This window comes from Paenibacillus chitinolyticus NBRC 15660 (assembly GCF_000739915.1).
GTDB lineage: Bacteria > Bacillota > Bacilli > Paenibacillales > NBRC-103111 > Paenibacillus_F > Paenibacillus_F chitinolyticus.
In genome coordinates, this window is record NZ_BBJT01000012.1 from 115,344 (window position 1) to 173,014 (window position 57,671).

54 protein-coding genes, 2 tRNA genes and 1 riboswitch (2 of these 57 cut by a window edge) are annotated in these 57,671 nt (G+C 53.4%); of the genes, 12 read left to right on the plus strand and 44 right to left on the minus strand.

The features are described 5' to 3' along the window. From PCH01S_RS23880 to PCH01S_RS24075, 40 genes are all read right to left on the minus strand, one after another. Positions 1–75 carry the start of a M23 family metallopeptidase gene (locus PCH01S_RS23880; RefSeq protein WP_042233841.1) on the minus strand. 672 nt of this gene lie to the left of the window's left edge, so the window shows 75 of its 747 coding nt (coding positions 1–75); the start codon lies at positions 73–75; its stop codon lies beyond the left edge, outside the window. A gap of 77 nt (positions 76–152) precedes the next feature. Beyond that, entirely contained in the window at positions 153–1,193 is a 1,041-nt protein-coding gene (gene spoIID, locus PCH01S_RS23885; RefSeq protein WP_042233843.1) for a stage II sporulation protein D, read from the minus strand. Positions 1,194–1,443: 250 nt separating this feature from the next. Then, entirely contained in the window at positions 1,444–2,766 is a 1,323-nt protein-coding gene (murA, locus tag PCH01S_RS23890; RefSeq protein WP_042233845.1) for a UDP-N-acetylglucosamine 1-carboxyvinyltransferase, read from the minus strand. A gap of 165 nt (positions 2,767–2,931) precedes the next feature. Continuing rightward, positions 2,932–3,183, minus strand: coding sequence for a DUF1146 family protein (locus PCH01S_RS23895; RefSeq protein WP_042233847.1), 252 nt, complete (start codon positions 3,181–3,183; stop codon positions 2,932–2,934). A gap of 4 nt (positions 3,184–3,187) precedes the next feature. Continuing rightward, positions 3,188–5,740, minus strand: a complete 2,553-nt coding sequence (locus PCH01S_RS23900; RefSeq protein ID WP_042233850.1) for a S8 family serine peptidase — start codon at positions 5,738–5,740, stop codon at positions 3,188–3,190. Between the two features lie 137 nt (positions 5,741–5,877). Beyond that, a complete protein-coding gene (locus PCH01S_RS23905; protein WP_042233853.1) occupies positions 5,878–7,392 on the minus strand; it encodes an NADH-quinone oxidoreductase subunit N in 1,515 nt (504 codons plus the stop codon). A 3-nt stretch (positions 7,393–7,395) separates the two neighbouring features. After that, positions 7,396–9,024, minus strand: coding sequence for a complex I subunit 4 family protein (locus tag PCH01S_RS23910; RefSeq protein ID WP_042233856.1), 1,629 nt, complete (start codon positions 9,022–9,024; stop codon positions 7,396–7,398). Beyond that, positions 9,014–10,888 (minus strand): NADH-quinone oxidoreductase subunit L, encoded by a 1,875-nt coding sequence (gene nuoL / locus PCH01S_RS23915; protein WP_042233859.1) that lies wholly within the window; start codon positions 10,886–10,888, stop codon positions 9,014–9,016. Before nuoL ends, PCH01S_RS23910 begins: the two co-directional genes overlap by 11 nt. Positions 10,889–10,969: 81 nt before the next feature. Continuing rightward, a complete protein-coding gene (gene nuoK, locus PCH01S_RS23920; protein ID WP_042233861.1) occupies positions 10,970–11,281 on the minus strand; it encodes an NADH-quinone oxidoreductase subunit NuoK in 312 nt (103 codons plus the stop codon). 1 nt (position 11,282) lies between these two features. Continuing rightward, entirely contained in the window at positions 11,283–11,813 is a 531-nt protein-coding gene (locus PCH01S_RS23925) for an NADH-quinone oxidoreductase subunit J (RefSeq protein ID WP_042233864.1), read from the minus strand. Continuing rightward, complete coding sequence (gene nuoI / locus PCH01S_RS23930; RefSeq protein ID WP_042233867.1) at positions 11,806–12,258, minus strand: NADH-quinone oxidoreductase subunit NuoI; 453 nt, start codon at positions 12,256–12,258, stop codon at positions 11,806–11,808. The genes PCH01S_RS23925 and nuoI overlap by 8 nt, the downstream gene beginning before the upstream one ends. A gap of 46 nt (positions 12,259–12,304) precedes the next feature. Beyond that, positions 12,305–13,312 carry an NADH-quinone oxidoreductase subunit NuoH gene (gene nuoH / locus PCH01S_RS23935; RefSeq protein WP_042233871.1) on the minus strand — a complete coding sequence of 336 codons (1,008 nt, stop codon included), beginning with the start codon at positions 13,310–13,312 and terminating at the stop codon, positions 12,305–12,307. Then, on the minus strand, positions 13,312–14,409 hold the full coding sequence (locus tag PCH01S_RS23940) for an NADH-quinone oxidoreductase subunit D (RefSeq protein WP_042233875.1): 1,098 nt from the start codon (positions 14,407–14,409) through the stop codon (positions 13,312–13,314). Before PCH01S_RS23940 ends, nuoH begins: the two co-directional genes overlap by 1 nt. A gap of 4 nt (positions 14,410–14,413) precedes the next feature. Further along, positions 14,414–15,226: an NADH-quinone oxidoreductase subunit C gene (locus PCH01S_RS31625; RefSeq protein WP_275938051.1), complete on the minus strand. Its 813-nt coding sequence runs from the start codon at positions 15,224–15,226 to the stop codon at positions 14,414–14,416. 149 nt (positions 15,227–15,375) lie between these two features. Next, on the minus strand, positions 15,376–15,894 hold the full coding sequence (locus tag PCH01S_RS23950) for a NuoB/complex I 20 kDa subunit family protein (RefSeq protein WP_009676983.1): 519 nt from the start codon (positions 15,892–15,894) through the stop codon (positions 15,376–15,378). Further along, positions 15,879–16,244, minus strand: coding sequence for an NADH-quinone oxidoreductase subunit A (locus PCH01S_RS23955; RefSeq protein WP_009677054.1), 366 nt, complete (start codon positions 16,242–16,244; stop codon positions 15,879–15,881). Before PCH01S_RS23955 ends, PCH01S_RS23950 begins: the two co-directional genes overlap by 16 nt. A gap of 190 nt (positions 16,245–16,434) precedes the next feature. Then, the gene (locus tag PCH01S_RS23960; protein ID WP_042233882.1) at positions 16,435–16,839 is read right to left on the minus strand and encodes a F0F1 ATP synthase subunit epsilon; all 405 of its coding nucleotides are present in this window, start codon (positions 16,837–16,839) and stop codon (positions 16,435–16,437) included. Between the two features lie 147 nt (positions 16,840–16,986). Beyond that, a complete protein-coding gene (gene atpD / locus PCH01S_RS23965) occupies positions 16,987–18,396 on the minus strand; it encodes a F0F1 ATP synthase subunit beta (protein ID WP_042233884.1) in 1,410 nt (469 codons plus the stop codon). Positions 18,397–18,440: 44 nt separating this feature from the next. After that, the gene (gene atpG / locus PCH01S_RS23970) at positions 18,441–19,304 is read right to left on the minus strand and encodes an ATP synthase F1 subunit gamma (protein ID WP_009676985.1); all 864 of its coding nucleotides are present in this window, start codon (positions 19,302–19,304) and stop codon (positions 18,441–18,443) included. A 48-nt stretch (positions 19,305–19,352) separates the two neighbouring features. Beyond that, on the minus strand, positions 19,353–20,867 hold the full coding sequence (gene atpA, locus PCH01S_RS23975; RefSeq protein WP_042233887.1) for a F0F1 ATP synthase subunit alpha: 1,515 nt from the start codon (positions 20,865–20,867) through the stop codon (positions 19,353–19,355). A 16-nt stretch (positions 20,868–20,883) separates the two neighbouring features. Then, the gene (locus PCH01S_RS23980; protein WP_042233889.1) at positions 20,884–21,432 is read right to left on the minus strand and encodes a F0F1 ATP synthase subunit delta; all 549 of its coding nucleotides are present in this window, start codon (positions 21,430–21,432) and stop codon (positions 20,884–20,886) included. Beyond that, a complete protein-coding gene (gene atpF, locus PCH01S_RS23985; RefSeq protein WP_042233891.1) occupies positions 21,429–21,914 on the minus strand; it encodes a F0F1 ATP synthase subunit B in 486 nt (161 codons plus the stop codon). The genes PCH01S_RS23980 and atpF overlap by 4 nt, the downstream gene beginning before the upstream one ends. A gap of 110 nt (positions 21,915–22,024) precedes the next feature. Beyond that, positions 22,025–22,237, minus strand: coding sequence for a F0F1 ATP synthase subunit C (atpE, locus tag PCH01S_RS23990; RefSeq protein WP_009677035.1), 213 nt, complete (start codon positions 22,235–22,237; stop codon positions 22,025–22,027). A 106-nt stretch (positions 22,238–22,343) separates the two neighbouring features. Beyond that, a complete protein-coding gene (gene atpB / locus PCH01S_RS23995) occupies positions 22,344–23,123 on the minus strand; it encodes a F0F1 ATP synthase subunit A (RefSeq protein ID WP_042233894.1) in 780 nt (259 codons plus the stop codon). A gap of 26 nt (positions 23,124–23,149) precedes the next feature. Beyond that, a complete protein-coding gene (locus tag PCH01S_RS24000) occupies positions 23,150–23,518 on the minus strand; it encodes an ATP synthase subunit I (protein ID WP_042233896.1) in 369 nt (122 codons plus the stop codon). After that, positions 23,511–23,744: an AtpZ/AtpI family protein gene (locus tag PCH01S_RS24005; protein ID WP_042233898.1), complete on the minus strand. Its 234-nt coding sequence runs from the start codon at positions 23,742–23,744 to the stop codon at positions 23,511–23,513. Before PCH01S_RS24005 ends, PCH01S_RS24000 begins: the two co-directional genes overlap by 8 nt. Positions 23,745–23,941: 197 nt before the next feature. Continuing rightward, entirely contained in the window at positions 23,942–25,078 is a 1,137-nt protein-coding gene (gene wecB, locus PCH01S_RS24010; protein ID WP_042233900.1) for a non-hydrolyzing UDP-N-acetylglucosamine 2-epimerase, read from the minus strand. A gap of 24 nt (positions 25,079–25,102) precedes the next feature. After that, entirely contained in the window at positions 25,103–25,732 is a 630-nt protein-coding gene (upp, locus tag PCH01S_RS24015; RefSeq protein WP_009676968.1) for a uracil phosphoribosyltransferase, read from the minus strand. A 239-nt stretch (positions 25,733–25,971) separates the two neighbouring features. Continuing rightward, positions 25,972–27,222: a serine hydroxymethyltransferase gene (locus tag PCH01S_RS24020; RefSeq protein ID WP_042233902.1), complete on the minus strand. Its 1,251-nt coding sequence runs from the start codon at positions 27,220–27,222 to the stop codon at positions 25,972–25,974. 102 nt (positions 27,223–27,324) lie between these two features. Next, positions 27,325–27,984 carry a TIGR01440 family protein gene (locus PCH01S_RS24025; protein ID WP_042233904.1) on the minus strand — a complete coding sequence of 220 codons (660 nt, stop codon included), beginning with the start codon at positions 27,982–27,984 and terminating at the stop codon, positions 27,325–27,327. A 32-nt stretch (positions 27,985–28,016) separates the two neighbouring features. Continuing rightward, complete coding sequence (gene rpiB, locus PCH01S_RS24030) at positions 28,017–28,475, minus strand: ribose 5-phosphate isomerase B (protein WP_042233906.1); 459 nt, start codon at positions 28,473–28,475, stop codon at positions 28,017–28,019. 165 nt (positions 28,476–28,640) lie between these two features. Continuing rightward, positions 28,641–28,721: riboswitch (ZMP/ZTP riboswitch) on the minus strand. 101 nt (positions 28,722–28,822) lie between these two features. Further along, on the minus strand, positions 28,823–29,404 hold the full coding sequence (locus PCH01S_RS24035; protein ID WP_042233908.1) for a low molecular weight protein arginine phosphatase: 582 nt from the start codon (positions 29,402–29,404) through the stop codon (positions 28,823–28,825). A 90-nt stretch (positions 29,405–29,494) separates the two neighbouring features. After that, a complete protein-coding gene (locus PCH01S_RS24040) occupies positions 29,495–30,067 on the minus strand; it encodes a manganese efflux pump MntP (protein ID WP_042233910.1) in 573 nt (190 codons plus the stop codon). 249 nt (positions 30,068–30,316) lie between these two features. Next, positions 30,317–31,402, minus strand: a complete 1,086-nt coding sequence (locus tag PCH01S_RS24045) for an L-threonylcarbamoyladenylate synthase (RefSeq protein ID WP_042233912.1) — start codon at positions 31,400–31,402, stop codon at positions 30,317–30,319. A 29-nt stretch (positions 31,403–31,431) separates the two neighbouring features. Beyond that, complete coding sequence (gene spoIIR / locus PCH01S_RS24050) at positions 31,432–32,142, minus strand: stage II sporulation protein R (protein WP_042233914.1); 711 nt, start codon at positions 32,140–32,142, stop codon at positions 31,432–31,434. Between the two features lie 364 nt (positions 32,143–32,506). Further along, positions 32,507–33,412 carry a peptide chain release factor N(5)-glutamine methyltransferase gene (prmC, locus tag PCH01S_RS24055; RefSeq protein ID WP_042233916.1) on the minus strand — a complete coding sequence of 302 codons (906 nt, stop codon included), beginning with the start codon at positions 33,410–33,412 and terminating at the stop codon, positions 32,507–32,509. Positions 33,413–33,419: 7 nt separating this feature from the next. Next, complete coding sequence (gene prfA, locus PCH01S_RS24060) at positions 33,420–34,490, minus strand: peptide chain release factor 1 (RefSeq protein WP_042233918.1); 1,071 nt, start codon at positions 34,488–34,490, stop codon at positions 33,420–33,422. 216 nt (positions 34,491–34,706) lie between these two features. Further along, on the minus strand, positions 34,707–35,807 hold the full coding sequence (gene ychF / locus PCH01S_RS24065) for a redox-regulated ATPase YchF (protein ID WP_042233919.1): 1,101 nt from the start codon (positions 35,805–35,807) through the stop codon (positions 34,707–34,709). A gap of 237 nt (positions 35,808–36,044) precedes the next feature. Further along, positions 36,045–36,500 carry a hypothetical protein gene (locus PCH01S_RS24070; protein ID WP_042233922.1) on the minus strand — a complete coding sequence of 152 codons (456 nt, stop codon included), beginning with the start codon at positions 36,498–36,500 and terminating at the stop codon, positions 36,045–36,047. 186 nt (positions 36,501–36,686) lie between these two features. Continuing rightward, positions 36,687–38,114, minus strand: coding sequence for an amino acid permease (locus tag PCH01S_RS24075; protein WP_042233924.1), 1,428 nt, complete (start codon positions 38,112–38,114; stop codon positions 36,687–36,689). A gap of 350 nt (positions 38,115–38,464) precedes the next feature. Here PCH01S_RS24075 and PCH01S_RS24080 point away from each other — a divergent pair, with 350 nt between their 5' ends. The 10 genes from PCH01S_RS24080 (at position 38,465) to PCH01S_RS24125 (ending at position 49,953) form a co-directional block, all read left to right on the plus strand. Beyond that, positions 38,465–39,691, plus strand: a complete 1,227-nt coding sequence (locus PCH01S_RS24080) for a PucR family transcriptional regulator (RefSeq protein WP_042234002.1) — start codon at positions 38,465–38,467, stop codon at positions 39,689–39,691. 137 nt (positions 39,692–39,828) lie between these two features. Further along, a complete protein-coding gene (gene ald / locus PCH01S_RS24085) occupies positions 39,829–40,962 on the plus strand; it encodes an alanine dehydrogenase (RefSeq protein WP_042233926.1) in 1,134 nt (377 codons plus the stop codon). A gap of 161 nt (positions 40,963–41,123) precedes the next feature. Beyond that, positions 41,124–42,326: an alanine racemase gene (gene alr / locus PCH01S_RS24090; protein ID WP_042233928.1), complete on the plus strand. Its 1,203-nt coding sequence runs from the start codon at positions 41,124–41,126 to the stop codon at positions 42,324–42,326. 588 nt (positions 42,327–42,914) lie between these two features. Then, a complete protein-coding gene (tadA, locus tag PCH01S_RS24095) occupies positions 42,915–43,448 on the plus strand; it encodes a tRNA adenosine(34) deaminase TadA (protein WP_042233930.1) in 534 nt (177 codons plus the stop codon). Between the two features lie 81 nt (positions 43,449–43,529). After that, positions 43,530–43,603: transfer RNA gene (locus PCH01S_RS24100), tRNA-Arg, on the plus strand. A 726-nt stretch (positions 43,604–44,329) separates the two neighbouring features. Further along, on the plus strand, positions 44,330–45,214 hold the full coding sequence (locus PCH01S_RS24105) for a class I fructose-bisphosphate aldolase (RefSeq protein ID WP_042233932.1): 885 nt from the start codon (positions 44,330–44,332) through the stop codon (positions 45,212–45,214). Next, positions 45,211–45,972: an amidohydrolase family protein gene (locus PCH01S_RS24110; protein WP_042233934.1), complete on the plus strand. Its 762-nt coding sequence runs from the start codon at positions 45,211–45,213 to the stop codon at positions 45,970–45,972. Before PCH01S_RS24105 ends, PCH01S_RS24110 begins: the two co-directional genes overlap by 4 nt. Positions 45,973–45,999: 27 nt before the next feature. Then, entirely contained in the window at positions 46,000–47,349 is a 1,350-nt protein-coding gene (locus tag PCH01S_RS24115) for a phenylacetate--CoA ligase family protein (RefSeq protein ID WP_042233936.1), read from the plus strand. Positions 47,350–47,367: 18 nt separating this feature from the next. Then, complete coding sequence (locus PCH01S_RS24120; RefSeq protein ID WP_042233938.1) at positions 47,368–48,657, plus strand: 3-dehydroquinate synthase II family protein; 1,290 nt, start codon at positions 47,368–47,370, stop codon at positions 48,655–48,657. 66 nt (positions 48,658–48,723) lie between these two features. Beyond that, positions 48,724–49,953 (plus strand): phenylacetate--CoA ligase family protein, encoded by a 1,230-nt coding sequence (locus PCH01S_RS24125; protein WP_042233940.1) that lies wholly within the window; start codon positions 48,724–48,726, stop codon positions 49,951–49,953. 103 nt (positions 49,954–50,056) lie between these two features. On the opposite strand, the gene PCH01S_RS24130 is transcribed toward PCH01S_RS24125, so the two are convergent. The 4 genes from PCH01S_RS24130 to PCH01S_RS24145 form a co-directional block, all read right to left on the minus strand. Further along, positions 50,057–52,093, minus strand: coding sequence for a sensor domain-containing protein (locus PCH01S_RS24130; RefSeq protein WP_241688777.1), 2,037 nt, complete (start codon positions 52,091–52,093; stop codon positions 50,057–50,059). A 316-nt stretch (positions 52,094–52,409) separates the two neighbouring features. After that, on the minus strand, positions 52,410–54,398 hold the full coding sequence (locus tag PCH01S_RS24135) for an FAD-dependent oxidoreductase (RefSeq protein WP_042233946.1): 1,989 nt from the start codon (positions 54,396–54,398) through the stop codon (positions 52,410–52,412). 233 nt (positions 54,399–54,631) lie between these two features. After that, entirely contained in the window at positions 54,632–56,179 is a 1,548-nt protein-coding gene (locus tag PCH01S_RS24140; RefSeq protein ID WP_042233950.1) for a CAP domain-containing protein, read from the minus strand. Positions 56,180–56,397: 218 nt separating this feature from the next. After that, a tRNA-Pro gene (locus tag PCH01S_RS24145) sits at positions 56,398–56,474 on the minus strand. Positions 56,475–56,660: 186 nt separating this feature from the next. Here PCH01S_RS24145 and PCH01S_RS24150 point away from each other — a divergent pair. Beyond that, positions 56,661–57,530, plus strand: coding sequence for an ABC transporter ATP-binding protein (locus PCH01S_RS24150; protein ID WP_042233952.1), 870 nt, complete (start codon positions 56,661–56,663; stop codon positions 57,528–57,530). Then, a protein-coding gene (locus tag PCH01S_RS24155) for a hypothetical protein (protein WP_042233954.1) crosses the window boundary here: on the plus strand, positions 57,523–57,671 show its beginning. It continues 2,062 nt past the right edge of the window; the window shows 149 of its 2,211 coding nt (coding positions 1–149); the start codon lies at positions 57,523–57,525; its stop codon lies off the right edge, out of view. The genes PCH01S_RS24150 and PCH01S_RS24155 overlap by 8 nt, the downstream gene beginning before the upstream one ends.

Sequence of the window (57,671 nt, forward strand, 5' to 3'; positions counted from 1 at the left end):
AGGGACATTTGCTGCTCCCGTTACAGTTTGGGGAGCTTCTTCCTTGTTATGAAACTCTTGTTTACCATCTCTCATATGGTTATCACCTCAATAACCATTGTTGACACGTTTGAGAGTTTTATACATTTGCCCTAAAGAAATTCTAGCAGGTCTTATTTTTGAGTTTTCTTGTTCAGTAGAGTGGAAGCAGAGGTCAGCTTTGCGCCGGGATAATAGTAAGCGGCGATTTCCGCGGCTTTCTTCCCTTCCTTGGCCATCCCGTTCGCTCCCCACTGGCTCATTCCGACTCCATGCCCGTACCCTTTTACCGTAAATGTCCAATCTGTTCCGCTCAAATCCGCTTCAAAATCGGTAGAGTTGAGACCCAGCTTCTCTCTTATTTCTTTTCCCGTAAATGTTTTGCCCGCTATCATAGCGCTCTTGACCCGTTTGGACTCCGTCCGTTCCAGCACTTTTATGCTGCCCGAATTTAAGGACGATGAAGCCGGAAGTCCCAGCTTTTGAAGAATGTCTTTATAGGAAAGGGTTATGGTTTGTTTGAATTTGGGTGAAAGCTTTTCATCCCACGGGCTGCTGACCGACTTCAGATAGGGAAGATCGGACCCCCACACATTGCGGACATCCTCCGTATACCCGTTGGAGGTGGAGAAAAATGTGGCCTGAATCGGCTTCCCCTCGTAGGTAAGAATGAAATCGGCCGTGGCCTTTACGGCGGTGTCAATCTTTTTGCTGTTCGATTCGTACGCCTTGCCTGTCCATTGTTTCTGAAGCTGGTCATCGGTCAGGTAGGCCTGATGCTGAATCGTGTCCGTAACCCATGCTTCCTTGACGGGGACGTTGCTGAAATCTCCCGTTAAAATCCGGCGTACGATATAAGTGCGTGCCGCAATCGCCTGAGCTTTGAGAGCCTCTTCCGAAAATTCCGCGGGCATCTCCGCCGCCACAACCCCTTTCACATACTGCTCCAGACTTACCGTCTGAATCTGCTTCTGCTTGGAAAGGTAGACCGGAATCATAACCATATCGGCGGATGAAGGGACTGCTTCGGTGCCATGAAGATCCGCAAAAGTGCCGGTTTGCTGTTTGACGACCACGGCGGGAAGCAGAACGGTGACCAGCAGCAAACCCGAAACCGCAATGCCCGTCCAAAGCAGTGCCGGCTGTTTGAGCTTTGAACGTCTTTTAAACTTCATAGATGGCCTCCGTAAATGTTCCGTTCCGTCTTTAGTATCGAGAAGGATGGCAGGGAGCCGCCCTTAAGGAACGGCCGCTTCAAATCCGCTGTCAGCAGACGCTCCAGCCGTCCTCTCTCTACGGAACGGGATTACTCTCATCTTATGAAGGTATTTACTAGATTAGAACGAAAAAACCGGCCCTCCGATAGGAGAGCCGGTTTTCCTTATATCTGATTGAATCCGTTAGCGGATCACGAAAGTACAGCGCTTAAGCCCAGGTAGGCTGAACGGCGAACAGTCCGATTTCTTGCGGCTGCTCCTGCTCTTCTTCCTGCGGGACGACCCGTTGAATGTCGGCGCCCACTGAACGGAGCGCGGATGTAATATCCACGTATCCCCGGTCGATATGGTGAAGTCCGGTAATCTCGGTCTCTCCCTCGGCTACAAGAGCGGCCAGAATCAAAGCGGCACCCGCGCGGAGGTCGGTCGCACAAACTTTGGCGCCCTTAAGCTTATTGTTGCCGCTCACGACAGCCGTACGGCCGTCGACTTTAACCGAGGCGTTCATGAGCATAAATTCGTCCACGTGCATGAACCGGTTCTCGAATACCGTCTCGGTAACCAGGCTCGTGCCGTCCGCAACCAGTTGGAGCGCCATCATCTGAGACTGCATATCCGTCGGGAAGCCGGGATATGGCAGGGTCTTGATGTCGGCCGCACGCAAAGGTTTGTCGGCACAGACGAGAATACCGTTCTCGTCCTCTTCCACGTGCACACCCATTTCCTGCAGCTTCGAAATCACAGGGCGCAGGTGATCGCCGATGGCGCCTTCCACATACAGTTCACTACGTGTAATCGCGGCGGCGATCATATAAGTACCCGCTTCGATACGGTCTGGTATGACGCTATGTACCGCGCCCTTCATTTTTTCCACGCCTTCAATGCGGATGACACCGGTACCGGCACCCCGGACAACTGCGCCCATCGCATTCAAGTAGTTGGCCAGGTCGACGATTTCGGGCTCTTTCGCCGCGTTTTCAATAATGGTCGTGCCTTCGGCCAAAGTAGCGGCCATCATGATATTCTCGGTCGCGCCTACACTGGCGACGTCGAGATAGATCTTCGCGCCTTTGAGACGTTTCTCCACCCTGGCTTCGATGTAGCCTTGACCCAGCTCGATCTCCGCTCCCATGGCCTCAAAGCCTTTCAGGTGCTGGTCGATCGGGCGTGTGCCGATAGCACATCCCCCCGGAAGGGAGATACGGGCTTTGCCCAGGCGGGCCAAAAGTGGTCCCATCACGAGAAAAGAAGCCCGCATTTTACGAACGAGCTCGTAAGAAGCCTCGCACGTTTCGATCGCTTGAGCGTTTACTTTCACGCTGTGATTATGATAGCTGAGCTGCAGGCCCAGGCTTCTAAGTACCTTGTTAATTACAAGTACATCGTCAAGCGGAGGAGCGTCATGTATGACACTTTCTCCTTCCGCAGCCAAAATTGATGCCGCAATGATGGGCAGTACAGCGTTTTTGGCGCCGTTAACTTTAATCTTGCCGGCTAATTTACGGCCACCGCGGACGATAATTTTGCTCATCTCGGTCCCTCCGCGTCTTAATTTATCGTTCTAAATCGGGTAAAACGTGACTGTCGGTCTATGTCTTCATGAACACACCATTCATACAGTTCGGAATGGGGTCTGTGTTTGGCACCGTTGTACTACCATTGTTTACAAGTCTAAGCGATGTTATTCGACAAAATGTCAAAAAATTCCGTTTAATCCTACAGACCATTCCAGATACTTCAAGAAAAAACTGGCTACCAGGTAACCGAGTCCGATGGACATAAACACTTGCAGCATCTTGGCCGCGGGACTTCGCGGCTGCTTCAGCAGCACGTCGAATCGGAACTGCTGGAGCGCCCACCACGAAAGTCCCACGGCGACTAAATATACGACAATATTGATTAGGGGCATTTGCGGAACAACAGTTGTCAGTTCTTCCATATTCGACATCTTTCTACCTCTTCCTGCCGAAAACATTCGAAAACCGGGACAAAAGGGCTGCAAATTCGGCCCGGGTCGCCTGGTCGTCAGGGCGGTAAGTCCCATCAGGGAATCCCCGGATCCAGCCGTCCCCGGACATCTGCTTCAGAATGCCAACGCCCCAATACCGGTCGCTAACGTCCAGGAAAGGAGAACGTCCGCGGTATTTGCCTGCCATTTGCATCGTATTCGCAATCACTTGCGTCATTTCCATCCGGGTCAGAGGCTGATCCGGCCGGAAATGCCCATCCTCATATCCGTCCATGTAACCGGCCATTGTTGTCCTTGCAATGGAATCATAGGCCCAATGGCTGCTGCTGAGATCCGGATAATCGACCGGCCTGTTCTTATCCAGGCGGAATCCGTTCGCCAGCATTACAGCGGCCTGTGCGCGGGTGATCGGCAGGTCAGGGTAAAATTTGTAGCTCCCGTCTCCGTCGATAACATGCCTGCTGGCCAGGTCTGCGATAGCTTTCTCGGCCCAATGTCCGTGAATATCGGAAAATCCGGCAACGAGAGGCTGTGCGGCCGCATTCAGCTGGTACATCTGCTGAGTCGCAGCCCTGTCGCTCTGCAGCTTGATATAATACAAACCTGCCGGCAACCGCCTGTCAAGAACGAGATTCTCGGCAGACCCTTCGCTGCTCTTGCTGTCAAGCTCCTTCAGGGTGTGATCATACAGCGTGAACGTTATATCGCATCCCCGCTGGAGAGAGCCGAGCTTCAGCTGCACCAGACTTTCCTGCTCCAACCGGAATTGAAACCAATCCAAATCCGAAGCACTCTCTATAACACCGGGATGATCTTCATGCAGTGTCAGTGTCGTAGCCTGGTAAGGCTTATTATTGGGTTCATTCGGGTCAATCAGCTTAGGTGTATAATCAACCGACAGCGTATACTCCCCCATCACCGGCTGCGTATTGTCCTTCACATTGCTGATCCGGATGTAATAGTCGCCTGGCGTGACATTCATAAGAGGGGTCGCCTCGGTCGCTCCTTCTCCAAACTGGTCAAAAGTTGTCGATTTTTCTCCCTTTTTCTGAATCAATACTACCGGGTCTATTCTAGCGGTATCCACGGAAGTTTTCAAGCGGAGAGTACCGGATTTCTTAAAAGAAATCATAAACCAATCCTGATCGTTCTCCTGATGAAAGGTTCCCTTCACAGTCTGGCTTCTCGCAGGCAGGGAAGTCGCTTTATACTGATGGTCGTTATCTTCAAAATCGTCCTGATAAATCTGGAAGTCGGTCTGCAGCGTATACAGGACTGCCCCTGCTTTGCCCGGATCCAGAAGACTTGCCGCGATTTTGCTTTTTCCCTTCTGAACAGGCAGAGTCACAACCGGATTCTGAGGGTCCGTGGTGAAAACCTCTTCTGCCTCTTTATTATCCCGAAAGTACCGAATAGAAACAGGACTAGCGTCACTTGTTTTTAAGACAAGCTTCACAAAACCGTCGTAAGGACTATCCATTGTAAACCAATCGGTATCTTTGCCGGAGCTGAACTCCGCATGGATGAGAGTGTGTACGGGCAGCATGGGCGCATGACCAGAATCGTCGTTCGGCTCGAAACGGTCGCTCAGAAGCGGCTCCTTCATCAGGCGGTCTACCCGCAGGAGCCCGAAGCCTGTCGTCGCATCCCATCCGGGCGATTCCAGATCCTCCGCCGTCTGCTTGATGAGCTCCCTGAGCTGCCAGGGCTCCAGGTAAGGGGCGCGGCCCCATAACAGCGCCGCAGCGCCCGCTACCTGCGGAGCGGCCATCGACGTGCCCTCCTTGCTCTCGTAGCCTCCGCCTTTGGCGGTGGTGTACACATGCCAAGGCGCCACGAGGTCAAGATCCGGTCCGTAGTTCGACCGATCGTCCGCGAGGCGCGCGGAGGTCATGCCGCCTACCCCGAGCACGGTCGGGTACGCGGCGGGATACTTCACGCTGCCTCCTTCGTTGCCGGAGGCGGCGACGAGAAGCACGCCTCGCTCCTCAGCGTAGCGCACCGTGCCGGCCATGAAGCTTGAATATTTATTCAAGCCCAGCGAGAGCACGACGATCTTGGCTCCGTGATCGACGGCATAACGGATGCCTTCGCCGAGCTTGGTTTCGCCGCCCGTGCCGTCCGCCTCCAATGCCTTGATCGGCATAATTTTCGCGTTGGGCGCGATGCCTGCGATGCCTTTGTCGTTGTTCATCTTGGCGGCGATAATCCCGGCTACGTTCGTACCGTGGCCGTTATCGTCCTGGGGCTTCTCCTGCGGATTAAGCAGGTTCGCTCCCGGGACGAGTCTGCCTTCCAGATCGGGATGCGTCAGATCGACGCCCGTATCCACGACCGCCACGATGACGGGTTCATCGTTATCGCCTGCCTGCGCCCAGCCTTCATCCATATGTATGTCATCCAAATAGGTTTGTTTCACCCGCAAAGGATCGTTGGAAACCGGATACGCCTGTACATTCGATATGCCGACGGTCCATACGAGCAGTACAACTCCGAGCCATCCATACATCCATTTATATCGAAATTTTCGGTTCATTTAGAGAGTCCTCTTTCGGTCATTTTAAAAAAATAATAAGCCCGGGATAGTTTTACGCCGTCTAATCGAAGATAAAAAACAATAAAAATAAGCTCCTCCACTGCCCAAACAGCGGAGAAGCTTATATTATATCAAATTTATGACAGGATTAGGAGGTCCCTAGTCAAACTGAATATCCGGTCGATATAAGCGAGCAAATATCCGGGAACGAGTCCCAGCAATAACGTCAAGCCCGCACACAGCCAAAGAGTGATTCCGAGGGGGACCGGCACGCTTACGGGCCGTTCTTCAAGGTCGGCGCGCATGAACATTTGCCGGATAATGCCGAAGTAATAATAAAACGAAATGACGCTCGTGATCATCATAACGGCACCGAGCCAGTACAGATGCGCCTGCATTGTGCCAAACAGCAGGTACAACTTTCCAAAAAAACCCGCAGATACGGGAATCCCCGCCAGCGACAGAAGGAGAACGACAGCGGCCGCGGACGTCCAGGGGGCACGGTAATAAAGACCGGCAAACCCTTTAGTCTCCTCGTCTCCGGTCGATTTTTCTATAATCAGAAGGACAGTGAAAGCTCCGATATTCATCAGAATGTAGGCGATCAGATAAAAGAAAAATTTGGAGAAGTTATCCACCTGCACCAGGTTGATGTGGACGGCCAAAGGAACAAGCAGATAACCGGCATTGGCAATCCCGGAATAAGCCAGCAGCCGTTTAACGTTTTTTTGCCGCAGCGCGACTGTGTTGCCCCAGATCATGGCAGTGGCCGCTACCACCGACAGGGCCAGGAAGATGTCCTTCTGAAGCCCTTCGTCCCCGAACTGCCCCAAGGCAAGAAGCACATAAAAGACCCTGAAGAGGATGGCAAAAGCCGCCCCTTTGGATATAACGGCGAGAAAAGCGGTGACCGGCGTCGGGGCTCCCTGATAAACATCGGGTGCCCACGAGTGGAAAGGCGCGGCCGCTATTTTAAAACCGAACCCCGCCAAGAGCAGGAAAAAAGATACATACAAGAGCGGTTTGTAGCTCTCGTAACTCGAAACGATAGCCGCCTGTATCGCCCCCAGGTTCGTTGTTCCCGCAATTCCGTAAAGGAAGGACATCCCGTACAAAATAACGGCGGACGATATTCCGCCCAATATGACGTACTTGAACGCGCCCTCGTTGGACCGGGTGTTTTTCTTTTTCATGGCGACAAGCACGTAAGAAGTAATACTCAGAAGCTCCAGTCCGACGAATAGCGTGATGAGATCGGCGGAGGAAGCCATCACCATGGCACCCAGCACAGCCGGCAGCAGGAAATAATAATATTCCCCGACATGCGGAATCTCCCCGTCTTCCACGCTTCCCAGACTCATCAGAATAATCAGTGCGGTTCCGCCGAGGAACGCGAGTTTCAGCAGGTTTCCGAAATCGTCTACGCGGTAGCTTTCGTTAAGGAGCACAATCGCCTGATCGGGATTAAGCTGGGCAATGACAAAGGCGATAGAGACCGCAATACCGGCGAGGGAAAGCCAGCCGATCCATTTCCGGTTGACCCCCTTCAGCAAAAACAGGTCGAGCACCGAGAGCAGGATAGCCGTGATCACCAGCGTCATTTCCGGGAGCAGATGCGTTAAATCCTGTACATGAATTCGTATCGGTTCCACGTTCTATCCCCCTATCTTCCCAGCTAAGCTGTGAATCGTCTGATGAAACCCGTTTACCGTCTGCTGCAGAGGCTCGCTCAGTATACCCGGATACACGCCTAGCAGAAGAATGAAAGCGACCAGCGCAATCATCGGCACAGCTTCTATAAACCGGGCATCCGGCAGCTCCCTGAACCGTTCCGGCAGAGGTCCGTACGTCATCTTCATAACCCCCCGCAGCACATAAGCGGCCGTCAGGATAATGCCGACTGCACCTATAATCGTCAGTACCCGGGCCGTACCGAACAAGCCGATAAACGCCAGCAGTTCGCTCACGAAGCCGGAGAGCCCCGGCAGACCGAGGGAAGCAAGCCCGCCCACAAGCAGAATAGCGCTAAGAAAAGGCATGGATTTCGCCAGCCCGCCCAGTTTGCCTAGTTCCGTCGTGGAGGTCCGTTCGTAAATACTGCCGACGAGCAGGAACATGAGAGCGGAAATCAAGCCGTGAGAAACGAGCTGGAAAATCGCTCCCTGCATGCCGATCGGATTAAAGGCCGCCAAGCCCAGCAGCACAATGCCCATGTGACTGATACTGGAATATGCGAGCACTAGCCTGAACTCGTTCTGGACAAAAGCCAGCAGGGCTCCGTACAAAATGTTGATGACACCCAGCAGGGCGAGTACCCACGCCCAATCCTGCGCTTGTGCCGGAAACAGCAGGATGCCGAAACGGATGAGCCCGTATGCGCCCATTTTCAGCAAAATACCCGAGTGAATCATGACCACGGGAGGCGGAGCTTCCGTATGCACCTTGAGCATCCAGGTGTGAAACGGAAAAATCGGCAGCTTGATGCCGAAAGCGATCAGCAGCATAACCAGGAGGACCGTTTTCATGCCCTCGCTCAAGAAGAACGGATTTTCCGCTTGAGGGTTAGGCGACACCTGATTCACCAGAGCGGTCGGGTCCTGCAGCAGGTTATGTACAATCGTCTGGATATCGCCGCTGTAGAATACGGTCAGTTGATTGCCCGCGATCTGCTGGGAAATCCCCGCCGTCGTGACGAGAATAACGAACGCGACAAGCATGACGGCCGAACCGAGTCCGTTGTAAATCAGAAAACGGCTGGCTGCCTTTTCCCGGTCTACGCGGCCCCAGATTCCGATCAGGAAAAACATCGGAACGAGGGTGACTTCGAAAAAGAGGAAGAACAGAAACAGATCCTGGGACGTAAACACGCCGAAAACGCCGACTTCCAGCAGCAGCAGCCAGATCGAATAAGCCTTCCATCTTTTTTTGATGTAGATCGAGGCCAGGGCGGCCATGGTAAACACTAACGCGGTGAGGAAAACGAGCGGCATCGACAAACCGTCCACGGCCAGATGGTACTGAACGGTCCAGTAGAAGCTGGCGAGACCTTCGACCCCTTCTTTGTTGAGGGGGATGCGGATCCAGTCCAGCTGCTCTTTGAACTGCATTCCTGACACTCCGTTGGAATAAGCCGCATACAGCCATGCGCTGAGCAGAAGCGGGATTCCAGTGGCCGCCACGCACACGGCCTGGAGCGCTTTCTTGTTCTCCTTCGGCAGAAAAAGGAGGACGAGTATGCCGAGCAGCGGGGAAAACACAATCAGACTAAGCAGGTTAGCCGACATGGATAAACCTCCTTCCGGCTACAGCAAGGATGAGAACAAGCAGGCCAAGCAGGGTGATTAGGCCGTAGGTCTGAACCTGGCCGTTCTGCAGCCGGGAGCCCGTTCGGCCCAGTCCGACAGCGGCTGCGGCCGCGAGCCTGACGACACCGTCCACGATAAACGTGTCCACGGCCTGCAAGAGATATCCGATTCCCCGCAGCGGGAGAACAATGATCGTCCGGTAAATTTCGTCGATATAATATTTACGACGCACGAGATTGTACAGCCACGGAAACTTTGCGGAGAACACAAAGCTTCCCGGCTTCCTTGCGTACAGCAGGTAGCCCAGAACGATGCCCAGAACGCCCGCTGCCGTAGAGAGCAGCATCACGCCCGCGTGAACGGCCTCTGCTTCGGTCCTGCCTGTCAGCCAGTCGCCGAACCACCCGCTCCACGGGGTGTACAGAAAGCCGGCAAGAGCGGCGGGAACCGCCAACAGAAGGAGCGGGAACGTCATAGAGGCCGGGGATTCGTGAACCTCTTGGCCGCTGCGTGATTTGCCCCAGAATACCAGGAAAAAGAGCCGGGCCATATACAAGGCCGTAAAGAAAGCACCGACGATGCCAACCCAGAACAGCAACGAATTCGTCTCGTAAGCCTGGGACAGAATCGCGTCCTTGGACCAGAAACCGGAGAACGGAGGAATTCCGGACAAAGCCAGCGTACCGATCGCGAAAGTCCACGCCGTAATCTTCATCCTTCCGCCGATGCCGCCCATTTTGGTAATATCCTGCGTATGCACGGCATGAATAATGCTGCCCGCACCCAGGAACAGGAGAGCTTTAAAGAACGCGTGCGTGAACAAATGGAAGATTCCCGTCGTATACGTAGCGCTCACTCCAAGCGCCATCATCATATACCCTAGCTGGGATACGGTCGAATAGGCGAGAATCCGTTTGATATCGTTCTGCGCCGTTCCGATTGTCGCTGCGAAAATCGCCGTAAAACCGCCGACATAAGCGACGATCTGCATAGCCGTATCCGACGCGAGGAAAACATCGAACGTACGGGCTACCAGATAAACCCCGGCCGCCACCATAGTCGCCGCATGGATAAGCGCACTGATCGGAGTCGGGCCTTCCATCGCATCGGGCAGCCAGGTATGCAGAGGGAATTGCCCCGATTTTCCCATGGCTCCCACAAAGAAGAGAAGCGCGATCCATGTTGCTGCGGAGCCTTCCACCTGACCGCTTGTAAACGCGTTTTGTACCGAATTAAAATCCAGCGCATGACCCGGCATGCTCCAAAACAAAAGCAGAATTCCGATAAACAATCCGAAATCGCCGATTCTTGTCACGATAAAAGCTTTTTTTGCGGCAGCCTTAGCCTCGGGTTTCGTATACCAGAATCCGATCAGCAGGAACGAACAGACTCCGACAAGTTCCCAAAATACATAAAACTCCACCAGGTTGACCGAAATAACCAGCCCCAGCATCGCAAAAGAAAAGAGCGCTATGTAACTAAAAAACACGTGCACCCGCTCGTCGTCCTTCATATATCCGATCGAATAGATATGGACCAGAAACGATACGAGCGTGACAACAATGAGCATGATCGCGTTTAAATTATTGACCTCGAAGCCCAGGCTCACCGCAAAATCGCCCACCCGCAGCCACTGGAAACCGTTCCATGTATAGTCTTGAACGCCTTTTCCAAGTCTCTCGATAAGAATGAGAAGGGCCACAACAAACGAAGCGAAGATGGCGGCCGTACTCAGATACAGGCCTGTTCTTCTTGCCGACCTGCCCGAAGCGGTTATCAGAACATAGGCCAGGAGCGGAAACAGCGGGATGAGCCAGACATATTGCGAATAAACGGAAATCATATTTTCCTTTCCTCCTTCAAGGCCATGACGTTAGACAGCTCTGCCAATCAAAGATGAGGATAAGAGCCGCACCATTCGCCGCTAATGCTTCATGGAGTTCATTTCATCCACGTTGCCCGTTCCCTTATTGCGGTAGAGAGCGATCAGGATAGCGACGCCAACAGCCGCTTCCGCTGCCGCTACCGTGATGGTGAACAAGGAAAAAACTTGCCCGGTCAGCGCAGGCTGCGCGCCCATTTTGGCGAATGCGACCAGATTCAGGTTCACGGCGTTGAGCATCAGCTCGATGGAGAGGAGAACGATGACACCGTTCCTCTTGGACAAAGCCCCGCACAAACCGATACAGAACAAAATGGCCGCCAGAGTCAGATAAGGAGTTACGACACTTGTCACGTTAATCCTCCTCTCTTTTGGCAACGACAATCGCTCCGATAAAGGCGACCGTCAGCAGCACGGACATAATTTCGAACGGAATGACGTATTCGTTGTACAGCAGTTTTCCGATCTCAAGCGTATTATCCTGCCCGGTCTGAAGAGAGCCTGCGGCCGACGGAAACGTCGTATTTTGAATCGCATAGAAAAGGATGCCGAAGAGTCCCAGCGATCCGACACCGAGCAGAATCTTCTGAACCGGCCCGCTCTTGGCCTTCTCCTCAGCCCGGTGGTTGGTCATCATAATGCCGAAAATCATCAGGATCGAGATGGCTCCCGCATAGATCAGAATCTGGACAAAACCGACAAACTCCGCTTCCAGCAGCACATACAGCCCGGCCAGACTCACGAACGTAAAAGCAACGGACAGCACCATATGAACCACTTTCGTGAAGGTGATCATATAGATGGCGCCCCCGATCGCACAGATGGCAAACAGAAGGAACCACCAGTTCTCCCCCTGCGACAAAAAGCTCCCTAAACCACTAAACATCCTTCTTCGCGCCTCCTTTGGGAAGGGCGGAGTTGTTTTCTTTACGCACCAGCGTGTTGTTGTCCGTAAGCCACTTCATATCTTTAAACAGCTCGTCACGGCTGTAGGCGCTCAATTCAAAGTGGTTGGTCATCACAATCGCTTCGGTCGGACAAACTTCCGTGCAGAGATCGCAAAGGATGCAGATTTCAAAATTGATATCGTAGGTGTCGATAATTTTGCCCTTTTTGTCGGGATCGGGATTGGGCTTCCCCGTCAGGGTAATACACTCCGTGGGACACACCTTCGCGCACATATTGCAGACAATACATTTGTCCGGTTCGAAATGCTGGATTCCCCGGAACCGGTCCGGCATTTGCAGGGGCACATCGGGATAAGCGTAGGTCACTTTTTTCTGGGTCATCGTTTTGAGTGTAACGCCTAATCCTTTGATAAGACCTTTCACTGGCCCTCTCCTCCTTTTACGACTTCATAGAACGGCAGCGGCCGCGTTACCCGGTAAGACCCATGTAGAGAGCCGTTATAAAAATATTGAGCAGCGCCAGAGGCAAAAGAACCTTCCAGCCGAGTCCCATCAGTTGATCAATCCGGATTCGGGGCAAAGTCGCCCTGATCCAGAAAAAGAAGAAGACAATGAACGAGAATTTAAGCAGAAACCAGACAATGCCCGGAATAAAGGCGAGAAAAGCAAACGGGGCGTGCCAGCCGCCCAGGAAGAGGACCGTCGTTAAAGAAGCGATCGCAAAGACATACACATATTCCGCGAGCATAAAGAAAGCGAAACGAAACCCGCTGTATTCGACATGATAGCCCGCTACAAGCTCCGATTCGGCTTCCGGCAAGTCAAACGGGGTGCGGTTCAGCTCGGACACGCCCGCAATGACGAAGACGATAAAACCGACGATCTGGGGGAGAAAGTTCCAGTTCCAGAAGTTATCCCCCTGGGCTTCCACAATTTTATGAAGGTTCAAGGTGCCGGTCATCATGATAACCCCGATCACCGAAATAACGAGAGGAACCTCGTAGCTGATCATTTGGGCGGCTGAACGCATACCGCCGAGCAGAGCATATTTGTTGTTGGAAGCCCAACCGCCGAGAATCATTCCCAGGGTGGAGATACCCGACAGCGCTACGTAATAAAGGAGGCCGACATCCAGATCGGCATGAATGAGATTCGCGGTGAACGGAATCGTCGCCACAACGACGAACGCCGGAATAAACGTAAGCACAGGCGCGAGAATGAACAGCTCCCGGTCCGCTTTGCGCGGAATGGTATCTTCTTTGATGAGCAGCTTAAACACGTCAGCGACCGTTTGCAGCAGTCCCAGCGGACCTACACGATTTGGGCCATATCTCCCCTGCATCCAGCCGATGACTTTTCGCTCGAAGTAGATGGCATACGTTACGAATCCCAGGATGATAAGAAGCAGCACAACGCCGTAGGCCGCGAAAATAAGCCCCGTCGTCCATGTCAGCGGCTGTCCGACCAGATCCAGCATCAGCCGTCCACCTCCCCTACAACAATATCAATCCCGCCGAGAATGGTAATCAGGTTCGTCATGGTTTCCCCGACCAGCAGCTTCGGTAAAATTTGAAGATTCACGAAGGAAGGGCGGCGGAATTTTAGCCGGAACGGTTCGGGCCGCCCTTTGGACATGATAAAACAGCCGATTTCCCCCCTCGGCGATTCGATCGGCGCATAAATATCGCCTTCCGGCGGCTTGATGACCCGGGGGGCTTTTCCCATCGTATCGCCTTCGGGAATCTGATCCAGCGCCTGCTCGATGATACGCAGGGATTGAACGATCTCTTCCAGTCTAATGAGATAACGGTCGTAACAGTCACCATTGGTTCCCACCGGTACGTCAAAATCGAAACGGTCATATATGGAGTAAGGCTGATCCTTACGCAAGTCCCATTTGACGCCGGTACAACGCAGATTCGCCCCGCTTAATCCGTAAGCGATAGCCGTATCGGCATCGTAACGGCCTACGCCTTTGATCCGGGCGAGAAAAATTTCATTGCCGCTGACAAGACGGTCATACTCTTCCAGCTTACTCTTCATGTAAGGGATAAATGCCCGGATTTTGTCCAGCCAACCTTCCGGGGCATCCCATTTGACCCCGCCGACACGCATATAATTGTAGGTAAGTCTCGCCCCGCACAGCTCGTTGAAAAAGTCGATAATCATTTCCCTGTCGCGGAACGCATAAAGAAACGGACTCATCGCCCCGATATCGAGCAAATAAGTTCCCCACCAGACCAGATGACTGGCGATCCGCTGAAGCTCCATAACCAGAATACGCAAATATTCGGCTCTTTCCGGTATCTGCAGGCCAAGCATCCGTTCGACCGCGTTGACCAGCACATAATTGTTTGTCATGGCCGAAACGTAGTCCATCCGGTCCGTATAAGGAATAATTTGAGTGTAATTGAGATTTTCCGCAAGCTTCTCGGTACCTCGGTGCAGGTAACCCATAACCGGGATCGCTTCGCGGATAATCTCTCCATCCAGCTTGACGATAATCCGGAATACCCCGTGGGTACTCGGATGCTGAGGCCCTACGTTAAGCAGCAGTTCTTCTGTCCGTAACAAAACGCTACACCTCCGGGTCGTACGCTTCGTAATCTTTGCGCAGCGGGTGGCCAACCCACTCGTCCGGCATCATGATGCGCGTCAAGTTGGGATGGCCGGGAAAATCAATGCCCAGCAGGTCATAGATTTCCCGCTCGTTCCAATCCGCGGTCGGCCATACGGAAGCGACGGAGGGAACGGACGGAGCCTCCCGCTCTGTGCGCACGCGGACTCCGTATTCTTTGCGCAGCGGGATAGAGAGCAGATGGTAAACCACTTCCAGCTGGTTGCCGAGGTCTACGCCGCTCACGCTGCGCAGGTAGCCGCACTGCAGCTCCTCGTGCTGCAGGAAGACCTCCGCGGCACGCACCCAGTGCTCGCCGCGGATAACCACGAAGGGACGGTGGCCGTCGATCTCGTTGATGAACGCTTCATCAACGGCGTCCCCGGCCACCTCTCCCTTCAAGATCTCGACCAGCCGGTCCAGCATCGGCTGGTTCGGGGACGGCGGCTTCGGCGGGGCATCCTCCGCCGGAGCCGCCGTTTTGGCGGCACGGGCAGCCGCCCGGGCTGCGCGAGCTTCTGCGGCGGCTTTCGCTTTGTCGCTGCCGTCCTCAGCCGCTGCCCCTTCAGTCGGGGCAGCGCCGTTGGCCTCGGCCGGAGCGGTGCCGCCGGCTTCAGCGGTAGCGGCGCTTCGCGCTTCCGCACGGTCCGGGCGCTGCGCAGCACCGGACGCCGGGGTCTCCGGCGCTGATTCGCCGGTGCCTGCCGCCGAGGCGCTCTGCTCGGACGGACCGGCCGGAGGCGCTATGTCGTCCCCCGCTGATCCTGTGCTCACTGAACTAGTATGTAACTCGTTATTTTCTTCTTTCGACAAAATCCCTTGTTTTTCCTTATATTCAATTGTATTCGCTTCCAATTTGTCGTCTGATTTTGTCGGTTTTGATCGAATATCGGTTTCCTGCGAATTTTCCTTTTCCTTATCGGTCACAGGTTCGTCACCTGCTTTCCGGTTTTCGCCTCGTAACGGATTTTCTCCTGAAGCTTATTGATTCCATAAATCAAAGCCGCCGGATTCGGTGGGCAGCCCGGAATATACACATCAACCGGAACCACCTGATCGACACCTTTTACAACCGCATAAGATTTTACGTACGGACCGCCTGCCGTAGCGCAGGACCCCATCGCAATGACCCACTTCGGTTCCGGCATCTGATCGTACAGACGACGCAGCAGCGGAGCCATTTTCTTGGTCACCGTGCCGGCCACGATCATCACATCGGATTGGCGGGGAGATGTCCTGAAAATAACGCCAAAACGGTCCAGATCATAATGCGACGCGCCCGTTCCCATCATTTCGATGGCACAGCAGGCGAGACCGAAAGTGAGCGGCCACAAGGAATTGCTTCTTGCCCAGGCTTTGACCTGCTCCAGGGTTGTCATAAACACGTTGCGATCCAGTTCAGCACGATCTTCCGGAGTTATCGACTCTAAATTGAAGTCCATTGCAGCACCTTCTTCTTCCAAGCATAGAGTAACCCGACACCGAGAAGCAGGACAAAAATACACATTTCCACCAGTGCAAACAGCCCCAGCTTGTTATACGCCACGGCCCACGGATACAAAAATACGGTTTCTACATCGAAAATGACAAACATTAAGGCGAAAAGATAATACCGGATATTGAACCTGACCTGACCTTCCCCTACTGGCTCATTTCCGCTTTCGTAAGTGGTTGCCTTGTCTTCGTTCGGCTTGTTGGGTCTAAGCCATCTGCCGATCGTAAGAGCTGCAACCGGAAGCAAGATGCCGAGTGCGACGAAAATGGCTACGATCACATACTTTACCGCGTACATCTGCTTGAAACCGCCTCCATTTTCATAAGAAATCTTTAATCATTTCATAAATTTTGGTAATGTAATGCCTTTCCAATTATAGCATACGCTCAAAAAATGTGTCTAATGAAAATGATTTTAGATGTAAGCGTATACTTGCCGGAGAAAATAAAAAACAGAAGACGCATGAACGTCCTCTGTTTCTTCTTGCTTATTTATGCTCGTAAACCCCGATCCGGTTCAACGCCCGTTTAAGAGCAAGCTCGGCGCGCTGGAAATCAGCTTCGTCTTTCTTACCCGTTAAACGTTTCTCGGCGCGTTCCTTCGCAGACTTCGCACGTTCGATGTCAATGTCGCTAGGCAGCTCCGCACTTTCCGCCAGGATGACAACCTTATCTTTGCGCACTTCCATGAAACCGCCGTTCAAAGCGACAGTTTCTTGTTTGCCATTCTCATGTTTGATCGTGGCGGGTGCGATTTTCAAGGGTGTCACAAACGGAATGTGGTTCGGAAGAATGCCAAGTTGGCCTTCGATGCCCTCGACACTTACCATGTGAACATTCTGGGTATATACGATGCGCTCCGGAGTTACGATTTCCAAAAGGAAAGTACTCACGCTCATTCCTCCCCAGAACTTTCGCTAGAAAGTTCGTTCGCTTCGTAAGCTTTTCACCTTGTCCGAGAGAGGGGTTCTGCGAGAGATCCTCTCCCCGACTCGGCTCAAACCCGGGAAAGCAGGCAGACGCCCGCATGACCCGATTGCTTATACCATCGTTCTTGCCTTTTCAACGGCCTCATCAATCGAACCTACGTTGACGAAAGCTGCTTCCGGCAGATCGTCATGCTTGCCGTCAAGCAGTTCTCTAAAGCTGCGCACGGTTTCTTTAACCGGGCAGTAGAGACCTGGCATACCGTTAAACGCTTCGGCAACGTGGAGCGGTTGGGACAGGAAGCGTTCTACGCGTCTTGCGCGGTTAACGGCAATCCTGTCTTCTTCGCTCAACTCGTCCATACCGAGGATCGCGATAATATCTTGAAGTTCTTTGTAACGCTGAAGCAGACGCTTAACGCCTTGCGCCACTTCATAGTGCTCTTCGCCTACTACCTGAGGAGTCAGGATACGGGAAGAGGAAGCAAGCGGATCAACGGCCGGGAAGATACCTTTCGCGGCAATGGCACGCTCGAGGTTAGTCGTTGCGTCCAAGTGGGCAAACGCAGTTGCCGGAGCCGGGTCAGTGTAGTCATCCGCCGGTACGTAGATCGCTTGAATCGACGTTACGGAACCTTTGGTCGTGGAAGTAATACGCTCTTGAAGTTGACCCATTTCGGTTGCCAGCGTAGGCTGGTAACCTACCGCGGACGGCATACGTCCGAGGAGGGCGGAAACTTCGGAACCCGCTTGTGTGAAACGGAAGATGTTGTCGATGAACAGAAGTACGTCACGGCCTTCCTCATCACGGAAATACTCGGCCATAGTCAGACCGGAAAGAGCAACACGAAGACGCGCGCCTGGAGGTTCGTTCATTTGACCGAACACCATTGCGGTCTTGGCGATAACGCCGGAATCACTCATCTCGTGATAAAGGTCGTTACCTTCACGTGTTCTTTCACCTACGCCCGCAAATACGGAAATACCGCCATGCTCCTGCGCGATGTTATGAATAAGCTCTTGCATGGTTACGGTTTTACCTACACCCGCACCACCGAAGAGACCGATCTTTCCGCCCTTCATGTAAGGAGCAAGAAGGTCGATAACCTTGATACCTGTTTCCAGCATCTCGGCTTGAGTCGTCAGATTGACGTACTCAGGAGCTTGCTTGTGAATCGGGGATGTCAGGGTCCGGTCCGCAGGACCTTTACCGTCGATCGGATCGCCCAGTACGTTATATACACGGCCCAGTGTAGCAGGACCGACCGGTACGGAGATAGCGGCACCGCTATCGATAGCTGCCATTCCGCGCACGAGACCGTCCGTGGAAGACATAGCTACACAGCGTACTTGGTTGTCGCCAAGGTGTACGGCAACTTCAACTGTCACTTCGCTGTTCTCTTGATCAGCGGATTGAGCAGTTTTTTGAATTTTAATGGCATTCAGAATCTCGGGAAGATGTCCACGTTCGAACTCGATGTCGACAACCGGTCCCAAGACCTGAACAACACGTCCTTTGCTCATTGTATTTCCCTCCTGTACTCAAATGCTTAGTTCCGCACTGCGCATTAGTTCAATGCGTTTGCACCGGCAACAATCTCCGAGATTTCCTGGGTAATTGCCGCCTGACGTGCACGGTTATAGGAAAGTGTAAGCTCTGCAATCATCTTCGTCGCATTCTTCGTCGCGCTACCCATAGCGGTCATACGCGCGCCGAATTCGCTCGCTTTGCTTTCCAGCACGGCGCTGAAAATGACCGTTTCCGCATACTTCGGAAGCAGTACTTCCAGAACGCCTTCGGCGGAGGGCTCATATTCGTAGGAAGAGACAGCGCTGCTGCCGGACTCCGGCTGCTCGAGCGGCAGCAGTTTTTTCTCAACCGGCGTTTGCGTAATTGCGTTATGGAACTGGTTGTAATAGACGTACAGCTCGTCGTAATTGCCGTCGATGAAGTTCTGTACAGCGGACGAAGCGAGCTGCTTAATATCGGCAAACGTCGGAGAATCGCTGAGACCTGAGACTTCGTCAAAGACCGGGATGTTTCTCCGCTTGAAGAAATCCTTGCCTTTGCGGCCGACAACGAAAACCGCATATTCATCCGTAGATTTATGCCGCTCACGAATAGCATTTAACGCCTTCCGAAGCACGTTGGCGTTAAAACCGCCAGCGAGTCCGCGGTCTGAAGTCAAGACCAGATATCCCGTGCGTTTGACTTCACGAACCTGGAGCATCGGATGCTGAACGCCCTTCGAGCCTGCAGCCACACTAAACACCACTTCGCGGATCTTATCCGCATAAGGACGGGATGCCTCCGCATTGTTCTGGGCGCGCTTCAGCTTGGAAGCCGCGACCATCTCCATCGCTTTAGTGATCTGCCTTGTGTTCTGTTTGCTCTTAATCTGACGCTTAATCTCGCGTATACCCTTAGCCATACTGTTTCACCCCCTGCAGCTTGATTATGGAATCGCAAATTCTCATAATTATTCGGATACCGAGAATCCTTTGAGGAATGTCTCGATAGCTGCAACCAGCGCTTTTTCCGTGTCGGAAGTAAGATCCTTCGTGTCACGGATGGAGCTGGCGATTTCCGGTTTGTTGGCATCGAGGTATGCAAGGAATTCTTTTTCGTAACGGGTAACGTCTTTAACCGGCAGTTCGTCCAAGAAGCCTTTAGTAGCGGCATAGATGCTGATAACCTGTTTTTCAAAAGGCATCGGCTCGTTAATACCCTGCTTCAGGATTTCCAGTGTACGCTCACCACGGTTCAGACGGGAAAGCGTTGCTTTATCAAGGTCGGAACCGAACTGCGAGAAAGCAGCCAATTCGCGATATTGTGCAAGGTCGGTCTTCAGGGTACCGGCAACTTTCTTCATGGCTTTCACTTGAGCGGAGCTACCTACACGGGATACGGAGATACCCACGTTGATGGCCGGACGCTGACCGGAATAGAACAGGTCGGATTCCAGGAAGATTTGACCGTCCGTAATGGAAATAACGTTGGTCGGAATGTATGCCGATACGTCACTCGCTTGAGTTTCGATGAATGGAAGCGCCGTGATGGAGCCTCCGCCCAGCTCATCGTTCAGTTTAGCTGCACGCTCAAGCAAACGGGAGTGAAGATAGAATACGTCACCCGGATAAGCCTCACGGCCCGGTGGACGACGGAGGAGCAGGGAAAGCTCACGATAAGCGGCAGCTTGTTTGGACAGATCGTCATAAACGATCAGGACATGCTCGCCTTTGTACATGAAGTATTCGCCCATTGCGCAGCCGGAATAAGGAGCCAGGAAGAGCAATGGAGCCGGCTCGGATGCACTCGCGGTTACGACGATCGTGTAGTCGAGAGCGCCGTTGCGGCGGAGTGTATCCACTACGTTGGAAACGGTGGACTGCTTTTGGCCGATGGCCACGTAGATACATTTCACGCCGTTGCCTTTTTGGTTGATGATCGTATCGATGGCAATCGCCGTTTTACCGGTTTGACGGTCACCGATGATCAGCTCACGCTGGCCGCGGCCGATCGGTACAAGCGCGTCAATCGCCTTGATACCGGTCTGCATAGGCTCGTGTACGGATTTACGCGCCATAACGCCAGGAGCCGCGGATTCAACCGGACGGTAGCCGGAAGCTTCGATTGGTCCTTTGCCGTCAATCGGCATACCCAGTGCGTTAACAACGCGTCCGAGCAGCGCTTCGCCTACAGGCACCTGCATAATGCGGCCTGTACGCTTAACTTGGTCACCTTCGCGGATGTCCGAGTACGGTCCGAGAATGATGATACCTACATTGTTTTCTTCCAGGTTCTGCGCCATGCCCACAACGCCGTTGGCGAACTCGAGAAGCTCACCGGCCATGACGTTCTCCAAGCCGTGCACACGAGCGATACCGTCACCGATAGTGATAACCGTACCGACTTCAACGACTTCCAGATCTGCTGTATAATTTTCGATTTGCTGCTTAATCAGCGTGCTGATTTCATCAGGTCTGATACTCAACGAACCTCACCCCTATCTACATTGCTTGAGCTTGTTTCAGCGATTTTTCCAAACGTTCGAGTTTGCCAGCCAAACTGCCGTCGTAGAGACGGTCACCGATCCGAACAGTAATGCCGCCAAGCAAGCTCGGGTCGACTACCGTCTGTACACGAATTTGTTTGCCGGTCATACGGCTAAAGTTGTCTGCAATTTCCTTGACTTGTACTTCAGACAGCGGCAGGGCAGTGTAAATCGTTGCGTCTGCCTGGCCAAGCGACTCGTTGGAAATCTGAACAAAGTCGGACAGTACAATAGGAAGCAGGGATTGCCGTCTTCTATCGATCAGGAGTTTAATCGTATTCATAACGAGCGGAGAAATCCGATCCGCAAAGATGTTCGACAAAAGCTGACGTTTCGCAGGCACGTCGATATTCGGATGATCCAGAACGCTGCGCAGTTCCGCATGATCCTGGATCGTCTGAACAATCTCGGTCAGTTCAGTTTCAACTTGAGCGACCGCGTTCTGCTCCTTCGCAGCTTCAAAAAGTGCTTTCGCATATCTTTTCGCTACCACGATGTCACTCATTTAGATCCCCCTACCTCATTCAGGTAATGGTTCACCAATTCTTCCTGTGACTTTTCGTCAACTTGCTTTTCAATAATTTTAGAAGCGATCATAACGGACATAGCGCTAACTTGACCGCGCAGTGCTGCAACCGCTTTGTTTTTCTCGCTTTCGATCTCGCGTACCGCTTCTTCTTTCACGCGGTCCGCTTCGCTTTTCGCTTTATCGACGATTTCTTCGGCTTGCTTGGAGCTCGTCAATTTAGCTTGCTCGATCATTTGGTAAGCTTCTTTACGTGCCTCTTGAATTACCTGCTTCTGTTCTTCGAGCATTTGCTCGGCTTGAACACGACTTGCATCAGCAGAGTTCATCTGGTCGGCAATCAGCTTTCTGCGCTCTTCCATCGTTGCGAGCAACGGACCGAAGGCGTATTTGCTGAGCAGCCAGTATAGAATTCCGAACGCGACAAGCGCGAATACGAACGATTCCCAATTCCAAGACATTCGAGTCACTCCTTTCCGTAACTGTGTGCTGGGGCGATTCTTCAAGAACCTAATTCATAGCGAAGGCGCGGATGGCTCAGGCCTTCCCCGCCCAACCGAGGCTATGCGAATTATTTGAAGAAAATCAGGAAGCCCAGAACGACACCGATAATCGGAACAACCTCGACGATACCAACACCGATAAACATAGTTGTTTGCAGAGTACCGCGAAGCTCAGGTTGACGAGCGATACCTTCTACTGTCTTGCTTACGATCAGACCGTTACCAATACCAGCGCCAAGTGCGCCCAAACCGATTGCTAATGCTGCTGCCAGGAATTCCATGAAAAATTTCCTCCTCAGAAAATAGGTTTTGTACCTGTAATGTGTATATGGATCCCACGCCTTGCGGAAGCCGCGCAGAGCTGCTAATCGCAGCTGAGCCGATCATTTAGTGATCTTCATGATGAACGGTAGCCTGGGAAATGTAAACCATGGTAAGGATGGTGAACAAGAATGCCTGGATGGCACCTACGAAGATACTGAAGCCCTGCCAAACGGCGAGCAGCGGTATCCCTACAACACCCAGCATCATAATGGTGGAGATCAGAACCTCACCCGCAAAGATGTTCGCGAACAAACGAAGAGCAAGCGTCAACGGCTTGGAAAGCTCTTTAATGATGTTCAGCGGCAGGAAGAACCAGAACGGCTCAAAGTAATGCTTCAGATAATGTTTCGTGTTCTGTGTCAAACCGAGTGTATTCGTCATAACAAACACCATCAGGGCGAGTGCGGACGTTACGGAAAGGTCGGCTGTCGGTGATTTCCACCAAGCCACAGAAGCGTGCTTGCCTGCTTCCTCCAACTCATGAATACGGGTATCCGTCAGCACTTGCTGACCGAACAGCGTAAATCCCTGAGTATGGTCGGTTACGATACCGAACGGAAGACCGAGAAGGTTGGAGACAAAGATAAACATAATTAATGTCAATCCTAACGAAATGTAGGACTTTGCCTTGCTGAGCGGCATCGTACTCGCAATTGTGTTATGAACGAACTCAACGACCCATTCCATAAAGTTTTGCAGTTTGGAAGGTTTGTCTACGGACAGGTTCCGCACGGACAGAAGAGCCAGGACTAACACAACCACGCAGGATACGATAATCGCCAAAAAGGTTGAAATGTCAATATCGATACCATTTTCGAAGTGTAGCACGGGAAACTCATGCATTTTCCAATTTCACCCCTTTCCATGCATTACGGTTTGTGTGGACGACTCAAAATGCCGACTAGCAAAAGTATAAATGGAACCAAAAAGCAACCAATAATGGTTGAGGCGATATCAAGGTGTTGTGGAAATTTAAGCGCAATCATAACGGCAAGGAGCACTGTAGCCAGACGGCTTAAAAATCCGAGACTCATACGCTGTGCGCCCCGCTCCGCAACGGTTTTGCCGATCAAATCGACTCTGCGCTGAAGGAGCAAAGCATTGATGCCGCTTGCAATCGCACCCACTAATAATCCTGCAGCTACCGTACGTACGGAAGGGACAAGCGCCCAGACCAGTAAACATGCGGCGAGAAGCAGAAGTGCGATACGCATAGCTTTCTTGAGCAGGTCATTCATCGGGTTCCTCCAGAAACTTCTTAAGCAGCATGATAACCGAAGCGATCCCCGCGAAGAGACCGAGCATCACGCCTGCTACTATCCAGCTTCTCGGACCGCCAAAACGCTGGACTGCGAAGTTCGCGGCGAAGTAGCCGAGCATGGTACAGATAGCGATATCAAGCCCGAGTGCGCCTACAAGGCCGGCAGCCCTCCAAGGATTATCGCGGTTTCCTTTGTTTTTCATGGCTTTGACCCCTATCAATCCTCATATATTGTATCGGAGCAAAGTCTACTTTGTCAATTCGTATAAAATCAAACATTTCGTGAACAGTACTGCCGAAATCCCTTATATATCAAGGGATTTCGGCATTTAAAACCAAACAGTGGAACTGTACAGTGTGACCTTTGTCATTGCATCGTCACAATGTCGAAAGAGATGCGTTAAAAAGAGTCCGGTTTTTCCGTTTTATAGCCGAAATGGTGTAGGATTCCCTGCACGATTCTGCGGGAAGCTTGTCCGTCTCCGTAAGGGTTCGCAGCGCCCTTCATACGATCATACGTTTGTGGATCGGTGAGCAACGCGCGTGCGCGCTCGTAAACTTTCTGTCCGTCCGTACCTACAAGCTCCAGAGTACCGGCTTCCACGCCTTCCGGACGTTCCGTAGTGTCACGAAGCACCAGGACAGGTACACCGAACGACGGAGCTTCTTCTTGAAGACCGCCGGAATCCGTCAGGATCATATAAGCGTGAGGGTAGAAGTTATGGAACTCAAACACGTCGAGCGGATCGATCAGTTTAATTCTCGGATGGTTCCCCAGAATCTCATAAGCCGGTTCCTTAACGGCCGGACTCGGATGAACCGGATACACGATCGCGACATCATCGAATTCGTCCGCAATGCGCTTGACCGCGTTGAAGATCTGACGGTGCGGCTCTCCCTGTGCTTCCCTGCGGTGGGCCGTCATCAGGATGAGACGTTTGCCCTCCGCCCAGTCCAGAACCGGATGGTGGAAGTCCTTCTTCACGGTGTACTGGAACACGTCCGTTACGGTGTTACCGGTAACATAAATCGAATCTTCCGATTTATTTTCTTTGCGCAAATTGCCCGCCGACCAGTTGGTCGGAGCAAAATGCAGATCCGCGAGGACGCCCGTCAACTGACGATTCATCTCTTCCGGATACGGCGACATCTTGTTCCAAGTTCTCAGGCCCGCTTCCACATGGCCGACTTTGATCTGCTGCAAGAAGGCCGAATAGCTGGCAAGGAAGGTGGTCAGCGTATCGCCGTGCACTAGAATCAGGTCCGGCTTCGCTTCCCGGAAAACGGGCTCAAGTCCTTGAAGAACCCGGATGGTGACTTCGTTGAGTGTTTGACGGTCCTTCATGACGTTGAGGTCGAAATCTGGCTGGATGTTGAACAACTCAAGCACCTGATCCAGCATTTGACGATGCTGGGCCGTTACGGCCACGAGTGATTCAATTTGCTCCGGATGCTTCTGAAGCTCCAAAATAAGCGGAGCCATCTTGATGGCTTCCGGTCTTGTACCGAAAATCGTAATGACTTTCAACCTTTTCATGAACGTACGTCCCTCCAAAATACTTTATTTCGTACCGAATAAACGGTCGCCCGCGTCTCCCAGACCGGGAATGATGTAACCGTGATCGTTCAAATAATCGTCGATAGCGGCCACATAAATGTCAATGTCCGGATGCTCTTTCTGGACGGCTTCGATACCTTCCGGAGCGGCGATCAGACACATCAGCTTGATCTGCACGCATCCGCGGTTTTTCAAAGCGGTGATAGCCAGGTTAGCGGAACCGCCCGTCGCCAGCATAGGGTCCACGACGATCAATTCTCTTTCCTGTACATCTGTGGGTAATTTCACATAATACTCGACAGGTTGGAGCGTCTCAGGGTCCCGATACAACCCGATATGGCCCACTTTCGCAGCCGGAATCAGATTCAGAATCCCGTCCACCATGCCGAGTCCCGCGCGGAGAATCGGAATAATGCCGAGCATGCGTCCGGAAATAATCCGGCAATCCGCAGTCGCTACAGGCGTTTTGACCTGGATGTTCTCGAGCTGGATATTACGCGTAATCTCGTACGCCATCAAAGTGGCGACTTCATCCACCAATTCACGGAAATCCTTGGTTTTCGTATTTACATCTCTTATGTATGTGAGTTTGTGCTGAATCAAGGGGTGGTCGCAAATGAACACCTTACTCATAGTATTCCTCCCGAATATCGATCTGGCTGATCTGGATGTCTTTCCAACTTTCCACAAACCTCGTCCATTATATCATATGTCTGTTTATATATCCTCCCCAAAAAGCACACTCTCTTATGACAAGAATCCGCTTTTGTATGAACAATCCGCCCTCTTTTTTTTCATAAAAAAGGAACCCTTCGCGGGTTCCCGGATTCACTAACCACCTACTGGAGAGCAGGTTGTTTTATATGGAAGAATTAATATTCCAATCCCTTGTACAGCGGGAATTTGGAGGTAACTTCTTTAACGAGTCCGCGGGCTTGCTCGTGAACGGCGGAATCGCTCGGATTTTTAAGCGTCATGGCGATAATTTTGGCGATTTGCTTCATGGCTTCCGTATCCATTCCACGGGAAGTCGCGGCAGGCGTACCGATACGGATACCGCTGGTTACGAACGGGCTGGTCGGATCGAACGGAATCGCGTTCTTGTTGACGGTCACACCCACTTCATCAAGAAGATGCTCGGCGTCTTTACCCGTGATGTTCAGGCTGCGCAGGTCGATCAAGATCAGGTGATTGTCCGTACCGCCGGAAACGAGGTTGATGCCGTCGGCCGTCAAGCCTTCAGCCAGCGCTTTGGCATTATCAATAACGTTTTTGCCGTATGTTTTGAAGTCGGCTTGCAGGGCTTCTCCCAGCGCAACGGCTTTAGCGGCGATGATGTGCATCAGAGGTCCGCCTTGGGAACCCGGGAATACGGCTTTGTCGATTGCGGCAGCCCACGGCTTGCGGCACAGAATCAAACCGCCGCGCGGTCCGCGAAGCGTTTTGTGAGTCGTTGTCGTGACAAAATGAGCATGCGGAACCGGGTTCGGATGCAGACCTGCCGCAACAAGACCCGCGATGTGAGCCATGTCGACCATAAACAGGGCGCCCACTTCGTTAGCGATTTGGCCCAGTTTCTCGAAATCAATGATGCGCGGGTAAGCACTTGCTCCTGCAACGATCATGCGCGGTCTGTGTTTGAACGCGGCTTTACGGACATCGTCGTAATCGATGCGGGAATCCTGTTCGCTTACGCCGTAAGCTACGAAATTATAGAGGATACCGGACGCGTTGACGGGGCTGCCGTGTGTCAAGTGTCCGCCATGCGCCAGGTTCATGCCCAGAACGGTGTCGCCAGGCTTAAGCGCGGCCAGATAAACGGCCATATTCGCTTGAGCGCCGGAGTGAGGCTGTACATTGGCATGCTCGGCCCCGAAAAGTTCCTTCGCACGGTCGCGCGCGATATCTTCGACGATATCGACGTACTCGCAGCCGCCGTAATAACGCTTGGACGGGTAACCTTCCGCGTATTTGTTCGTCAGCACGGTGCCCATAGCTTCAAGAACTGCCTGGCTTACAAAGTTTTCGGAAGCGATCAGCTCGATTTTGTCGCGTTGACGGCCAAGCTCCAAGTTCATAGCCTCAACGATTTTCGGGTCCTGTTTACGCAAAAATTCTACCATCTGTAACAACCTCCCATGGATTTAAAATCAAAATCAGTTTCACTTTGTACGAGCCGGATAAACAGGAAAAAAGATTCCCCGTTTACCACGGCTCCAGACGCACTATTCGCAGTTGTCGCTGTCTGCCGAACTTCCCGGACTTGTCCGGGAAGGAGCAGCAGCACCGGCGAATACGGGAATATCCGGGCTTTCCGGGACAGCTTCGTATACCGCCCGCTGCCCGCCGATCAGCTTCGGACGCGTATACGCCATCGTCACGTGCGCCTCACCCACCCATTTCACGGGCGGGCGCACAGGGACGGCTACCCGGCGGAGATGCATGCCGATCAGCGTGTCGCCGATGTCGATGCCCGCATGAGCGGCGATCTCTTCCACGACGCATGCGCGCTCCAGGTGCCGGTAAGCATGGGCGGCCATCGAGCCGCCGGCCTTGGGCACCGGCACTACATTCACCGGCTCCAGCCGGGAGTCTTGCTCCACCAGCGCTTCTTCGACGACAAGCGCGCGGTTTAAATGCTCGCAGCACTGGAAGGCGAGCCGCAGCCCGTGTTCTTCCGCCACCCGGACAGCGGCGGTGAAAATGCGCTCGGCCGCTTCCGGCGTACCGGACGTGCCGATTCTCTGGCCACGGACCTCGCTCGTCGAGGTACCGAAAACAACGATCTGACCGGGCCTTAAGCCGCCAGCTTCGATCAGTGCCCGGAAATTGGCCTCGACAGCAGGGCCTATTCCGTCCAGCCAGGCTTGCTCACCGTCATTCATACGATCACCTCCATTTATTAAAATAGAGCTCCTTACGGATGAATCGTATTTTTCTCTTCCAACAGCTTCACTTTTTTCAGGCGGTTCTCATGACGTTCGCCGTGCGAAAACTCGGTCTCAATCCAGATCTTGACGATTTCCTGCGCCACGCCGGGTCCGATTACGCGTTCTCCCATAGCAAGCACATTCGTGTCGTTGTGCTCCCGGGTTGCTTTCGCGGAGAACATATCGTGCACAAGCGCGCAGCGGATGCCCGGCATTTTGTTGGCGGCAATGGTCATACCGATGCCTGTACCGCAAATCAGAATACCTTTGTCCGCCTGCCCGTTAAGCACCATGTCGCAAACCGGAACAGCGTAGTCCGGATAGTCGACCGATTGTTCACAGTTGCAGCCGACATCCTTCACTTCGTGACCTAACGATTCCAGGTAAGGAACGATAACATCTTTAAGCCGGTATCCGGCGTGATCGGCGCCAATTGCAATTTTCATTGAAAAGCCCTCCTCGGGTGGGAATAAACTGCGTTTGGCTCTATTATAACCCAAACCGATCAGCCGAAGAAAAAAAACGGCAAATTCCGACTTTACCTGCACCTGTAAACCGCTACGAGACAATGAAAAAAAGAGCATGACACGCGTGTAAATACGCATGTACTGCTCTTTTGCCCAGGCGACCGGCCGTATACCCCGATGCTCCACTGTGGTTACACCCACTCGTCGCCAGTTACATCGGGTCTTCTATTATGCCCCTATCTTACCGTATTCCCGCAAAACTGTAAAGCCGCTAAAAAATGAAGATTATGTTAGCCCGCCAAAGGATACTGCGGCCGTCGATACGCTCATCGGCTTTCCTTTATCTTTTGAACCAGTTTAACGAGCGCTTCCTCGATTTCTTCCGCCGTATGGCGGTAAAGCTCCAACGAGCCGCCGAAAGGATCGGAAATATCATAATTCGGAAGTTTCTTTTCCAGGTGTATGAGTCTCGTCCGTTCTTCTACCGTAATTTCTTCGGAAAGGGCATGCTTGACCTGCACTTCAGCGATCAGCCGCTCCCATTCTTCGGCAGCCAACGCGACTTCGGGATCGTCTTCCACAAATTCCTTCAATGTATGTGTTTTATCCGCCGCCTGCGGGAACCGCTGAATCACGGCGCGTTTATGGTCTTGTGTCATCGTTAAGATAAGATCGGCCCAATCCACGTCTGCGGATCTGAGAAGACTGGAGCTGATGGAAGCTTCACAGCCTTTTTCACGCAAAACAGAGGAAGATTGCCGGGAAATCGGACTGCCGTCGGAAGCAAAAACCCCTGCGGAACGGATATGGACTTCCAGGTTATCCTGCTGGGCCATATGGCGCAGAATCCCTTCAGCCAGCGGGCTGCGGCATGTATTTCCGGTACAGACAAAAAGGATCTGTTTCATGTTCCGTCTACCTCCTACAGAGTATTCGAACGAGTTGTTCCGCTCTCTATTATTGTACCGCTTTTTTGAAATCAAGAACACTTTACAACTTTACAGCAGAAATCTCAGACCGAACAACAGCAAAATTACCCCGCCCAGCGCTTCTCCGTACTCACCGATCCAGCTTCCCACGTGACGCCCCAGCATAAGCCCCAGAATCGACATGCCTCCGCCCAGCAATCCGAAAAGCAGCACCGTCAAAACCACATCCGTTGCGAAAATACCGAGCGAAACCCCTACCGAAAAAGAATCGACGCTCACGCTTAACGCGAACAGGGTCATTCCCCAGAAGGTACGATGGTCGAAAGCGGGATTATCTTCTCCCCGGAAAGAGCTGTAAATCATATGCGATCCGAGCAAAATGAGCAGACCGCCCCCGGCCGCCACGGCAACCTGTCCGAGCAAATTTCCGAGGTAATGGCCCGCATACATGCCGAGCAGCGGCATGAGGATATGAAAGAGACCGATCACGATGCTGATTTTAAGAATATGCAGCAGGCGTATACCCCTCATTCCGATTCCAATCCCTAAAGAAAACGCGTCAAAACCAAGCGCAATAGCCATGATGAAGATCGTCACCAGTTGGCCCCATACGAAAGATGACACGCCCGCCAGTGCCGCCATTGGTATTTCCCCCTGTCCGCTTTTTCTCTCTCAAGATATGCGGACAAACAGGGAAACATGCTATGGACTTGTACCTGCCGGCATAATGGTACAGGCGGGTACTCTTGTGAGCGGCATTCGAGCTGAAAAGGATACTTGCTCTTCCGGAACTTTTGCACCTTGCGATGCTTTCACATACAGCACGTTTCCGCTTGTACGGATCAAACAGCCCGAAAGCGTTTCTGCGTGCACCGATGCCCCTTCTGCCGCTTATACGCGGATGACTTCCTGACCCGCCGCCTTGAGCAGCCGGTTCATGACGGCGCGGCCTATTCCCGTGTCCGGGCAGCCTTCCGCGAGAATATACGTCGCTCCCTCGCGGTCGAACTGCCGGAGTGCGGCATACAGCCCGCGCGCGATCGTCTCCGGCTCGGCCAAACGGCCGGAGGAGACTACGGCGTCCGCGTGATGCAGCCCGCGGCGCTCGTCATAGGTGAGCACCCCTGTACGCTCACCGCGGGCTTTGGCGGCGTCCAGGTCACGCCGCATCCACTCGGCGACGGCCTTCGGATCGTCGCCCAGCACCACGCGCATGCTCCCCTTCGGGGCATAATGCGCGTACTTCATGCCGGGAGCCCGCGGCGTCCCGGCCGGTTCCTCGGTGCGTGCGGGTTCGCGCACCGGCACGTCCGGCAGCGCCTCGCGCAGCTGCTCGGCCGTCACCCCGCCGGGGCGCAGGATGTAGATCGCCCCGGACGCCCACTCCACGACGGTCGACTCTACGCCGACGCCCGTCGGGCCGCCGTCGACGATGCCGCCGATTCGTCCGCCGAGATCATCGGCGACGTGTTCCGCCATCGTCGGGCTGGGTCGCCCCGAGCTGTTCGCGCTCGGGGCCGCAACCGGGCAGCCTGCGGCGCGCAGCAGCGCCAAGGCGACCGGATGGTCGGGGATGCGGACCCCGACGGTAGACAGCCCCGCCGTCACGAGCGGGGAAACCGCGCCCGCGCGAACCGGCACGATGACCGTCAGGGGCCCGGGCCAGAAGACATCCATGAGCCTGCGCAGGGGCTCGGCCGGCGTCCCCTCCGCGAACGCGTCCATTTGAGAGCGGTCCGCGATGTGGACGATCAGCGGGTTGTCCGACGGACGGCCCTTGGCCCGGTAAATACCTTCAACCGCAGCGGAATTGGTCGCATCCGCTCCCAAGCCGTATACCGTTTCCGTCGGAAACGCTACGGTCTCTCCTTGGACGAGAAGCCCGGCAGCTTCGGCAATCGCTTTATCCGCCGTTTCTCTTGTTCCCGTCCCCGTTCCGGCTTCATCGTGAATCTTCCATAGTTTAGTCGTTGTCAAAGCTGTTCACCCTTACTGGTTTCCGAAATTTATCTGAACAGATTCAGGAAGAATCCGATGATGCCTTGAAGCAGTTCCCACAGAAAAAATTTCACTTCCGTATCTCCGCCGGCAGTTGCGGCAGCCGCCGATCCTTCGGCCGGAGCGTCCGCCGTTTTTTTCTGCACGCCAGCGGTTTTGGCCTCATCGGTTCCTTTCCCGCCGTCTTCGGCAGGAGCTGCCTGAGCCACCGCTTCGCCCGACACGCCGTCTACAAAGCAAAGAGGAGGAAAAAGCACGCACCACCAGTTCTGGCCTTTCCCTTCACCGAGAGATACACGAAGAGCTTCATAATCCCCGGCCGGATAAACGCGATTGCCGTACATTTTGGTCGGGAACGGTACCTGTCCGAGCTCCACGGTGTAAGGAAGTCCTCCCAGACCGCGGGATGTCAATGTATTGCGGACGACTTCTTCCAGAACCGGAAGGTTTTGCTGCACAATTTGTCTCGCTTCGTCAATAGAATGCGGTCCGGTGACCCACTCGTTCATCTGAGCGACAATAGCGTCCCGCACCAGCCGCTTGATGGCCTGATCCTCCGGCTTATCGGAGTTGGCCAGTATACGAAGACGGATCGACTGATCCGGGATAGCCCCTTCCGCCAGAGCTGCGTTCGAACGTGTACCTTCCCAGCTCATCATCATGATGGCAAGAGCGAAAAACGTATAAAACAAGTGCTTGTATGATTTACGGATGACCATAATAATTCCCTCCCGTTTCCCGGAAAAACAGCGCCAGCTTCGAAGCCGTTCTCTGTTTCTTCCTCTGTAACGGTTAGTATGGTCAAAAGGCAATTCTTTTAAACTAGCAATCTATGATTTTTTCACGTGGAACATTTTCCGGGTGTGAAACATATAAACCTTTTGGAAAGTGACCGTCAATCGCGGCGACATCCTCGCAGCACAGAACTTTCCCTAACACGCGTATTTGCTGAACGTGCTGATAAGTCTTAAAAAATGATCTCGCTAGATACGAGGTTTATAGATTTCCCGATAGGGGAAGGGTAATAGTAAACCCTATTTGCCGCGTTGACAAAACCTTCAGCCTCTCTCTGTTAGTGGGAAGCTATTCTTTTTCCGAGGGGTCCTGTATCGCTATGACATGCCGGTCGATCCCCGCCAGGTCCTTCACGAAGCGGATCTCGCTCCACTCCCCCGCTGCGCGCAGCAGGTCCGCCACTGCCTCCGCCTGATGGATGCCGACTTCCAGCCCGACCAGCCTCGGCTGTCTCGGCAGCAGGGGGATCTGGCCGGCCAGCCGCCGGTACAGATCCAGCCCGTCTTCGCCTCCGAACAGCGCGAGATGCGGCTCATAGTCGCGCACCTCCGGCTGCAGCGACGGCGAATCCCCCGCCGGAATGTACGGCGGGTTCGAAACCAGGATGTCGACGGGCAGCTCCCGTTCGACGCAGGGCAGGAGCAGATCGCCCTCGTAGAAGGAGATCCGCTCCCCGACGCCGCACTGTCCGGCGTTGCCCTTGGCGACCTCCAGCGCCTCCGGCGAGAGGTCGCATGCCGCCGCGCGCCAATCGGGGCGCGCGTGCAGCAGGCTCACCGGGATAGCTCCGCTCCCGGTGCCGATATCCGCAAGGAGCGGAGCGCCTTGCGGGAACAGGCGCGAGCCCTCGCGGAGGATTTCCTCCACGAGGAGCTCGGTTTCGGGACGCGGGATTAGGACCGCGTCCGTGACCCGGAGCGTCAGGCCGTAGAACTCCTGCTCGCCGGTGATGTACTGCACCGGCTCCCCCGCGGCCTTACGCTCCACGACCTCGCCCCACTGCTCCGCATGCGCAGCGGGAAAAGGCTCTTCCATCCGGAAGAAGAATTCCGTCCGGTTAAGACCCAGCACGTGCTGAAGCAGAATCTCCGCACAAATAGCCCCGTCCTGGATTTGCCGCTCTTTGAAAAAAGAAGAAGCCTGGGTATAGGCTTCTCGGATTGACATGCCGGCTTGATAAATAAGCCTGTTCATGATGGTTTTATTGCTCCCCTTTTTCAAGAAGCTCGGCCTGCGCCGTCATAGTCAGAGCATTGACGATTTCGCCCATATCTCCGTTCAAGATGGTATCCAGCTTGTGAAGCGTTAGACCGATGCGGTGGTCCGTTACGCGGCTTTGCGGGAAGTTGTAGGTCCGGATGCGCTCGCTGCGGTCACCCGTACCGACCTTGCTCTTACGCTCGCCGGCGTACTTCGCTTCTTCTTCCTGGCGTTTAACATCGTAAATACGAGCGCGCAAAACCTGCAGCGCTTTCGCCTTGTTATCGTTCTGGGACTTGCCGTCCTGGCAGGTCGCCATAATGCCTGTCGGCACGTGGAGAACCCGGACCGCAGACTTCGTCGTATTAACGGACTGACCGCCCGCTCCGCTGGAGCAGAACGTATCGACCCGAATATCGCTGTCCTTGATCTCGATATCGATCTCTTCCATTTCCGGCATTACGCCGACCGTGGAAGTGGACGTATGAATACGGCCGCCCGATTCCGTAACCGGAATCCGCTGAACGCGGTGTGCGCCGCTTTCGTATTTCATTTTGCTGTAAGCGCCCTTGCCGTTGATCATGAAAATAATCTCTTTAAACCCGCCAAGGTCGTTCAGGTTCGCTTCCAGCACTTCGGTTCTCCAGCCTTGGGCGTCCGCATACTTAGAGTACATGCGGTACAGGTCTCCCGCAAACAGAGCGGCCTCATCGCCGCCGGCCGCACCACGGATTTCCACGATTACGTTCTTGTCATCGTTAGGATCTTTAGGCAGCATGAGCACGGTCAGACGCTCTTCCAGCTCGTCTTTGCGGCCGGACAGTTCCTCGATCTCCATTTTCACGAGGTCGCGCATTTCGTCATCAAGCTTCTCAGCCTGCATCGCTTTCGCCGCATCCAGCTGTTCCAGCACGTCTTTGTATTCCACATAAGCATCGTAGGCTTCTTGTAGGTCGGATTGTTCTTTGGAGAATTCCCGGAGCTTCTTCGTGTCGCTCGTTACATCCGGGTCACAGAGCAGCTCGCTCAGTTTCTCATAGCGATCCGCCAGAGCCTGCAAACGATCCAGCATTTGGACCACTCCTTACCATAATGTCAAAATAATCAGGACCTTGCGCTGTTTTTGCAAACAGCTTAAATACTAAAGCGCACCTCTCGGCAGCGGTCAGGATAGTTTACGTCGGTGACCGGTTAACCGTTCAAGAGCCTTTATACCGCCGAGGGATGTACATTTCCGCCTGTTCTATATAACACCGTCTCAAGCTAAGGACACAGCTGTGTCTGCTCCCTAAACGTTGAAACGGAAGTGCATCACGTCGCCGTCCTGCACGATATATTCTTTGCCCTCCAGACGAAGCTGGCCTTTCTCTTTGGCCGCGTTCATCGAGCCGGTTGCGGTCAAATCTTCATAAGATACAACTTCCGCCCGGATAAAACCGCGTTCGAAGTCCGTATGAATGACGGCAGCCGCCTGCGGGGCTTTCGTTCCTTTGCGGATGGTCCACGCTCTTACTTCCTGAACGCCGGCCGTGAAGTACGTGTAGAGACCGAGCAGCTTGTAGGCCGCTTTGATTAGACGGTCAAGACCGGATTCCTGCAGACCGAGCTCTTCCAGGAACATTGCTTTGTCTTCGCCTTCGAGTTCTGCGATCTCGGATTCAACCTTCGCGCTGATGGCCACAACCTCCGCGCCTTCTTGAGCCGCAAACTCGCGGACCTTCTGCACGTAAGGGTTGTTGTCGCCGTCGGCCACTTCCGCTTCGCTCACGTTGGCGGCATAAAGCACGGGCTTCATGGTCAGCAGATGAAGGTCGCGCACAAGCACGCGCTCCTCGTCCGTCAGCTCCACGCTGCGGGCCGGCTGGTCGTTGTACAGAGCTTCCTTGATCTTCTCGAAGCATTCCACTTCAGCGGCATACTGCTTGTTGCCGCCTTTCATATTTTTGCGCGAACGGTCAATGCGCTTCTCCACGGAATCCAGGTCCGCCAGAATCAGCTCCAGGTTAATCGTCTCGATATCCGAGATCGGATCGACTTTACCGGACACGTGGGTAATGTTCTCGTCCACAAAACAGCGGACTACATGCACAATTGCATCCACTTCGCGAATGTTTGCCAAAAATTTATTCCCAAGGCCTTCGCCTTTGCTCGCGCCTTTGACCAGACCTGCAATATCGACGAATTCAAAAGCAGTCGGCACGATCCGGTTCGGATTCACAATATCGGCCAATTTCTGCAATCTTTCGTCAGGCACCTCAACCACACCGACGTTCGGATCAATCGTGCAGAAAGGATAGTTTGCGGATTCGGCACCCGCTTGTGTAATCGCGTTAAATAGCGTCGATTTTCCTACGTTCGGCAACCCGACGATTCCTGCTTTCAAAGCCATGTATGTGACACTCCTTGGTTCTCAAATTAAAAAAATGCACCACATTCTATTATAAACCATTCGTCAAGGGGTTACAATTTGCTTAATTCGGGGGGATCTAGGAGGGCTCCGCTTAACCGATTAGAGTCTTCCGCCCGATAGACGGCCGAACATCCTGTCCCCATTTTAAGAAAAAAAGGTCAGGATGTTCATTTAGCGTGCTTTCGTTATCCGATTCTATGTATGAATTCCATTCTGTCATTTATTTCTCAAGTTTTTGAGCAGACCCGCCGCACATAGTCCGACAAACAGAGCCGTCCCGTGCAGTAAGATCGGAAGCCAGGCGGCGGCATCTACCGGAAGCATCATCCCCCATAGAAAAACGGGCGGGAGCTGAATCAGCACAAGTACGATCGCTATCCCGGCAAGGACGGTACAACTGAGTCCGCAAGCTTTTCCGGGCCGAATCAGTCCGACCAAACCGGCCAGCAAGATGGCCCCCAGGCCGATGGAAAGATAAGCCCAAAGCTTTAACCCGCGGGGCTCGGCCACGATTTCGTGTGCAATAAACTGAATGGAGAATGCCGTTTCTCCTCCCCATATCGGGGTATATAAAATACCCAGCAGCAAGCTGAGCAGACAAGTTCCAAGGATGAACAGGAAATGACCTTTGGCGAATTGCTTTTGTCCCATTGCTTCACGGTTGGCTGACAACCTGACCCCCTCCTGAAAATGCTCTTAGTTTTATAACGACCGGGAGTCCTTAAAGGTTCCAAATCGTGCTTCCAAAAACAAGAGTTTTTCATAAATTTTACTGAAAATAAAAAAAGGCAAGTCCGGACTCTATTTCGGAATCCGTCCTTACCTTATTTAAACGTTTTGTTCATTCAAGAACCGGACTTACAGTTCAGACTGAGGATTAATGTTGATTCCGGCGCTATCGGAGTTCTTTTCGGAAAGCGCGTTTTTCCGGTGATATCCCCTGCCGTAGTAAACGACAACGAGAGCGATCAGCCAGATCGGCCCGACAATCAGCGCGACGCGCGTATCTTCGGAGAAGCCGAGAAGAACAATGACGAGCACGAGGAATGCCAGAGAGATATAGGAAGTATAAGGCGCCAGCGGCATCTTGTACTTAAGATTACGAACTTGATCCGGGCTTAGTTTCTTGCGGTATCTCATTTGGGAGATGAGAATCATCGCCCATGTCCATACGGCTCCGAAAGTGGCGATACTTGTTACCCAGGCAAACACTTTTTCCGGAACGATATAGTTCAGAATGACGCCGATAAGAAGCGCGACGGCCGATACGACGATGGCTTTGCCCGGAACGCCGGTTTTGGACACTTTACGGAAGGAATCCGGCGCCTCGCCCTGCTGAGCCAGGTTGAAGAGCATACGGCCCGTACTGAAAATACCGGAGTTACAGGAAGACAGGGCTGCAGTCAGAACAACGAAGTTGATAATTCCCGCGGCTCCGGGAATTCCGATTTTCTCAAACGTCATGACGAACGGGCTGCCGGCTTTGCCGATTTCATCCCAAGGATAGATGGACATGATGACAACAAGTGCACCGATGTAGAAAATAAGAATACGCCAGAAGACAGTGTCGATGGCTTTTGCCAGGGTTTTCTCAGGGTTCTGGGCTTCGCCCGCCGTTACCCCGATCATCTCAACGCCCAGATAAGCGAACATAACCATCTGGAAAGATAGCAAGAGGCCTGTTACCCCGTTAGGAAGGAATCCTCCGTGGCTCCAAAGGTTGCTGAATCCGACTGCGATGCCGCCGTTGCCGAGTCCGAAGAAGATCATCCCGGCTCCGATAACAATCATGCCGATAATCGTGACAATTTTAATCAGGGCGAACCAGAACTCGAATTCCCCATAAGCTTTAACGGCGATCAGGTTAATGGCGCTCATGAGAACAAGCGCACCAAGGGCCCAGAGCCAGCGCGGAGTTCCCGGGAACCAGTACTCCATATAAATGCCGACTGCCGTAATTTCGGCCATACAAGTGATAATCCAGAGGAACCAGTAGTTCCAACCGGTCAAATATCCGAAAAGCGGTGAAATATGATTTCTCGCATACCGGCTGAACGAGCCGGCTACGGGATTTTCAATGGCCATTTCTCCGAGAGCTCTCATAATGAAGAAAATAACGAGGCCTCCGAGCGCGTAAGCCAGCAGAATGCCGGGACCGGCAAGTTTGATCGCGGATGCGGAGCCGAGAAACAGGCCTACACCAATGGCGGCACCAAGCGACATCAAGGTGATATGTCGTTGTTCCAATCCTCTTTGCAGTTCATTGGTCTGAGTTTTTTTGGACATAGGTACCTCCTGAAAATTCGTATTAAGCGTGTTACTGATTATACCCTCCAGAGGGCATGAAGTCTGTCCAACAAAAGTAACTAATTTCTGTAAAAGTAAGCGTTATCATTTGATTTATGTGTATTGAAAGCGCTTCATTTACAAAAAGAAGTGTAGCATATTTGTGTAGGATCTGTTTTTGTGTGATTATGAGAATGTTTCTTTCGCGTTTTGTGCAAATGCACAAACCGTCGCGCTCCGTCTATGGCTTTTCGCACAATCGTTTTATAATAAAAGTACCGACTATGAACGAACCTACTTATATAAAAGAAACCGCTTCGCAAGCCAAAGGAAATGGAGTCAAGACCCGTATGAGCAACGAATTAAATCCGTTTGACCGAAGTTTTGAAAGTTTGGAAGCACTGGCGGATACCATCAGCGAGGTGCTCGGCTGCGCCATCACCATAGAAGACGCCAATCATCGGCTGATCGCGTACAGCACGCACGAAGCTCAGACCGACCCCGTACGGATCGCCACGATCGTCGGCCGCCGCGTGCCCGAGAAGGTTATCGCCAGCCTCTGGCGCGAAGGGTTTATTCAGCAGTTGATGAAAAGCGAGGACCCCGTGCCCATCAAAGCGCTGGATGACGTTAAGCTCGGCCGCCGCATCGCCATTTCCATCCGCAACAACCGCGAGGTGCTGGGCTACATTTGGGTGCTGGAGGATGCCCGCTTATTGGAAGAAGCCGATTTCCTTCAGCTTAAGCACGCCTCCCGCGCGGCCAAAACCAAGCTGCTGCAGCTGCAGCAGCAGAAACGCAAGGAGCAGGAAGGATTCGAGGATTTCTTCTGGCAGCTGCTCACCGGCCATATTTCCTCGGGCGACGTCGTCCGGCAAAAGTCTGACAAGCTCGGCATTCCTCTCATGGACTGCTTCCAGGTCATGATCGTCGAATTCGATTCGGATATCAGCGAGCAGAGGGCTCAGCAGATCCGGTACCTTATCAGCACGACTCAGCGGATTCGGATCGCCCTTCATATTGTCGACCGCACCCAGCTTGTTCTGCTCGGGACCTCTTCTTCCCGTAATCAGTTTGCGGCGGATTCCTCGGAGTTCCTGCGGCTCTTTGCTCAGCAGATGAAAGACCGGTTCGGCGTCTCGCCCGGACAAACCGCTATCGGCAATATCTATGAAGACTATGGCCTTGTCGAAAAAAGCTACCGGGAGGCTCTCTCCGTTCTTCAGGTGAAGCGGCAGTTTCCCCAGGAAACGAAACGGTTTATCCATTACCGGGATCTCGGTTTCTATCGCTTTCTTCCTCTTATGGCCGAGGAAAACCGAATTCACGCCCATACCAATCCATCCCTGCTTAAACTGCGCCAGTACGACCGGGAGCATAACGGCAATCTCCTGCATACACTGGAAATATTTCTTCTGCAGGACAGCAACGTCAAAGACGCCGCCGATGCTCTCCACGTTCATACCAACACGCTAAACTACCGGCTGAAACGAATTTCCGAGATTGGCAACATCGATTTGAAAGATATGGACCAGAAAGTCAGCCTATATCTCGATTTGAAAAGCGAAAAACTTTAGCGCCACTCGGCAATCTGTGGCAAGCTTTGTGGATTTACACAAAAAGCGGGCTCTTTTTTCTCGTAAGTACACGAAGCAAAAAAGCGTTTTCATAACTATACTAACCTTAGATTTCCTAATCTAAGGAGGCAGTTCTTATGCGGATTGGTGTACCTAAAGAAATTAAAAACAACGAAAATCGTGTCGCCGTAACTCCTTCGGGTGTTGTGGCTTTTGTTAAAGCAGGTCATGAAGTTCTAGTGGAGAAGAACGCCGGTATCGGAAGCGGATTTACGAACGAAGAATACTTAACGGCAGGAGCTTCCCTGATCGATCAAGCGGCGGATGTATGGGCCGGAGCGGACATGATTATGAAGGTTAAAGAACCGCTCGCTTCCGAGTATGACTACTTCCGCGAAGGTCTCATTCTCTTCACTTACCTTCACCTTGCGGCAGAGCCTGAGCTGGCTAAAGCACTCACGGAAAAAGGCGTAACGGCTATCGCTTACGAAACCGTTGAAGTGAACCGTACGCTTCCTCTGCTGACTCCGATGAGCGAAGTGGCCGGACGCATGTCCGCTCAAATCGGCGCTCAGTTCCTGGAGAAACCGCACGGCGGCAAAGGGATCCTTCTTGCGGGCGTACCGGGTGTACAGCGCGGTAAAGTAACCGTTATCGGCGGCGGTGTCGTAGGTACGAACGCGGCGAAGCTTGCGGTCGGTCTGGGCGCGGACGTAACGATCATCGATCTTAGCCCTGAACGCCTTCGTCAGCTGGACGACCTGTTCGGCAATCAGGTAAACACGCTGATGTCCAACCCGCTGAACATCGCGGAAGCGGTAGCGGCTTCGGACCTCGTGATCGGCGCCGTTCTCATTCCGGGCGCCAAAGCGCCTAAGCTGGTTTCCGAAGCGATGATCGCTTCCATGAAACCGGGCTCCGTAGTCGTTGACGTGGCCGTCGACCAAGGCGGTATCATCGAAACCGTCGACAAAATCACGACGCACGACAATCCGACTTACGTGAAGCATGGAGTCGTTCACTATGCGGTTGCCAACATGCCGGGTGCGGTTCCGCGCACGTCTACTCTGGCGCTGACCAACGTCACCCTCCCTTATGCCCTGCAAATCGCAGGCAAAGGCGTACTGCAAGCCGTGAAAGACAACGCCGCTCTTCAGCTTGGCGTCAACGTTGCCGGCGGTTCCATTACGTATGAAGCGGTTGCCCGCGATCTTGGCTACGAATACGTGCCGGTCGGCAAGGCTTTGGACAAAATTTCGGTTTCTTCCTAAACCGGTCCTATTCTTAGACTCAGCCAACCGCATCAGATACTTTAAACTTTAACGAAATTATACCGCGGTTTCCGCGGCTTTCATCCCCTCGAAGCTGCTTCGGGGGGATTTACCTCTTTTCGGGTTAGTTCTCGTCAATTTGTTTTGGAGGCGAATTCTGCATGCATCCTGCCAGTTACCGCGATACTTGGGCGGAAATTTCGCTAGACGCGATCGAACACAATGCCCGTACATTCAAAAAAAATCTGCAACGCGGCTGCAAGCTGATGGCGGTCGTCAAAGCCGACGGATACGGCCACGGAGCGTACGAAACGGCACGTGCCGCTCTCCGCGCAGGCGCGGAATATCTCGCCGTAGCTCTGCTGGACGAAGCGCTGGAGCTGCGTGCGGCCGGCATCACGGAGCCGTTGCTTGTGCTGGGCTATACGCCGCCCCGTTCCGTCGAGAAAGCCGTTCGCGCCGGCGTGACGCTCACGGTGTTTACGACCGACGTGCTGGAGGCGGTCGAGGCCGCAGCAGCGGTGTCGTCCCGAACGCCGGCACGCATCCATCTCAAAGTAGATACCGGCATGACCCGGATCGGCGTGAGAACAGCGGAGGAAGCCCGCAGCATCGCCCGCCAAGCCATTCAGACGCCGGGTGTGGCGCTTGAAGGGATCTTTACGCACTTCGCAACCGCCGACAGCGCGGACGATACTTTTACCCGCGAGCAGTTCCGGCGGTTTATGAACATCGTCGATCACATCTCCGATGACGGGATCGACATCCCGCTGCGCCACTGCTGCAACAGCGCCGCTACGATGCAGTATCCCGACATGCACCTGGACATGGTCCGTGTCGGGATCAGCCTGTACGGCCTGCTGCCCTCCGTAGCCTCCGAGCGGGACACTCACCCTCTGAAACCGGCGATGCAGTTCAAGACCCGGCTCGTTCAGGTGAAGGATGTCGAGGTCGGAACGCCGGTCAGCTACGGCGGCACATTCATCGCCGAACGGCCCACCCGGATCGGCACTATCCCAGCCGGATATGCGGACGGTCTCTCCAGGTCCCTTTCCAACCGCGGAGATATGCTCCTGCACGGAAGGCGCGTCAGAATCGCCGGCAGAGTGTGCATGGATCAGACGATGCTGGATATTACGGACGTGGAGAATACCGAGGAAGGCGATCCGGTGACGATCTTCGGCAAATCCGGAGACGCGTTTCTTCATGTGGATGAAATCGCGGAACTGATGGACACCATCAATTACGAAGTCGTTTGCCTGATCGGAAAACGGGTCCCGAGAGTGTACCTTTATAAAGGGAAGCCCGCAGCCTCGGTCAACCATTTGATCGGTGAAATACCTGCTCAGGATTCTCCGTCCTGATAAATATGAAAAAGCCCCGGTTCCTCCCCATATTCCGGAGCCCGGTTATAATAAGAACCCGTTCCCTCTTTAGGGAGCGGGTTCTTTTTTTCGTGGTCAAGCCATGGTATATTCAATAAGTTAGTCACACCCTATCCACAGATTTATCACTTGTCAACATCGTTATCCACAAGATGTTAACAAAAATTCACCGAAAAACGTTATCCACTTGTGGGTAACGTTTGAGAATTCTCGGATTTTCCGATTAGTGCAATTTTGATCTTTTAAATTATGTTTGAATTTTCCGAATATTACAACTAAACTGAATTTTCCTCAGTATTCACGCGGGTTTACGCTCCGCGCTTTTCTCTTCTTTTATACCTTATCCTTAAACGCAATGGGTCTATTTAGCCTTTTTTATAATCCACCTTGTTTGCTTGCATCGCTTATTTTGGATAGACTAATGTACGATGTGCAGGTACAATGAATAAAGTTATCCACATTTTTATCCACAACATGTTAACAAAGGGAATAAACGTTCGGGGCATAACTTCATTTTCTTCCCTCACAACTGCTGTAACAGGCCGGACAAGGAGCAGAAACAACTTTATGGAAACCGTACAATTTCACCACGATTCTCATGATCCTATACAAGCCGAGCACGAAAAATGGATGCGGGAAGCCATGCTCGAAGCGGACAAAGCAAAAGCGCTGATGGAAGTTCCCATCGGGGCCGTGATTGTCCGCGGCGGCGAGATTATCGGGCGCGGCCACAACCTGCGCGAAACCTCGCTAGATCCTACCGCTCATGCGGAGATCATCGCGATACGCGAAGCCAGCGAGAAGCTGGGAGCCTGGCGGCTGCTGGACTGCAAGCTCTACGTCACGCTGGAGCCGTGTCCGATGTGCGCGGGCGCTATCGTCCAGTCGCGCGTTCCCCAAGTGATCTACGGCACGCCAGATCCCAAAGCGGGCTGCGCCGGAACGCTGATGAACCTGCTGCAGGAAGAGCGCTTCAACCACTGCGTGGACGTGATCAGCGGGGTACTGCAGCCCGAGTGCGCTTCCCAGCTGACCGATTTCTTCCGGGAACTGCGCCGCAGGGCCAAGGAAGCGAAGAAGGCACTTCCGGCGGAGGAGTAACCTCGCTCCTGCAAGGTTTTGCCTTGGAGATTCTTCCTCCCTTAAACCATTCTGTGGTATACTGAATAACGGAATTTATATGCGCCCGTAGCTCAGCAGGATAGAGCGACAGTTTCCTAAACTGCAGGTCGGAGGTTCGAATCCTCTCGGGCGCGTTCTTTATTCGCTCAAAAACCCTTGTATATCAAGGGTTTTTTCTTTTTTACAGCATAAATTAAACTCGGCATAGGAATGAGCGTTTACTTGTGGGGTTAATTTGGGAAGCATTCCTCTTTTGCAGAGCCGGTTTTCTTTTCTTCCTCCAACCGACAAATTATTTTTACAATTTATTACAAATTTTAACCGAGATTAAAAATATATTCTCCTCCCATTTCGCTTCACTCCGCTTCTTATATAGCGAAGTTGATTCTTGATTAGCATTTTTCCCCCTTCGTTCCCTTACTCCAATCAGGGTTTCCGAATTCACCCATCATCTGCTTCATTTCCTCCCGCCATTTAAAAACAGCCCGACCAAAATTAAATACTAAAACTTAATTTAAAGATTTTTGAGCAATTTAACGAAATTTTAATTTACTTTTTTTGTCTAAAAAAGTAAAATCATAGTTGAAGAGATGGTTATGGATGTTTATGTATCTATTTACATTTCATCCATTTCGAATCTATTGGCCTACTTCCTCTTTTCACCCCTATCTTCCGAATTATTCGTACTGTGACGAAAGAACGATTTTTTGAGATCCTCACTTCATGACCATCCATAATATTCAGCAACAATCTTTTAGCTTTGCGCTTTTTCGCCTGTCCGGTATCACTTCCATTTTCGTACAGTTCAGAAAATGGGGTTCTTTCTTATTTTGCACGTTCATCGGAAAGGAGATCTATGTATGAGTAAATTGCTGCGTCTTTCAAAGATTTTTCATCCGAAATCCGGTCGCGCTTTCATGCTTCCGGTAGATCACGGCACCACCTACGGACCTCTTAACGGAATCTCCTCCATGCCGGCTTTGCTTCGTATGGCCAACCGGTTCCGGCTGCAGGCTATCATTGCTCATAAGGGGGCCATCCGCCGTGCCCTTGAAAGCAGTGAATCGCCGTGGGGAACCGAATTTATTCTCCATCTCTCAGCTTCCACTCAAATGTCACCGGATATGTCCAATAAGCAGATCGTATCGACTGTCCGTCACGGCCTGCAAATCGGGGCTATCGGCCTTTCCGTACATATTAACCTGGGCGTCCCCCAGGAACATGAGATGCTGCGCGACCTAGGTCTTATCTGTGATGAGGCTTATGCTTGGGGCCTTCCGGTCCTGGCAATGATGAACGTTCCTGAAGAAGATCTTTCGGGGGGAGCGGCGGTGACCAATAAAATAGCCCATGCCGTCCGTGTTGCCGGAGAATTGGGCGCGGATCTTGTCAAAGTCCAGACGCCGGTTACTCCGCAGAGAGCGGCTGAAGCCGTAGCCGCTTTTAACATTCCCGTTCTGATGGCCGGAGGAAGCTCGGTCGGCGACAAGCTTGCTTTTTTCCGTGGAATCAGGGAAATGCTCGATGCCGGGGGCAAAGGTCTGTGCATAGGCCGGAATCTGTTCGAGGATTCCCGTCCCGATGATATGTGCCGTGCGCTCAGAGATCTGGTTCATAAGGACTGCAGCGCGGAGGAAGCTTACGAGACCTATTTAGCCGCCTCCTCGCGGATGCCGCTTATCGCGAAGCAGACGGATCACGGAATTTCCGCCGCACAATTTGACCCCTGGGAGGAATACGCATGATCATTGATGGCCACGCTCACATATCGAGACAGGATTACAGCAGCCCCGAACGGCTGCTGGACGATATGAAATCGGCAGGTATAGACAAAGCCGTCCTGGTGCCGGGCGGCATGCTGGACGTTAGGCGCATGACCCGGTACGTCACCGGACAGGAAAAGCCGATCCTGAAGGATCCGCCCAACGATACCGTGCTGGATATTATCCGTGAATACCCGGACAAATTTTACGGAATCTGCTGCATTAATCCTAACGACGGGGCTCCGGCGGCTCTGGCTTCCCTAGAGAAGGCCTATCGAAACGGCTTCAAAGGCCTCAAGATGTCCCCTCTTGTCCATCAGGTTTCTCTTATGGGAGACGTCGTCAAAGAGCTTGCCGCCCTGTGCGGGGACTATGGAATTCCCTTCTATACGCACCTAGTTATTCAAGCAAACGCAAACACGGCCGCGCTGGGTTCTCTCGCCGAGGCTTTTCCCAGTACTAACTTCGTTATCGGCCATATGGGCTTCGGCCCGCTCGACATAGATGCCATAGAATTAGCCGCACGAAGGGACAACGTTTACCTGGAAACGTCTACGGGCAACCCGCTGGCGATTCAGACCGCTGTTAAACAGGCGGGGCCGGATAAACTTATGTTCGGTTCCGAGTTCCCCTTGTCGGACCCGTTCGTAGAAAAGGTCAAAATCGACCGTCTCTCTATCTCCGATGCGGATAAGGAAACGATTTTGCATCATACGATTTCACGTTTGCTTGGATTATAATATTCGCCGTATAAGGAGGGAAAGCACGTGGCCGTAACAGCCAGAAGCCAAATCGAATTGATGTCCGGACAAAAAGCGGCGGACAGGTTCGAACCGCACGTCCGGTGGCTTAACAGCCTGACCGAACGCGGAATGTCGGTAGAAAACCTGAGCCAGGCGGAAGTCGATGCTTATCACCGGAGGGCCTTACGCAGTTTACTTCAATTTGTGTATGAAACCAACGAGTATTACAAACAGCGTATCGATATCACCGGTCTGACTCCCGAAGAAGCATCCAATCCGGCTTTATTTGCCCAACTGCCTTTCCTGACAAAGGAAGACTTGCGCAATGATCCGCGCTGCATCATTTGTTCGCCTGATCTGGCTCATATCCATACTTCGACCGGCACAACCGGAGGCAAGCCGATCTTTATCGGACATACTTTGAATGATCTTTATCGGCTGGATACGGCTCCCCGCTACCCATCCCTTATGCAGAACACGCGAAATACCGTAGTCGGAAACGCCTTACCCTACGAAATGAGCTCGTCCGGGCTTTCATTCCACAGGGTGTTCCAATATATGCAGGACTGCTGCGTACTGCCTGTCGGCAAAGGGGGAGCTTACTCCCAACCCGATAAGGCTCTTGAATGCATGCTGGCCTGGGATATGCAAACCTTGGTTATTGCTCCTTCCTACGCCGTGACCCTGGCTGAACATGCGCAGAAACTAGGAATGGACCTTCATCGGGATTTCAACTTGCAGCATTTGTTTTTGACCGGCGAGGGTGCTTCACCCGCTCTTCGCGAACGGATCGAACGGATCTGGAGTACACCGGTGACAACCTGGTACGGGTCGCTTGAGGTAGGCCTGATCGGGATCGAATGCCTGGAGCATCAAGGTTACCATTTGGCGGAAGGCCATAATTATACTGAAATCGTTCATCCCGTTACAGGGGAGCCGCAGGCTCCCGGCATCGTCGGCGAAGTCGTTCTCACTACCCTGATGCGCGACGGCATGCCCATAATCCGGTACAAAACCGGAGACCTCGGCTGCATCGAGGATGGTCCCTGCCCTTGCGGCTGCCGTCTGCGCCGTTTGCAGCTGAGGGGCCGTATGGGCGATCAGCTCGCCCTTAACAGCGGGAATTTTTCTCCCCTGTATCTGGAACAACAGCTCCTGCAAATCGGCGGTACAGGAAACTGGTACCAATTTATCGTTGAAAACGGGGAGCTGTCCATACTCGTCGAAGCTTCCGATTCAAGCGTAGACCGGGCGGAGCTATTAACGGAGATAAAACTGCGTATCGAAGCGAGCATCCAGCAATCCTGCGACGTTCAAGTCGTCGATTACGTGGAGCGAGACGCGGGAAAAGCCAGACGGGTTATTCGACTATAACAAGAGGAGATCTGCTAAATGAGTAAAGCGCTGAAAGAAACGCCTGATATCAATCCGAAGGCATCTAATGATTCCACCACCCAGCCAACCGAAAAACCGGCCGAAACGAAAACAAACGGTACAGCCGCTCCGGTTTCCAGCCTCAATCAGGCCAAAAATAAACCTATCGCGCCCGTGCGCAGCAAATACGCGTGGTTCGATATCAGTTCTTTAACCGCACCGGAGCAATGGGGCGCTATCGTACAAGCTCTGCCTCACCAGAAATTCACCGGCGTCGTAGCCAACGAGCAGCAGGTGAAGCAGCTTCCTCCGACTTTGGATAAAATCACCTATGTCGTGGGCACTCCTTCTCCCGATAAGCTGACGGCTTTAAATGAAGCCTACGACATCGTTATCTTGGAACCGTCGGTGATCGGCAGCAGCTGGTTCAGACGCAACCGTGAAGCCATTACCTGTAAAATCGGCACGAGCGTGAATGTAACGGACCCTGAGTCTTTGCAGCTCGCTGTAGCCATGACCCACGAGGTGTCTCTGCTAATTGTCGAATTCCGCGACGATACAAAAATTCCGCTTGAAATCGTTCTGGCCGACGCCCAGAATTTCGGTACCGAAGTGGTCATGAAAGTACGCGACGATATCGAAGCGAAAGTCGTCTTCGGCGTACTTGAATGCGGGGCGGATGGCGTCCTGATCGCGTCGGGCGATCTCGGCCAAGTGTATGCGGTCGGCGAAGTAATTACTTCAACGGGCCAAAAAGGCGGTCAGCCGCTTCAGAAGCTGACCATTGTACGGACGGAGCATGTCGGCATGGGCGATCGCGCCTGTATCGACCTGACGAGCTATCTCGGCCTCGACGAGGGTGTGCTGCTCGGTTCCTTCTCCTGTGGGGGCATTCTTGCCTGCAGCGAGACACACCCGCTTCCGTATATGCCGACGAGACCTTTCCGCATCAATGCGGGCAGCCTGCACACCTATGTACTGGCACCGGATAACCGGACCTGGTACTTGTCCGACCTGCGATCGGGAATGGAAGTCCTCGTCGTCAGCACATCCGGCAAAGCGAGACGCGTTTCGGTCGGCCGCGTGAAAATCGAGCGGCGCCCTCTGCTTTATATCGAAGCCCGGGCGGAAGACGGAACGACTCTTAATGTCATTATGCAAGAGGACTGGCATGTGCGCGTATTCGGCACGGAGGGCCAGCCGATCAACATTACGACATTAAAGCCGGGCGACCAGGTGCTAGGCTATACGATGGACCCCGGCAGACATGTCGGCGTGAAAGTCGACGAGCTGATTATCGAACAGTAAGCGCCGCCTCTAAAGCCAGATCCCTTGGGATCTGCAAGCCCATACCCATATAAGGGGGAACAGCCTGTGTCCGTGAAATTTACCGCCCTTATGGAGCGATTGGAACAATCACCTTTCTATAGACAACACCTTTCGGCAGAGGAACGGGAAATAAGAGATATTTCCCGCATCGGTGAGCTGCCGCTTACGACCAAAGACCACCTCCGTGAAGCGGGTCCCTGGAATCTGCTGGCGGTGCCGCCGGAGGCGGTCTGCCAGTACTTCGAAACGTTCGGAACGACCGGTTTGCCCGCTTCAGCCTGGTACACCGTGCGGGATCTGGAGGCGGGAGGCCGTCAGATCGGTGACTCCGGCCTGCGCCTTAGACCCGGGGACCGGCTGCTTAACCGGTTCCCTTACGCGCTGTCCCTGCCGGCTCACCTGGTTCAACAGGCCGCGCGGCAGGCGGGCGCATGCGTGCTTCCGGCCAGCAGTCGGAACACGATGACGCCATATCCGCGCGTCATCGAACTGCTGCGCAAGTTGAAGGTAACGGTGATGACGGGCCTTCCCCGCGAGATGGAGATACTGGCGGAAACCGCACGGCTGCACGGGCTCGGCCGCCGGGAAGATTTCCCTCACCTCCGGGCCATCGGCGTCGCGGGAGAACTTCTGGCCGAGGCGCGCCGGAAGAAGATTGAAGAGCTTTGGGGTGTGCCGGTTTACAACTTGTACGGCTCTACCGAGACGGCCAACATAGCCGCGATGTGCGAACATGGCGTCCTGCACGTGGCCGAAGAAGATTTCTTCGTCGAAGTGCTGCAAGAAGACCTGTCAGCGTCGGTTGAACCCGGCGGGGGCAAAGGGCTTGCCGTGATCACCACGCTGACCCACGAGGGATCCCCTCTTCTCCGATATTTGAACGGAGACGTGATCTCCCTCGAGGAAGTCAGTTGTCCGTGCGGCAGAAGCGGCCACAGGCTGACCCATTACGGCCGGCAGCTGGACAGACTGGAGGTTGCCGGCCGAATCTTGGAACCGGCGGACATTCACGACGCCGTGTATTCGCTGCCGGACCTGCCGGACGCCTGGAAAGTAACGCCCGCGCAAGGCGGGCTCCGCTTTACGTTCGAATGGCCGGACAAAGACGCCGGAGTGCTCCCACGACTTGCGGCGATACTCGCCGAAAAGCTGCAGCTGCCGGTTGTCGTTGAGCCGGGTGAGCCGGGAGCCCTGTTTGATCGCCGCCTGCTTCTTGAGCGGCAGGTCAGCACCAAGCCCCTTTACATCGTAAAGCCGGCAGAGGTTGTGCTTTAAACCGTCGGAACGTTCGGCGTTTATCCCGATAGGATCGAAACCAATAAAATCCCCCGAGCCTTAGCTGGCCGGGGGATTTTATTGGTTTGTCGGCGAAAGGCCTTCAGACTTGAACGAATGGTTGCTTCCTGCTTAAAAGCTCACCGGCCTTCTCGCTGGATAACGGAGGACTGATGAAAAAGCCTTGTCCGATCGTGCATTGATGCTCCTGGAGGAAATGAATCTGCCTCTCATGTTCGATGCCTTCTCCGATAAGTTGGAATTTTAAATGCCGGCCCATATCGATGATGGTTCGGACAATAGCTTCCGTGTTGGCATTGAACGTGATTTCTTCTATGAAGGTGCGGTCGATTTTAATATGATCGATAGGCAGTTTATCCAGTAAGAAGAGGGAGGAATAGCCGGTTCCAAAATCGTCAATCGAAAGTTTGACGCCAATCTTCTTCAATGCGGTCAAAATCACGAGAGACTGATCCAGATTCTGCATGATGCTTTCGGTAATTTCAAGCTCCAGATGACCCGGGTTCATGTCAAATTCTTCAAGGACGCTTTGGATGGTTGAAACGAGCTGTTTATCCTGGAATTGTCTTACGGAGATATTGACGGCCAGGCGGATTTCCGGCAGCCCCGCTTCCCTCCACTGCTTGTACTGGTGACAGGCTGTGTGAAGCACCCACTTGCCGATAGGCACGATAAGACCCGTTTCCTCAGCAATCGGAATAAACTCCCCTGGCGTGACAACCCCGAGTTCCGGGTCCATCCAGCGGATCAGGGCTTCCATCCCTACGATCTCTCCGCTGGCCAGATTAATTTGCGGCTGGTAGTGAAGGGTAAACAGCTGCTTCTCCAGGGCTCTGCGCAGCCCGTTCTCCAGCTTAAGCTTCCTGGCGAGCCGGTTGTTGTGCACCCGATAATACTGGTAATTGTTTTTCCCGTTTTCTTTGGACAGATACATGGCCATGTCCGCATGTTTGATCAGTACATCACGGTCCATGCCATCCTGCGGGTAAATACTGATGCCGATGCTTGTCGTCGTATAAACCTCATGCCCGTGGAGCTGGAACGGCTGCTTGAATTGATCCAGCACCGCCTGGGCCTGGACACGGACGCCGTCTTCCGTCACTCCTTCAAGCAAAATGACGAATTCGTCTCCGCTGTGCCTGAATACGGTATCGGACGGACCGAGACACGCCCGCAGCCGTTCGGCAACCTGCCTCAGCAGTAGATCCCCGTATATATGGCCGACGGTATCGTTAATATTTTTAAACCGGTCCAGATCCAGAAACAGCACCGCCAATTGCGATCCCGTCTGCTCCGCTCTCTCGATCGCCATATATAGACACTCGTTGAGGTAGCTGCGGTTAGGCAGTCCCGTCAAGGTGTCATGGTAAGCCATATGATTAATCTTTTCCTCGGCCTTCTTGCGTTCCGTAATGTCCTTCCCGATACTCATACACGCGGGCTTGCCCCCGTAATTGGTTGCCACCAGTACCAGTTCGCAGCTTCTTACCTGACCGTCCAGACGGACATACCTTTGTTCCATGCGGGCGGAAACCCCTTTTTCCAAAACTTCGTTCACGTGCTCCAGGGCATTCTTGCGGGATTCCGGATGGAGGAACCTCAGGGCCGACCGCCCCAAAAGCTTGTTCACGTCTTCCGCACCCAGCGATTGGACGGCAGCCGGATTGGCATAGACGAGCTTGCCCTTCTGCTGGACCACAATCGGCTCCGGACATATCTCTATCAGACTCCGGTAACGGTTCTCGCTTTCTTTAAGCCGGTCGCGTTCTATGATCATTTGCCTGAAGAAATAGCTTAAAGCGGCATAAACGACCGTGTTAAACACGACACCGACCAGATTGGCCCGGAGATAGTCGAACTGGACCGTGCTTGAATAGGTGAGCAGAAAAAGCAGAAAGCCCGCTCCGACAATCGTCGGCACCCACAAACCCGGAAGCAGGAAAGCATACAGCAGCAGTAGAGTGTACATGATGGAAGGAAGTTTAAAATAGTCGATGTTGTGAAGCAGAGTAAACAAGGTAATATAGGCTATCGAAGCGAGGATATGTTGCAGCACAACTGATTTTCTCAGGAATACGGCGGATAGAATGGTCGTCAGGAATACAAACACTTTAATCATGTGGTCCTGTCCGACCGAGAACAAGTTGTTCACGATAGTGAGTACAAGAAGCGTTAATAAATAAGCCTTGCCATTTCGCATAATATGCCGATATACGGGACTAGACCGCAGCTGCCTCATTCAAGTGCTCACTTTCTTATGGAATTATAATCTTCGTACTTTTACCAATTATTATCATTATAGCAGATATCTACTAGACTAAAGGGATACATTTCTCTTGTTTTAGTATAAATTTATTTTTGTAAAAGAAATAAAACCGGCCGCACATGACGACCGGTTCCGAATAAGGTTCATTTCGTTTCCGCTGCACTTTTCACTACCGGTAAACGACCCCGGCCTGGGCTTTAAGCACATCGCGCAGCAGCATATAAGCGTCCCCGTTGGTCAGCTTCGATTTGTTCTCGATCGCTTGGAAAGTCGCCGGCTCGACCAGCTTTTGTTCCAACACATAAGCGGCCGACTCGCTCCGTCTTACTTTAGCTCCCACCGCCTGGGATATGGTCCAGGCCGCCTGTTCCCACGTCAATGCAATATCTCCGGGTTTGGTCAATCCCTTGACCGCCGCATCCGCGCTGCCGCCTACGGCTTTGGGGTAGGTCCGGCCCAGGACCGTCTTCATCGTGTTAAAATGGTTGGCAAACCGCCGCGGGTTGGACGGCTCGTCCAGTTGAAACTCGTTCTTCTCGCCTCCCGCGGCGATACCGAGACTTACGGCAGCTTTCAAGCCTTCGTAAGCCTTATGTTTGGTATACGGCGGCGCAGCGAATTTGTAAGGCTCCAGGCGCACGCCCTGCTTCACCAGGGTTTCCTGCAGCTCGGTAACCAGCGGTTTCGACAAGGACAGCTCCCGGAAGCTGACCTTGTTCTTGGTCGCCACCGCAGCCGCGGCACCTGCCGCTTGGCCCGACGCCATCCCGACCGGAACGGTCCGTGCGGACCCGTGGGGCAGCGAATCAAAGCTCGCCGAACGCCCGACCACCAGCAGCCCGTTTATTTTCTGCGGGACCAAAGCCCGGAACGGGACGGCGTACTGACTCGGCTTCAAAACGATATCCCCGCGATACTTGGCGTCCGTACTCTGGATATCGAGGTTGTAGGAGCCGTAGGCTATCTTGTCCCACTGATCGCGGTTATCGAGCGCGTCCACCATAGTAAGCCGGTATTCACCGATCATATGGCGCGTTTCCCGGACATACAGCTCGGGAGCCGAGCCGTCCAGTTCGAGCGACGCAAGTTCCGGGAATTCTTTCTTCATATAATCCAGCACATGCGGGAGTTCGGCACGGCCGATTTCCATTCCTTCCTTGACGGAAGCGGGGTCTAACGGATTAACCCCGAAGATCTGCAGCGCATTGATCAGAATCGAGCCGTCGTTCTGGCGCCCGATGTTCAAGCCGCGCATGCGAACCCGCTCGGGGTTCGTCGATTTGTAATCCCACATGGCCGAGTATCCCCAGCCGCTCATGGCATCAGCGCCCATGCCTCTGAGCAGATGCGGATCATTCTCGCCGTTCTTTTTCATCTGCTGCCAGATTTCTTCGGTCATTCCTTTTAGACGGAATACAAGCGTAACGGCCATGAGCGATTTGTCATCCCCAAGGTCCTGACGCCCGATTGTAAAAGGCACACCGGCGGCCGCAGCCACGTCTCCGTCCTGTGTGGCGTCAATGACGGCCCTGGCGCTCACTTTGTGTTCTTTGCCGTCGGCCGTCGTGATGTTCAAACCCGTTACGGTCTGCGATCCGTTCACCATCGGCGTAAAGCTCTTGGCATGCATCAGCAGGTCAACTTTCTTCTCTTTCCGCACCAGGTCGTAGAACGCGTTGGCTGCGGTTGTCACGTCAAAAGAAGTGCCTTCAACCCCCTTGCGCCATTCCAAGAAAATTCCCTCATTCAGAAACTTGCCGGCGTCGGATTTTCCTTCTTCGTTGGGCGCGAAGCTGTTGTCCAGGCTGTTAAGCCAGCCCTCGGTGAATAAGCCGCCCAGCACATCCCTGGCGCGGTTTTCCACGAGAAGCGTCTTCTGGCCGTTGCGGGCCGCCGATACGGCAGCGGCAATGCCTTCCGGGTCCGTACCTGCGACAATCACGTCGTATTCGCTGTCCGGCGCTTTAATCGAGGCCACTTTCTTAACGGATTGGGACTGACCGGGTTTAGCCATATCCGTCCCTTTCCAGGCCGACCAGGCCCACCAGCTTAAACTGATCAGCAGCAGAAAAGCAAAAGCGCTTATTAAACCCATTCCCTTACGGGGATAAGTAGGTGATTGGTTCTCTTTTTTTCTCGAATCCGTCGTTTGCGTCATCTTCAACCTCATCCTTCTGCGAAATAGGTTCCCCTCAATCCCCTGGTGAATAAGCCGTCGATAAATCTCTTATTTAGACGAAGCTTGGCGAGGTTAGGTTTCATTTTGACTGTCCGCAAGCGAACCCGCGGAGAGGCGGCCCCCCGTTCCGTTCCTTAACCGGAAAAAAGGGTTCCTTCTCAGGAACCCGTCGCTCCACGGGTCTTCCCGCAGGAGATGAGATGCACATTACATTATCTCGGTGTATAAAAGTTTTGTGTGTAATATACGTTCATGGAGCCGCCGAAGTAAACTCCGACGCCCAAGCGGGTTGTATCGCCCATTATGTTTTTGCGGTGTCCGGAGGAATTCATCCAGCCGTTCACCACTTCAATCGGTCCCGAGTAGCCGGACGCGATGTTCTCGGCCGCACTCCAGAACTTCAGCCCGTCCTTCTCCATCCGGTCGAAAGGAGAGAGTCCCTGCTTGTTTGTATGATCGAAATACCCGTTCACGGCCATATCCTCGCTGTGCTTGCGGGCCGTCGAGGCGATGGAGGCGTCCCATGCGAAAGGCGCCTTGCCTTGACGGACGCGAATGGCATTCGTCAGATCGAACGTCTGCTTCTCGTAGGCGGTCCGCTGATCCTCACTGCGCGAGGCTAAGGTGCCTGAGCTGCTGTTTGCGGCGGACATGGACGTATCCTGGACGAGCATGCCGATCAGCTTCCCGTTGTCGTTCGTGTCGAAATAGAAGCTGACATTCAGCCCGTCCGTCTCGAAAGAAACCGCATTTTTGGCCGTACCGCCGACAGCTTTGGCGCCCGTCATTTTCGTCCGGACCGCCGCCTCGTTCATAAGCGTCGTCACTCCGTTCGCTTCCGTCCAATTACCTGTGACCGTATACAGCGCGGCGACTCGGCCGTTCTTGATTCCCGCCTGCAGATAGTGCTTGTAGTCCGTGGTGTTGTAAATGTACCAGGTCAACCCGCTGCCTCCCGTATCTTTACGGTCGGGTTGGCCCAGCCGCTTGATCAGGTCCGCTTCCGTATCGCCCACGGCCGCACCCTCGATCACAAAATGCCGGGCTTCCAGGCTTTCCGTCTTAACGCTGCCGTTACTATCCGGCTTGTCCACCACGGCGACCGTTCCACCGGGCGCGGTCCCGCCGGCACTGCCGGAATTATTCGGGACTTCCGAATAAGCGACAGCGATAAGATCGCTCTGTACGCCGAGCAGATTTTGCAGGAACTTCAGCGCTTCTGCGCGGGTTAAAGCGTCATCGGGGCGGAATCCGTTCTCGCTTCCGTCCGTTTTGCCTTGAGACAAGCCCTGATCCAGCAAACGCTGCACCGCTTCCTTGGTCGAAAGCAGATTGCCCTGCGTAGCCGCAATCAGTCTGGCTGCATCTCCCCGTAAATAAGGGGAAGTTGTATTCTTAAGCAACGGCCAGGAATAAATGGCCGCTTTGGTATAATAGGGATCGAACCATTGGGAGCCTGCCGCCGTTTCGGACCCCACTTTGTTATAGGCACGCAGCAGCAATGCCAGAAACTCCGGTTCGGTAACGGCCTTATCCGGCCGGAACGTGCCGTCGGCATAACCGTCCGTCATCTTGTGCTCATACGCCCAGCGGATCGTTTCTTCAGCCCAGTGGCCCTTAGTATCCTTAAACGTGGATTTATAGGAAGGGGACGTCTGGGACGCCGCAGCGGCCTTATAGCCATTTCCGCCCAGTCCTGAAGCCAGCAGAGCTGCCGTTAAAAAACCGCCGATCAACATTTTGCCTGTTCTAGTTCTCATATCCTCACTCCTTGATCGGAATTATGATGCCGCTCTTCTATTCTAGCGAATCATAGGGGCGGGGTAAATTGATAATTTGATAGATTTTGGCGATTGAAGAAGTTTTTTCTTCATCAGATGGTCGAAACGCTCTTTCCCGGCATACTAAAAAGACCGCCTCTCGGCGGTCTGTTATGTACATGCTATTAGAGAATGAGCCTATTCTCAAAGAAAAATGATGGTCGAGACGACAGGATTTGAACCTGCGACCTCTTGCTCCCGAAGCAAGCGCTCTACCAAGCTGAGCCACGTCTCGATAAGATTTGAACGGATCATTTCGATACCAAATATTATAGCACAGCGGCAAAAGAGTTCAATACTTCTCTTCCGTAAAATGATCCGTAAAAAGCTGGCAATCACGCGGTCGTCCAAACTATTTTAGATCCCTTATCGTTGAAAGAGTACATACGCGTAAAGTAAACCTTCACAAAGGAAGATTCTCATGATTGAGATCCGCAATTTATCTAAAACATATAAACATCACCCGGCTCTTACCGGGGTGAACCTGGAGATCGGACAAGAGATGTTCGGCCTGCTTGGGCCGAACGGCGCCGGGAAAACAACGCTCATGCGCATTTTATCCACTCTGCTTGAGCCTACGGAAGGTACCGTTCGCGTGGGAGGTCTGAACCTGCTTTCGGATGCGGAGCATATTCGCAAAATGACGGGCTACCTCCCCCAGTATTTTCATCTCTACCCGCAGCTCACAGCCTACGAGTTTCTGGACTATGTGGCCGTCATGAAAGGCATCAAAAGCGCCCGCGAGCGCAAATCCCAGATCGGTGAGATTTTGCAGCAGGTCAACCTGGCCGACAAGGCGGGCGCCAAGATCAAAACCTTCTCCGGCGGCATGAAACAGCGTCTGGGGATTGCGCAGGCTCTTCTCGGGGACCCCAAAGTGCTCATCGTGGATGAGCCCACGGCGGGGCTGGACCCCGAGGAGAGGGTCCGCTTCCGCAATCTCCTGAGCCGCTCCAGCCTAAGCCGGACGGTGCTGCTGTCCACGCATATCGTCGCGGACATCGAGAGCAGCTGCAGCCGGGTAGCGGTGCTGCACCGTGGACGCATTGCCTTCGCGGGAAGTCTCGCCGGCCTGCAGGAGTGCGCCGAGGGTCTGGTCTGGGAAGCGGAGCTCAGCGAACGGGAATTTGCGGCGTATGAGCCGCACGAGGTCGTGACCGCCCGCCGGACCGACCATGGCATGCTCTGCCGCATCGTGTCGGCGACCCCGCCCGCGGGGAATGCCGCAGCCGTGAAGCCCACGCTGGAGGACGGCTACCTCGCGCTGATCGGAGGTGACCGGCGTGAATAGATGGCTGCGCGCTTTTTCGCTGGAACTGCGGCTGCTGCGCAGCAATCCCGTTCTTCTGGTCCTCCCGGTTTTGTACGGAGCCTGGATGATCTACTCGCTCGCAAGAATCGCTCCTCCTGTATCGCAGGACCTCTATTTGTA

Excerpts from the sequence above, each read along its gene's own strand:
- alr (WP_042233928.1), top strand. The coding sequence starts at position 41,124 with ATGCATCCTGCCAGTTACCGCGATACTTGGGCGGAAATTTCGCTAGAC.
- atpD (WP_042233884.1), bottom strand. The coding sequence starts at position 18,396 with ATGAGCAAAGGACGTGTTGTTCAGGTCTTGGGACCGGTTGTCGACATC.
- PCH01S_RS24135 (WP_042233946.1), bottom strand. The coding sequence starts at position 54,398 with ATGACGCAAACGACGGATTCGAGAAAAAAAGAGAACCAATCACCTACT.
- PCH01S_RS24105 (WP_042233932.1), top strand. The coding sequence starts at position 44,330 with ATGAGTAAATTGCTGCGTCTTTCAAAGATTTTTCATCCGAAATCCGGT.
- PCH01S_RS24005 (WP_042233898.1), bottom strand. The coding sequence starts at position 23,744 with ATGAAAAACAAAGGAAACCGCGATAATCCTTGGAGGGCTGCCGGCCTT.
- PCH01S_RS24000 (WP_042233896.1), bottom strand. The coding sequence starts at position 23,518 with ATGAATGACCTGCTCAAGAAAGCTATGCGTATCGCACTTCTGCTTCTC.
- PCH01S_RS23900 (WP_042233850.1), bottom strand. The coding sequence starts at position 5,740 with ATGAACCGAAAATTTCGATATAAATGGATGTATGGATGGCTCGGAGTT.
- PCH01S_RS24040 (WP_042233910.1), bottom strand. The coding sequence starts at position 30,067 with ATGGCGGCACTGGCGGGCGTGTCATCTTTCGTATGGGGCCAACTGGTG.
- PCH01S_RS24150 (WP_042233952.1), top strand. The coding sequence starts at position 56,661 with ATGATTGAGATCCGCAATTTATCTAAAACATATAAACATCACCCGGCT.
- PCH01S_RS24140 (WP_042233950.1), bottom strand. The coding sequence starts at position 56,179 with ATGAGAACTAGAACAGGCAAAATGTTGATCGGCGGTTTTTTAACGGCA.
- PCH01S_RS23980 (WP_042233889.1), bottom strand. The coding sequence starts at position 21,432 with ATGAGTGACATCGTGGTAGCGAAAAGATATGCGAAAGCACTTTTTGAA.
- PCH01S_RS24020 (WP_042233902.1), bottom strand. The coding sequence starts at position 27,222 with ATGGTAGAATTTTTGCGTAAACAGGACCCGAAAATCGTTGAGGCTATG.
- PCH01S_RS24130 (WP_241688777.1), bottom strand. The coding sequence starts at position 52,093 with ATGATTAAAGTGTTTGTATTCCTGACGACCATTCTATCCGCCGTATTC.
- PCH01S_RS23895 (WP_042233847.1), bottom strand. The coding sequence starts at position 3,183 with ATGTCGAATATGGAAGAACTGACAACTGTTGTTCCGCAAATGCCCCTA.
- PCH01S_RS23925 (WP_042233864.1), bottom strand. The coding sequence starts at position 11,813 with ATGTTTAGTGGTTTAGGGAGCTTTTTGTCGCAGGGGGAGAACTGGTGG.
- ald (WP_042233926.1), top strand. The coding sequence starts at position 39,829 with ATGCGGATTGGTGTACCTAAAGAAATTAAAAACAACGAAAATCGTGTC.
- tadA (WP_042233930.1), top strand. The coding sequence starts at position 42,915 with ATGGAAACCGTACAATTTCACCACGATTCTCATGATCCTATACAAGCC.
- nuoL (WP_042233859.1), bottom strand. The coding sequence starts at position 10,888 with ATGATTTCCGTTTATTCGCAATATGTCTGGCTCATCCCGCTGTTTCCG.
- PCH01S_RS24120 (WP_042233938.1), top strand. The coding sequence starts at position 47,368 with ATGAGTAAAGCGCTGAAAGAAACGCCTGATATCAATCCGAAGGCATCT.
- PCH01S_RS23950 (WP_009676983.1), bottom strand. The coding sequence starts at position 15,894 with ATGGACTTCAATTTAGAGTCGATAACTCCGGAAGATCGTGCTGAACTG.
- PCH01S_RS23955 (WP_009677054.1), bottom strand. The coding sequence starts at position 16,244 with ATGTACGCGGTAAAGTATGTGATCGTAGCCATTTTCGTCGCACTCGGC.
- atpF (WP_042233891.1), bottom strand. The coding sequence starts at position 21,914 with ATGTCTTGGAATTGGGAATCGTTCGTATTCGCGCTTGTCGCGTTCGGA.
- ychF (WP_042233919.1), bottom strand. The coding sequence starts at position 35,807 with ATGGCTTTGAAAGCAGGAATCGTCGGGTTGCCGAACGTAGGAAAATCG.
- wecB (WP_042233900.1), bottom strand. The coding sequence starts at position 25,078 with ATGAAAAGGTTGAAAGTCATTACGATTTTCGGTACAAGACCGGAAGCC.
- murA (WP_042233845.1), bottom strand. The coding sequence starts at position 2,766 with ATGAGCAAAATTATCGTCCGCGGTGGCCGTAAATTAGCCGGCAAGATT.
- PCH01S_RS24035 (WP_042233908.1), bottom strand. The coding sequence starts at position 29,404 with ATGAAACAGATCCTTTTTGTCTGTACCGGAAATACATGCCGCAGCCCG.
- PCH01S_RS24025 (WP_042233904.1), bottom strand. The coding sequence starts at position 27,984 with ATGAATGACGGTGAGCAAGCCTGGCTGGACGGAATAGGCCCTGCTGTC.
- spoIIR (WP_042233914.1), bottom strand. The coding sequence starts at position 32,142 with ATGGTCATCCGTAAATCATACAAGCACTTGTTTTATACGTTTTTCGCT.
- spoIID (WP_042233843.1), bottom strand. The coding sequence starts at position 1,193 with ATGAAGTTTAAAAGACGTTCAAAGCTCAAACAGCCGGCACTGCTTTGG.
- prfA (WP_042233918.1), bottom strand. The coding sequence starts at position 34,490 with ATGCTGGATCGTTTGCAGGCTCTGGCGGATCGCTATGAGAAACTGAGC.
- nuoH (WP_042233871.1), bottom strand. The coding sequence starts at position 13,312 with ATGCTGGATCTGGTCGGACAGCCGCTGACATGGACGACGGGGCTTATT.
- PCH01S_RS24080 (WP_042234002.1), top strand. The coding sequence starts at position 38,465 with ATGAGCAACGAATTAAATCCGTTTGACCGAAGTTTTGAAAGTTTGGAA.
- PCH01S_RS23910 (WP_042233856.1), bottom strand. The coding sequence starts at position 9,024 with ATGTCGGCTAACCTGCTTAGTCTGATTGTGTTTTCCCCGCTGCTCGGC.
- atpB (WP_042233894.1), bottom strand. The coding sequence starts at position 23,123 with ATGCATGAGTTTCCCGTGCTACACTTCGAAAATGGTATCGATATTGAC.
- atpE (WP_009677035.1), bottom strand. The coding sequence starts at position 22,237 with ATGGAATTCCTGGCAGCAGCATTAGCAATCGGTTTGGGCGCACTTGGC.
- rpiB (WP_042233906.1), bottom strand. The coding sequence starts at position 28,475 with ATGAAAATTGCAATTGGCGCCGATCACGCCGGATACCGGCTTAAAGAT.
- atpG (WP_009676985.1), bottom strand. The coding sequence starts at position 19,304 with ATGGCTAAGGGTATACGCGAGATTAAGCGTCAGATTAAGAGCAAACAG.
- upp (WP_009676968.1), bottom strand. The coding sequence starts at position 25,732 with ATGAGTAAGGTGTTCATTTGCGACCACCCCTTGATTCAGCACAAACTC.
- PCH01S_RS24075 (WP_042233924.1), bottom strand. The coding sequence starts at position 38,114 with ATGTCCAAAAAAACTCAGACCAATGAACTGCAAAGAGGATTGGAACAA.
- PCH01S_RS24110 (WP_042233934.1), top strand. The coding sequence starts at position 45,211 with ATGATCATTGATGGCCACGCTCACATATCGAGACAGGATTACAGCAGC.
- prmC (WP_042233916.1), bottom strand. The coding sequence starts at position 33,412 with ATGAACAGGCTTATTTATCAAGCCGGCATGTCAATCCGAGAAGCCTAT.